This is a genomic window from Kitasatospora sp. NPDC059160, assembly GCF_042755465.1.
In the GTDB taxonomy this organism is placed as follows: Bacteria; Actinomycetota; Actinomycetes; order Streptomycetales; family Streptomycetaceae; genus Kitasatospora.
In genome coordinates this window covers 1-53,868 of record NZ_JBHZCN010000014.1, presented here as the reverse complement: position 1 = coordinate 53,868, position 53,868 = coordinate 1, and the positions used below count along the sequence as shown (strand labels likewise).

General features: G+C 74.4%; 54 protein-coding genes and 2 pseudogenes (1 of these 56 only partly in view). 27 read left to right on the top strand and 29 right to left on the bottom strand.

The features are described from left to right. The 3 genes from ACFXOZ_RS08595 to ACFXOZ_RS08585 all read right to left on the bottom strand — a co-directional run. Window positions 1-157 carry the 5' end (the start) of a dihydrofolate reductase family protein gene (locus ACFXOZ_RS08595; protein WP_375891204.1) on the bottom strand. 416 nt of this gene lie to the left of the window's left edge, so the window shows 157 of its 573 coding nt (coding positions 1-157); its start codon is at window positions 155-157; its stop codon lies beyond the left edge, outside the window. A gap of 126 nt (window positions 158-283) precedes the next feature. Continuing rightward, complete coding sequence (locus ACFXOZ_RS08590; protein WP_380523531.1) at window positions 284-1,021, bottom strand: SRPBCC domain-containing protein; 738 nt, start codon at window positions 1,019-1,021, stop codon at window positions 284-286. After that, window positions 1,018-1,695 (bottom strand): helix-turn-helix domain-containing protein, encoded by a 678-nt coding sequence (locus ACFXOZ_RS08585; protein WP_380523529.1) that lies wholly within the window; start codon window positions 1,693-1,695, stop codon window positions 1,018-1,020. The genes ACFXOZ_RS08590 and ACFXOZ_RS08585 overlap by 4 nt, the downstream gene beginning before the upstream one ends. A gap of 312 nt (window positions 1,696-2,007) precedes the next feature. On the opposite strand from ACFXOZ_RS08585, the gene ACFXOZ_RS08580 reads away from it, so the two are divergent. The 3 genes from ACFXOZ_RS08580 (at window position 2,008) to ACFXOZ_RS08570 (ending at window position 7,912) form a co-directional block, all read left to right on the top strand. Next, the gene (locus tag ACFXOZ_RS08580) at window positions 2,008-2,712 is read left to right on the top strand and encodes a hypothetical protein (protein ID WP_380588612.1); all 705 of its coding nucleotides are present in this window, start codon (window positions 2,008-2,010) and stop codon (window positions 2,710-2,712) included. Window position 2,713: 1 nt separating this feature from the next. After that, window positions 2,714-4,582, top strand: coding sequence for a hypothetical protein (locus tag ACFXOZ_RS08575; RefSeq protein WP_380588609.1), 1,869 nt, complete (start codon window positions 2,714-2,716; stop codon window positions 4,580-4,582). A 69-nt stretch (window positions 4,583-4,651) separates the two neighbouring features. Further along, the gene (locus ACFXOZ_RS08570) at window positions 4,652-7,912 is read left to right on the top strand and encodes an error-prone DNA polymerase (protein WP_380588606.1); all 3,261 of its coding nucleotides are present in this window, start codon (window positions 4,652-4,654) and stop codon (window positions 7,910-7,912) included. A 187-nt stretch (window positions 7,913-8,099) separates the two neighbouring features. Here ACFXOZ_RS08570 and ACFXOZ_RS08565 read toward each other — a convergent pair whose 3' ends face one another. Further along, window positions 8,100-8,951 carry a TIGR03084 family metal-binding protein gene (locus ACFXOZ_RS08565; RefSeq protein ID WP_380588603.1) on the bottom strand — a complete coding sequence of 284 codons (852 nt, stop codon included), beginning with the start codon at window positions 8,949-8,951 and terminating at the stop codon, window positions 8,100-8,102. 148 nt (window positions 8,952-9,099) lie between these two features. On the opposite strand from ACFXOZ_RS08565, the gene ACFXOZ_RS08560 reads away from it, so the two are divergent. Further along, complete coding sequence (locus ACFXOZ_RS08560; RefSeq protein ID WP_380523518.1) at window positions 9,100-9,930, top strand: LuxR C-terminal-related transcriptional regulator; 831 nt, start codon at window positions 9,100-9,102, stop codon at window positions 9,928-9,930. On the opposite strand, the gene ACFXOZ_RS08555 is transcribed toward ACFXOZ_RS08560, so the two are convergent. The 3 genes from ACFXOZ_RS08555 to ACFXOZ_RS08545 are packed head-to-tail and all read right to left on the bottom strand — an operon-like array spanning window position 9,923 to window position 12,673. Beyond that, a complete protein-coding gene (locus tag ACFXOZ_RS08555; protein WP_380588601.1) occupies window positions 9,923-11,458 on the bottom strand; it encodes an AMP-binding protein in 1,536 nt (511 codons plus the stop codon). The two genes, ACFXOZ_RS08560 and ACFXOZ_RS08555, sit on opposite strands and share 8 nt — an antisense overlap. Window positions 11,459-11,509: 51 nt before the next feature. Continuing rightward, window positions 11,510-11,875, bottom strand: a complete 366-nt coding sequence (locus tag ACFXOZ_RS08550) for a MerR family transcriptional regulator (RefSeq protein ID WP_380523515.1) — start codon at window positions 11,873-11,875, stop codon at window positions 11,510-11,512. A gap of 30 nt (window positions 11,876-11,905) precedes the next feature. Continuing rightward, window positions 11,906-12,673: an SDR family NAD(P)-dependent oxidoreductase gene (locus tag ACFXOZ_RS08545; protein WP_375891223.1), complete on the bottom strand. Its 768-nt coding sequence runs from the start codon at window positions 12,671-12,673 to the stop codon at window positions 11,906-11,908. A 115-nt stretch (window positions 12,674-12,788) separates the two neighbouring features. Between ACFXOZ_RS08545 and ACFXOZ_RS08540 the strand changes: the two genes are divergently transcribed. The 3 genes from ACFXOZ_RS08540 to ACFXOZ_RS08530 all read left to right on the top strand — a co-directional run bounded on the left by ACFXOZ_RS08540 (window position 12,789) and on the right by ACFXOZ_RS08530 (window position 14,555). Further along, on the top strand, window positions 12,789-13,364 hold the full coding sequence (locus ACFXOZ_RS08540; protein WP_380588598.1) for a GNAT family N-acetyltransferase: 576 nt from the start codon (window positions 12,789-12,791) through the stop codon (window positions 13,362-13,364). Between the two features lie 4 nt (window positions 13,365-13,368). Then, window positions 13,369-13,755 (top strand): VOC family protein, encoded by a 387-nt coding sequence (locus tag ACFXOZ_RS08535; RefSeq protein ID WP_380588595.1) that lies wholly within the window; start codon window positions 13,369-13,371, stop codon window positions 13,753-13,755. A gap of 149 nt (window positions 13,756-13,904) precedes the next feature. After that, on the top strand, window positions 13,905-14,555 hold the full coding sequence (locus ACFXOZ_RS08530; RefSeq protein WP_380588592.1) for an NAD(P)-dependent oxidoreductase: 651 nt from the start codon (window positions 13,905-13,907) through the stop codon (window positions 14,553-14,555). 18 nt (window positions 14,556-14,573) lie between these two features. On the opposite strand, the gene ACFXOZ_RS08525 is transcribed toward ACFXOZ_RS08530, so the two are convergent. Continuing rightward, window positions 14,574-15,356: a dioxygenase gene (locus ACFXOZ_RS08525; protein ID WP_380588589.1), complete on the bottom strand. Its 783-nt coding sequence runs from the start codon at window positions 15,354-15,356 to the stop codon at window positions 14,574-14,576. 113 nt (window positions 15,357-15,469) lie between these two features. Between ACFXOZ_RS08525 and ACFXOZ_RS08520 the strand changes: the two genes are divergently transcribed. Then, window positions 15,470-15,937 carry a MarR family transcriptional regulator gene (locus tag ACFXOZ_RS08520; RefSeq protein WP_360237449.1) on the top strand — a complete coding sequence of 156 codons (468 nt, stop codon included), beginning with the start codon at window positions 15,470-15,472 and terminating at the stop codon, window positions 15,935-15,937. Here ACFXOZ_RS08520 and ACFXOZ_RS08515 read toward each other — a convergent pair whose 3' ends face one another. The 3 genes from ACFXOZ_RS08515 to ACFXOZ_RS08505 all read right to left on the bottom strand — a co-directional run bounded on the left by ACFXOZ_RS08515 (window position 15,938) and on the right by ACFXOZ_RS08505 (window position 19,303). Beyond that, window positions 15,938-17,179, bottom strand: coding sequence for an RNA polymerase sigma factor (locus ACFXOZ_RS08515; RefSeq protein ID WP_380588586.1), 1,242 nt, complete (start codon window positions 17,177-17,179; stop codon window positions 15,938-15,940). 86 nt (window positions 17,180-17,265) lie between these two features. Beyond that, window positions 17,266-17,637 (bottom strand): YciI family protein, encoded by a 372-nt coding sequence (locus ACFXOZ_RS08510; protein WP_375891234.1) that lies wholly within the window; start codon window positions 17,635-17,637, stop codon window positions 17,266-17,268. 166 nt (window positions 17,638-17,803) lie between these two features. Continuing rightward, the gene (locus ACFXOZ_RS08505) at window positions 17,804-19,303 is read right to left on the bottom strand and encodes a PucR family transcriptional regulator (protein ID WP_380523501.1); all 1,500 of its coding nucleotides are present in this window, start codon (window positions 19,301-19,303) and stop codon (window positions 17,804-17,806) included. A gap of 413 nt (window positions 19,304-19,716) precedes the next feature. Here ACFXOZ_RS08505 and ACFXOZ_RS08500 point away from each other — a divergent pair, with 413 nt between their 5' ends. From ACFXOZ_RS08500 to ACFXOZ_RS08490, 3 genes are all read left to right on the top strand, one after another. Beyond that, window positions 19,717-20,202 carry a molybdopterin-dependent oxidoreductase gene (locus tag ACFXOZ_RS08500; RefSeq protein ID WP_375891237.1) on the top strand — a complete coding sequence of 162 codons (486 nt, stop codon included), beginning with the start codon at window positions 19,717-19,719 and terminating at the stop codon, window positions 20,200-20,202. A 101-nt stretch (window positions 20,203-20,303) separates the two neighbouring features. Beyond that, complete coding sequence (locus ACFXOZ_RS08495; protein ID WP_375891239.1) at window positions 20,304-20,822, top strand: GNAT family N-acetyltransferase; 519 nt, start codon at window positions 20,304-20,306, stop codon at window positions 20,820-20,822. A gap of 232 nt (window positions 20,823-21,054) precedes the next feature. Beyond that, window positions 21,055-22,092 (top strand): sphingomyelin phosphodiesterase, encoded by a 1,038-nt coding sequence (locus ACFXOZ_RS08490; protein WP_380588583.1) that lies wholly within the window; start codon window positions 21,055-21,057, stop codon window positions 22,090-22,092. Window positions 22,093-22,100: 8 nt separating this feature from the next. On the opposite strand, the gene ACFXOZ_RS08485 is transcribed toward ACFXOZ_RS08490, so the two are convergent. Beyond that, entirely contained in the window at window positions 22,101-23,135 is a 1,035-nt protein-coding gene (locus tag ACFXOZ_RS08485) for a LacI family DNA-binding transcriptional regulator (protein WP_380588580.1), read from the bottom strand. A 159-nt stretch (window positions 23,136-23,294) separates the two neighbouring features. Between ACFXOZ_RS08485 and ACFXOZ_RS08480 the strand changes: the two genes are divergently transcribed. Continuing rightward, complete coding sequence (locus ACFXOZ_RS08480; protein ID WP_375891245.1) at window positions 23,295-24,248, top strand: DUF4436 family protein; 954 nt, start codon at window positions 23,295-23,297, stop codon at window positions 24,246-24,248. Window positions 24,249-24,266: 18 nt separating this feature from the next. Here the strand turns inward: ACFXOZ_RS08480 and ACFXOZ_RS08475 are convergent, their stop codons facing one another. Beyond that, the gene (locus ACFXOZ_RS08475; protein ID WP_375891247.1) at window positions 24,267-25,139 is read right to left on the bottom strand and encodes a MurR/RpiR family transcriptional regulator; all 873 of its coding nucleotides are present in this window, start codon (window positions 25,137-25,139) and stop codon (window positions 24,267-24,269) included. 74 nt (window positions 25,140-25,213) lie between these two features. Here ACFXOZ_RS08475 and ACFXOZ_RS08470 point away from each other — a divergent pair, with 74 nt between their 5' ends. Continuing rightward, window positions 25,214-26,071, top strand: a complete 858-nt coding sequence (locus ACFXOZ_RS08470) for an EamA family transporter (RefSeq protein ID WP_375891249.1) — start codon at window positions 25,214-25,216, stop codon at window positions 26,069-26,071. 69 nt (window positions 26,072-26,140) lie between these two features. Here ACFXOZ_RS08470 and ACFXOZ_RS08465 read toward each other — a convergent pair whose 3' ends face one another. The 5 genes from ACFXOZ_RS08465 to ACFXOZ_RS08445 all read right to left on the bottom strand — a co-directional run bounded on the left by ACFXOZ_RS08465 (window position 26,141) and on the right by ACFXOZ_RS08445 (window position 31,242). After that, window positions 26,141-26,896 carry a GNAT family N-acetyltransferase gene (locus tag ACFXOZ_RS08465; RefSeq protein WP_375891251.1) on the bottom strand — a complete coding sequence of 252 codons (756 nt, stop codon included), beginning with the start codon at window positions 26,894-26,896 and terminating at the stop codon, window positions 26,141-26,143. A gap of 174 nt (window positions 26,897-27,070) precedes the next feature. Continuing rightward, on the bottom strand, window positions 27,071-28,165 hold the full coding sequence (locus ACFXOZ_RS08460) for a WD40/YVTN/BNR-like repeat-containing protein (protein WP_380588576.1): 1,095 nt from the start codon (window positions 28,163-28,165) through the stop codon (window positions 27,071-27,073). Window positions 28,166-28,338: 173 nt separating this feature from the next. Beyond that, window positions 28,339-29,787 carry a dihydrolipoyl dehydrogenase family protein gene (locus ACFXOZ_RS08455; RefSeq protein ID WP_380523492.1) on the bottom strand — a complete coding sequence of 483 codons (1,449 nt, stop codon included), beginning with the start codon at window positions 29,785-29,787 and terminating at the stop codon, window positions 28,339-28,341. Between the two features lie 109 nt (window positions 29,788-29,896). After that, on the bottom strand, window positions 29,897-30,631 hold the full coding sequence (locus tag ACFXOZ_RS08450) for an alpha/beta fold hydrolase (protein WP_380523491.1): 735 nt from the start codon (window positions 30,629-30,631) through the stop codon (window positions 29,897-29,899). 167 nt (window positions 30,632-30,798) lie between these two features. Further along, on the bottom strand, window positions 30,799-31,242 hold the full coding sequence (locus ACFXOZ_RS08445) for a thioredoxin family protein (RefSeq protein ID WP_380523489.1): 444 nt from the start codon (window positions 31,240-31,242) through the stop codon (window positions 30,799-30,801). Window positions 31,243-31,349: 107 nt separating this feature from the next. Between ACFXOZ_RS08445 and ACFXOZ_RS08440 the strand changes: the two genes are divergently transcribed. Genes ACFXOZ_RS08440 through ACFXOZ_RS08430 form a run of 3 tightly spaced genes read left to right on the top strand, consistent with a single transcriptional unit; the run spans window position 31,350 to window position 33,303 of the window. After that, window positions 31,350-31,958, top strand: a complete 609-nt coding sequence (locus ACFXOZ_RS08440) for a hypothetical protein (protein ID WP_380588573.1) — start codon at window positions 31,350-31,352, stop codon at window positions 31,956-31,958. A gap of 47 nt (window positions 31,959-32,005) precedes the next feature. Next, the gene (locus ACFXOZ_RS08435; RefSeq protein WP_375891263.1) at window positions 32,006-32,566 is read left to right on the top strand and encodes a sigma-70 family RNA polymerase sigma factor; all 561 of its coding nucleotides are present in this window, start codon (window positions 32,006-32,008) and stop codon (window positions 32,564-32,566) included. Beyond that, window positions 32,563-33,303, top strand: coding sequence for a zf-HC2 domain-containing protein (locus tag ACFXOZ_RS08430; RefSeq protein ID WP_380407433.1), 741 nt, complete (start codon window positions 32,563-32,565; stop codon window positions 33,301-33,303). Before ACFXOZ_RS08435 ends, ACFXOZ_RS08430 begins: the two co-directional genes overlap by 4 nt. Before the next feature lie 83 nt (window positions 33,304-33,386). Here ACFXOZ_RS08430 and ACFXOZ_RS08425 read toward each other — a convergent pair whose 3' ends face one another. From ACFXOZ_RS08425 to ACFXOZ_RS08415, 3 genes are all read right to left on the bottom strand, one after another. Continuing rightward, entirely contained in the window at window positions 33,387-34,091 is a 705-nt protein-coding gene (locus tag ACFXOZ_RS08425) for a hypothetical protein (RefSeq protein WP_375891267.1), read from the bottom strand. A 137-nt stretch (window positions 34,092-34,228) separates the two neighbouring features. Next, window positions 34,229-34,798 (bottom strand): DUF1990 family protein, encoded by a 570-nt coding sequence (locus ACFXOZ_RS08420; RefSeq protein ID WP_375891268.1) that lies wholly within the window; start codon window positions 34,796-34,798, stop codon window positions 34,229-34,231. Further along, complete coding sequence (locus tag ACFXOZ_RS08415) at window positions 34,795-35,637, bottom strand: YndJ family protein (protein WP_380588569.1); 843 nt, start codon at window positions 35,635-35,637, stop codon at window positions 34,795-34,797. Before ACFXOZ_RS08415 ends, ACFXOZ_RS08420 begins: the two co-directional genes overlap by 4 nt. A 158-nt stretch (window positions 35,638-35,795) precedes the next feature. On the opposite strand from ACFXOZ_RS08415, the gene ACFXOZ_RS08410 reads away from it, so the two are divergent. Beyond that, window positions 35,796-36,065, top strand: a complete 270-nt coding sequence (locus tag ACFXOZ_RS08410; protein ID WP_375891271.1) for a DUF1876 domain-containing protein — start codon at window positions 35,796-35,798, stop codon at window positions 36,063-36,065. Then, window positions 36,062-36,271 carry a hypothetical protein gene (locus ACFXOZ_RS08405; RefSeq protein WP_375891273.1) on the top strand — a complete coding sequence of 70 codons (210 nt, stop codon included), beginning with the start codon at window positions 36,062-36,064 and terminating at the stop codon, window positions 36,269-36,271. The genes ACFXOZ_RS08410 and ACFXOZ_RS08405 overlap by 4 nt, the downstream gene beginning before the upstream one ends. A gap of 107 nt (window positions 36,272-36,378) precedes the next feature. Here ACFXOZ_RS08405 and ACFXOZ_RS08400 read toward each other — a convergent pair whose 3' ends face one another. The 4 genes from ACFXOZ_RS08400 to ACFXOZ_RS08385 all read right to left on the bottom strand — a co-directional run bounded on the left by ACFXOZ_RS08400 (window position 36,379) and on the right by ACFXOZ_RS08385 (window position 41,192). Then, window positions 36,379-36,819, bottom strand: a complete 441-nt coding sequence (locus ACFXOZ_RS08400; protein WP_380588566.1) for a PPOX class F420-dependent oxidoreductase — start codon at window positions 36,817-36,819, stop codon at window positions 36,379-36,381. A gap of 29 nt (window positions 36,820-36,848) precedes the next feature. Beyond that, the gene (locus ACFXOZ_RS08395) at window positions 36,849-38,495 is read right to left on the bottom strand and encodes a cytochrome bc complex cytochrome b subunit (protein WP_380588563.1); all 1,647 of its coding nucleotides are present in this window, start codon (window positions 38,493-38,495) and stop codon (window positions 36,849-36,851) included. A 290-nt stretch (window positions 38,496-38,785) separates the two neighbouring features. Continuing rightward, window positions 38,786-40,327: an MFS transporter gene (locus tag ACFXOZ_RS08390; RefSeq protein ID WP_375891279.1), complete on the bottom strand. Its 1,542-nt coding sequence runs from the start codon at window positions 40,325-40,327 to the stop codon at window positions 38,786-38,788. Window positions 40,328-40,511: 184 nt separating this feature from the next. Beyond that, window positions 40,512-41,192, bottom strand: a complete 681-nt coding sequence (locus ACFXOZ_RS08385) for a TetR/AcrR family transcriptional regulator (RefSeq protein ID WP_380588560.1) — start codon at window positions 41,190-41,192, stop codon at window positions 40,512-40,514. 290 nt (window positions 41,193-41,482) lie between these two features. On the opposite strand from ACFXOZ_RS08385, the gene ACFXOZ_RS08380 reads away from it, so the two are divergent. Both ACFXOZ_RS08380 and ACFXOZ_RS08375 read left to right on the top strand, forming a co-directional pair. Next, the gene (locus tag ACFXOZ_RS08380) at window positions 41,483-41,950 is read left to right on the top strand and encodes a Uma2 family endonuclease (RefSeq protein ID WP_380588557.1); all 468 of its coding nucleotides are present in this window, start codon (window positions 41,483-41,485) and stop codon (window positions 41,948-41,950) included. Between the two features lie 121 nt (window positions 41,951-42,071). Continuing rightward, window positions 42,072-42,860, top strand: coding sequence for a VOC family protein (locus tag ACFXOZ_RS08375; RefSeq protein WP_375891285.1), 789 nt, complete (start codon window positions 42,072-42,074; stop codon window positions 42,858-42,860). 6 nt (window positions 42,861-42,866) lie between these two features. On the opposite strand, the gene ACFXOZ_RS08370 is transcribed toward ACFXOZ_RS08375, so the two are convergent. Then, on the bottom strand, window positions 42,867-43,430 hold the full coding sequence (locus tag ACFXOZ_RS08370) for a hemerythrin domain-containing protein (protein WP_380523472.1): 564 nt from the start codon (window positions 43,428-43,430) through the stop codon (window positions 42,867-42,869). A gap of 122 nt (window positions 43,431-43,552) precedes the next feature. Next, entirely contained in the window at window positions 43,553-44,149 is a 597-nt protein-coding gene (locus ACFXOZ_RS08365; RefSeq protein WP_380523470.1) for a TIGR03086 family metal-binding protein, read from the bottom strand. A gap of 192 nt (window positions 44,150-44,341) precedes the next feature. On the opposite strand from ACFXOZ_RS08365, the gene ACFXOZ_RS08360 reads away from it, so the two are divergent. Further along, window positions 44,342-44,923, top strand: coding sequence for a DoxX family protein (locus ACFXOZ_RS08360; RefSeq protein WP_375891290.1), 582 nt, complete (start codon window positions 44,342-44,344; stop codon window positions 44,921-44,923). Between the two features lie 122 nt (window positions 44,924-45,045). On the opposite strand, the gene ACFXOZ_RS08355 is transcribed toward ACFXOZ_RS08360, so the two are convergent. Further along, window positions 45,046-45,912, bottom strand: a complete 867-nt coding sequence (locus ACFXOZ_RS08355) for a PP2C family protein-serine/threonine phosphatase (RefSeq protein ID WP_380588554.1) — start codon at window positions 45,910-45,912, stop codon at window positions 45,046-45,048. 146 nt (window positions 45,913-46,058) lie between these two features. Here ACFXOZ_RS08355 and ACFXOZ_RS08350 point away from each other — a divergent pair, with 146 nt between their 5' ends. From ACFXOZ_RS08350 to ACFXOZ_RS08330, 5 genes and pseudogenes are all read left to right on the top strand, one after another. Next, complete coding sequence (locus ACFXOZ_RS08350) at window positions 46,059-47,156, top strand: LLM class flavin-dependent oxidoreductase (protein ID WP_380588550.1); 1,098 nt, start codon at window positions 46,059-46,061, stop codon at window positions 47,154-47,156. Beyond that, window positions 47,153-47,782 carry an FMN reductase gene (locus tag ACFXOZ_RS08345; RefSeq protein ID WP_380523463.1) on the top strand — a complete coding sequence of 210 codons (630 nt, stop codon included), beginning with the start codon at window positions 47,153-47,155 and terminating at the stop codon, window positions 47,780-47,782. Before ACFXOZ_RS08350 ends, ACFXOZ_RS08345 begins: the two co-directional genes overlap by 4 nt. Before the next feature lie 230 nt (window positions 47,783-48,012). Next, on the top strand, window positions 48,013-49,041 hold the full coding sequence (locus tag ACFXOZ_RS08340; RefSeq protein WP_380588547.1) for a Dyp-type peroxidase: 1,029 nt from the start codon (window positions 48,013-48,015) through the stop codon (window positions 49,039-49,041). A 62-nt stretch (window positions 49,042-49,103) separates the two neighbouring features. Continuing rightward, window positions 49,104-49,904, top strand: coding sequence for a family 1 encapsulin nanocompartment shell protein (locus ACFXOZ_RS08335; RefSeq protein WP_380588544.1), 801 nt, complete (start codon window positions 49,104-49,106; stop codon window positions 49,902-49,904). 198 nt (window positions 49,905-50,102) lie between these two features. Further along, a pseudogene (locus ACFXOZ_RS08330) lies at window positions 50,103-50,915 on the top strand (NB-ARC domain-containing protein); the annotation flags it as partial. A gap of 1,295 nt (window positions 50,916-52,210) precedes the next feature. Here ACFXOZ_RS08330 and ACFXOZ_RS08325 read toward each other — a convergent pair. After that, window positions 52,211-53,431: a hypothetical protein gene (locus ACFXOZ_RS08325; protein WP_380588541.1), complete on the bottom strand. Its 1,221-nt coding sequence runs from the start codon at window positions 53,429-53,431 to the stop codon at window positions 52,211-52,213. Window positions 53,432-53,755: 324 nt separating this feature from the next. Between ACFXOZ_RS08325 and ACFXOZ_RS08320 the strand changes: the two are divergent. Next, window positions 53,756-53,868, top strand: a pseudogene (locus ACFXOZ_RS08320) (electron transfer flavoprotein subunit beta); the annotation flags it as partial.

The following is a 53,868-nucleotide window of genomic DNA, read 5'->3' as shown; positions in this document are numbered from 1 at the left end:
TGGCCTCCTCCTGCTCCTGTCCCTTGATCTCGTAGGCCTCGGGGACGAACTCGACGTCCTTGAAGGTCCATCCGGAGTTCCGGTAGCCAGGTTCGCCGCCGGGGGCCTCGACGACGCCGTCGAGCGAGACGAAGGCGGTGCTGATCAGGGTACGCATGGGTGGTTCCTCGGTTCTCGTGGCTCTGCGGTTCTTGTGGGACTGCGGCTCTCGGGACTGCGGTTCTCGCGGGTCTACGGTTCTCGTGGCTCTGCGGATGTCGGACGGGCGATGCGTGCGCGTCGGTCAGGCGAGGAGCCAGGCCAGCCATCGCTGCCAGGCGGCTTCGGCCCCGTCCGTCGCGGGCCCGAAGAGGTGGTGGAACATCAGCACCGTCCCCGCGCCGTGGTGGAAGGTGTAGAGCCCGTCGGCGGTGCGGAGTTCGAAGCGTTCGTCGTCCGCCCAGACCACCTCCCCGTCCAGTGCGGGCAGTCCGGCCGGTCCGGCGTGGGCCCGGGCACCCACGGTGACCGGGAGCGGCAGTGACAGGGCGTCGGCGAGCAGGCCGCGGACCTCCGGGTCCGGGCGTCCGCCTCCGGGCGCGGCGGCGAAGACCGGGGTGCCGGTGCGGCCGGGGAAGTGGGTGAGGTACTCGCGGAGCGTGTGCAGGTGGAACGGCCAGCCGCGGCGCAGCGCGTCGTACTCGTCCTGCCAGTCGTCGCCGAGCAGGCCGCTGTGGACGACGCGGAGCACGGTGCTGCCGCCGTCCCGGCCCTCGATCAGGTACTCGAAGGCCATGAACCGGCCGTCCTCGGCGGTGGCGGTGCGGGTGGCCAGGCGCTTGCCGGGCTCGTGGGCGGTGACCACCGCCTCCGTGCGGTGGCCGCCGATCTCCATGCCGGCGGTTCCGCCCTCGCGCGGATCGAGTTCGTTGCGGCCCATGAACCAGGAGTCGAGGCCCGGTCCGGTGGCGATGGCCTCCCAGACCTGTTCCGGGCTCGCCGGGAGGGTCGTCTCCAGTTCGATCTCGAAGGGGTGGGTCATGTCCGGTTCTCCTGGTCGGCCTCGGGCCGCGGTCGGGTGTCCGTGGGCCGCGGTCGGGTGTCCGCGGGTTGCGGTCGGTCGTCCTCGGGTTGCGGTGCCGAGGGGATCTGGTGGAGTCCGACGACCACCCGGTGGCTGCGGCCCCCGGGGGCGGACTCGTCGTGGTAGCGGCTGACCAGGGTGGCCACGGCCAGGGACAGTTCCTCGGCGAAGGCCGTCCGGTCGGCGGCGGAGGCGAACCGCACCTGGGCGTCGATGCCGAAGGAGGCGACCCGGCGCCCGGCGCGGGAGGCGCCGGTGAGCAGGGCCCCGACCTCCTGCACCAGCCGGGAGCCCAGGGCGAGCAGCCAGCGGGCGGAGAGCTGGTCGGGGGAACGGGAGGGGTCGGGGCTCACGGCGGCCAGGACGCTGGGGGAGATCACGTAGGAGGCGGCGGTGGCGCGGTACACCCGTTCGGTGACGTTGCCCTTGCGTCGTTCCTCGGCGAGTTCGACGAGTCCGTGCCGTTCCAGTTCTTTCAGGTGGTAGTTGACCTTCTGCCGGGGCAGTTCCAGCCGGGTGGCCAGCATGGCGGCCGAGCCGGGCTCGGCGAGGGCGGCGAGGATCCGGGACCGGATCGGGTCCAGGGAGGCCTCGGCCGCGGCGGGTTCTTCGATCACGGCGACGTCCAGCACCTCTCCAGCATCCGACCGACAAAAAAATTTGTCAAGGAAAAAAGGGTTGTCGGTCACCTGAAAGAGCCAAGGGGGCTCCGGCATTCGGCGCATCCGACACGGAGCGTGACGGATGGGGGTGGTGGGGTGGACTTGAATCTTTGCGAACTGATGTTCGATCCTGGGGCTGTGCCCGTTTTCGAACCTTCTTTCGAATCCACCGTCGAACAGCAGCCCGCACGCCCCGTGCTGCGGCCGGTGGCGCTCCCGGCTGCCGTGCCCGCGTCCGAGAGCGTGCGGACGGACGGGTTGACGGACGGGATGACGGCTGGCTTGACGGCTGGGCAGGCGGCCGGGCGCGGACTGGTGTCCGTGGTGCCCGCCCTGCGCGAGGTACTGCCGGACGGCGGACTGCGGCGCGGGACGGCGGTGTCGGTGGCGGGCGGGGACGCCGGACTGCTGCTCGCGCTGGCCGCCGGGGTCCGGGAGACCGGGGGCGGCTGGGCGGCCGCGGTCGGGCTGCCGGAGCTGGGCCTCGCCGCCGCCGAGGGGTACGGCCTGGACCTGCGCCGCCTGCTGGTCGCCGACGACCCGGGGCGGCACTGGCCCGAGGTGGTGTCGGTGCTGGCCGGCGCGGTCGAACTGATCATGCTGCGCCCGGACGGGCCGGTGCCCCCGAAGCTGGCCGCCCGTCTGGCCGCCGTGCTGCGGCGCACCGGCTGCGTGCTGCTGGTGGCCGGGCCGTGGCCGGGGGCGGTGCTGCGGCTGGGGGTGCGGTCCGGTCGCTGGTTCGGGTTGGGGGACGGCCACGGGCAGCTCGCCGGGCGTCAGGTGGAGGTGGTGGCCGAGGGGCGCGGTTCGGCGGTGCGCGGCCGGACGGCCCGGCTCTGGCTGCCGGACGAGCACGGCGCGGTGCGCCCGGTCCGGGAGCAGCCGCAGCCCCTCGCCGTTCCCCCGGGCCCCGCGGCCGTCCCCGTCGTTCCCGCCGTCGTCCCCGCCGTTCCCGTGGCGGCTCCGCTCGTGGCGGCGGTGGTGTGACATGCCGACGACGCCCGACGGCGACCGGACCCCCAGGGTCCTGGTGGTCTGGTGCCCGGACTGGCCGGTGGTGGCCGTCACCGGTGACGACCCGGTGGCCGTGACCGAGGCCGGCCGGATCCTCGCCTGCTCCGCGGGCGCCCGGGCTGCCGGGGTGCGGCAGGGGCAGCGGCTCAAGCTGGCCCAGCGGCTCTGCCCGGAACTGGAGCTGCGCGACCGCGACCCGGAGGCGGAGACCCGCCGTTTCGAGCCGGTGGTCGCGGCGGTGGAGGCGTTCACGCCCCGGGTGGAGGTGATCCGCCCGGGTCTGTGCGCCATTCCGGTGAAGGGCCCGGGCCGCTACTTCGGCGGCGAGGAGGCGCTCGCGGCCCTGGTCGGCGCGGCGGTGGCGGACGCCCTCGGGCGACCGCCCGTCCCGGACGCCGTCCCCGGCGCGGTGGCAGTGCCCGCCACCCCAGGCCCGCCCGCCACGCCCGCCACCCCAGGCCCGCCCGCCGCACCGGTCACCGGACCCACCGCCGTACCTATCACCGGACCCACCGCCGGACCCACCGCCGGACCCACCGCCGTACCCACCGCCGTACCCACCGCCGTACCCACCACCGGACCCACCGCCGGACCCACCGCCGCACCGGCCACCGGACCGACCGCCCCCCACGCCCGGATCGGCGTCGCCGACGGCCTGTTCGCCGCCGTGCTCGCTGCCCGCGCCGGGGTGCTGGTGCCCGCCGGTCGTACGGCGGAGTTCCTCGCCCCCTACCCGGTGGCCACGCTGGGTGACGAGACGCTGGCCGAGCTGCTGGGGCGGCTCGGCCTGCCCACCGTCGGGGCCTTCGCCGCGCTGCCGCCCGAGGCGGTCGCGGACCGCTTCGGCCCGACCGGGACGGTCGCGCACCGGCTGGCCCGCGGCCTGCAGCCGCGCCCGCTGGTGCCGCGCGGCGAGGAGCCGGACCTCGCCGTCGAGCAGCGCTTCGACCCGCCGGAGCCGTCGACCGAGCCGCTGGTGTTCGTCGCCCGCACGCTGGCCGAGCAGCTGCACCGGCGGCTGGCCGGAGCCGGGCTGACCTGCCGCCGGGTGGCGGTCGAGGTGGCCTGCGCGGACGGCCGGACGGTCTCCCGACTGTGGCGGCACGAGGGCCGGCTGTCCGCGACGGCCCTGGCCGAACGGGTCCGCTGGCAGCTCCAGGCCTGGCAGGGCATGGGCACCTTCACCAGCGGCCCCGGCAGTACCGGCAACACCGACGGCCAGGGCAGCACTGGCAGCACCGGCAGCCCCGCCAGCCCCGGGGCCGAGGAGGGCTTCGCCCTGCTCCGCCTCGCCCCCGACGGCCTCTCCCCGGACCAGGGCCGCCAGCTCGCCCTGTGGGGCCAGGCCGTCGCGGACGACCGGGTGGAGCGCGCGGTGGCCCGGGTGCAGGCGGTGCTCGGCCACGCCGGGTTGCGCCGGATCGAGCCGGCCGGCGGGCGTGGTCCGGGCGAGCAGCAGGTCCGGGTGCCGTGGGGCGAGCCGTACGAGGCGGCGGCTGCGGCGGAGGCGCCCTGGCCGGGGCGGCTGGCGGAGCGGTCGGCGGACCTCTGGCCGGCCGTGGTGCTGCGCGAGCCGGCGCCGGTCCGGGTGCTGGACGAGGCCGGCCGACCGGTCACGGTGGACGGCCGGGCGGGGGTGTCGGGCCGCCCGGCCCTGGTCGTGGCCCGGGGCCGGGAGGAGCGGGTGGCGGCCTGGACCGGGCCCTGGCCGGCGGTCGAGTACTGGTGGGACCAGTCGCTCGCCCGCCGCCGGGCGCGGTTCCAGGTGGTGGTGGACGGCGGCCGGGCGCTGCTGCTCACCGTGGAGGGGGGTGCGTGGTACCTGGAGGCCGGCTACGACTAGCGGCCCGAAGGCCCGCGGCAGGGGGGCAAGGGGGGCAGGACCAGTACGAGAGCGACGAAGGCAACCCCGATGGGCTTCACCAGCCACCCCACCGTCCCCTGGAGCGAACTGCACCGCCGGCTGGCCGGCGCCGCGCCGGACCGCACGGTCGTCCCGCTGCGCCGCCCCGCCTCGGAGGCCCCCACCGAACCCCCCACCGAAGAAGCCCCCACCGAACCCCTCGCCGAACCCCCCGCCGAACCCTGGGCCGAACTGCACGTCCACTCCGCCTTCAGCTTCCTGGACGGCGCCAGCGACCCGGAGGACCTGGTCGCCGAGGCGGCCCGGCTGGGCGTGGAGACCCTGGCGATCACCGACCACGACGGCCTGTACGGAGCGGTCCGGCTCGCCGAGGCGGCCCGGGGGACGGGCGTGGCCACCGTCTTCGGCGCCGAACTGACGATCCGTCACGGTGCGAGAGGTGCGGGTGCCGAGGACGTCGAGCACCTGCTCGTCCTGGCCCGTGACCCGGCCGGCTACCGCCGTCTCTCCGCCGCGATCGCCGCCGCCCAGCTGGCCGGCGGCGCCAAGGGCCGTCCGGCGTACGACTTCGCCGCGCTCGCCGGGGCGCACGACGGCCACTGGGCGGTGCTCACCGGCTGCCGCCTCGGCCGGGTCCCGGCGGCCCTCGCGACCGGCGGGGCGGAGCAGCGACTGCGCACCCTCACCGAGGCGTTCGGCCGCGAGAACGTGTACGTCGAGCTGATCGACCAGTGGCTGCCCGGCGACGACCGGCGCAACGACGCCCTCGCCGCGCTCGCCGGAGAACTGCGGCTGCCGGTCGTCGCCTCCACCAACGCCCACCACGCCGGCCCCGCCCAGGGCCGGCTCGCCCAGAGCCTGGCGGCCCTGCACGGGCGCCGCACCCTCCAGGAGGCGGCCGGCTGGACGAGGGCCTCCGGCACCGCGCACCTGCGCTCGGGCCGGGAGATGGCCGCCCGGCTGGCCCGCTTCCCCGGCGTACGGCGGGCCACCGCCGAACTCGGCCGGGCCTGCGCCTTCGACTTCGCCAAGCTGGACCCGGAGCTGCCCGGCTACCCCGTCCCCGAGGGGGAGACCGAGATCGGCCACCTGCGCGCCCTGGTCGCGGCCGGCGGCCCGGCCCGCTTCGGCCCCGGCAACGCCGCCGCCCGCCGCCAGCTCGCCAAGGAGCTGGACGTGATCGAGGACCTCGACCTGGCCGGCTACTTCCTGATCGTCCACGACATCGTGGACTTCTGCCGGAGCCAGGACATCTGGTGCCAGGGCCGCGGCTCGGCCGCCAACTCGGCGGTCTGCTACGCCCTCGGGATCACCGCCGTCGACCCGGTCCACTACAAGCTGCTGTTCGAGCGCTTCCTGTCCACCGCCCGGGACGGCCCGCCCGACATCGACCTGGACATCGAGAACCGCCGCCGCGAGGAGGTCATCCAGTACGTCTACCGCCGCTACGGCCGCGAGCACGCCGCCCAGGTCGCCAACGTGATCACCTACCGCCCCCGGCTGGCGATCCGCGACGCCGCCCGGGTGCTCGGCTACCCGCAGGGGCAGGTGGACGCCTTCAGCCGGCAGACCGACTTCCGTTCCGCCCCCGGCGCGGACGCCGTCATCCCCGCCGACGTGCTCTCGCTCGCCGCCCAACTCCACGGCCTGCCACGCCACCTGGGCATCCACTCGGGCGGCATGGTGCTCACCAGGGAGCCGATCGGGGAGATCTGCCCGACCGAGTGGGCCCGGATGCCCGGGCGCTCCGTCCTCCAGTGGGACAAGGAGTCCACCGCGGGCGCCGGGCTGGTGAAGATCGACCTGCTCGGCCTCGGCATGCTCGCCGCGCTGCACGACGCCTGCGACCTGATCGCGCTCCACCACGGCCTGCGCTACGACCTGGCCGGCATCCCGGGCGACGACGAGGGCGTGTACGCGATGCTGCGCCGCGCCGACACCGTGGGCGTCTTCCAGGTCGAGTCCCGGGCGCAGATGGCCACCCTGCCCCGGCTCAAGCCGGACCACTTCTACGACCTGGTGGTCGAGGTCGCGCTGATCCGCCCCGGCCCGATCCAGGGCGGCTCCGTCCACCCGTACCTGCGCCGCCGCGCCGGGGCGGAGCCGCCCGGCTGCCCGCACCCGCTGATGGAGAACGCCCTCGGCAAGACCCTCGGGGTGCCGCTGTTCCAGGAGCAGATGATGCAACTCGCCATCGACTGCGCCGGGTTCACGCCCGCCGAGGCCGACCGGCTGCGCCAGGCGATGGGCGCCAAGCGCTCGCACGAGCGGGTCGCCCGGCTGCGCGACCGGCTGCTCACCGGGATGGCCGAGCGCGGCATCCCGGCCGAGGTCGCCGAGGACGTCTACGGCAAGATCGAGGCCTTCTCCAACTACGGCTTCCCGGAGTCGCACGCGATCAGCTTCGCCTACCTGGTGTACGCCAGCGCCTGGCTCAAGCACCACTTCCCGGCGGCCTTCACCTGCGCCCTGCTGGCCAACCAGCCGATGGGCTTCTACTCGCCGCTCAGCCTGGTCGCGGACGTCCGCCGGCACGGCGTACGGGTGCGCGGGGTGGACGTCAACGCCAGCGGGCCGCGCCCCACCCTGGAGCCGTACCGGGGCCCGACCCCCGCGCCGCCGCTGACCGCCGGCCGGCCCCAACCGGCCATCCGGCTCGGCCTGGAGACGGTGCGCGGCATCGGCACCCCGCAGGCCGAGCTGATCGCGGCCGGGCAGCCGTACGCCGACCTGGAGGACTTCGCCCGCCGCACCGGTCTGCCCGCGCCCGCCCTGGAGGCGCTGGCGACGGCCGGGGCCTTCGACTGCTTCGGCCTGACGAGACGTCAGGCGCTGTGGGCGGCAGGCGCGTTCGCGGGGATCTCGGCCGAACTGCTCCCCGGCACCACGCCCGGCACCGAGGCGCCGGAACTGCCCGGGATGAGCCCGGTCGAGGAGACCATCGCCGACCTGTGGGCCACCGGCACCTCCGCCACCAGCCACCCGCTCCAGCACCTGCGCGCCCACCTGGACCGCGGTGGCGCGCTCAGCGCCGCCCAACTCCCGGACGTGCCACCGGGAACGGCCGTGGTGGTCGGCGGCCTGGTCACCCACCGCCAGCGCCCGCCGACGGCCGGCGGGGTGCTCTTCCTCAGCCTGGAGGACGAGACCGGCCTGATCAACGTGATCTGCAACCGCCCGGTCTGGGAGTCCCAGCGCCGCACCGCCCTGGACCGGGCCGGCCTCCTGGTGCACGGCCACATCGAACGCGACCGCGGCGCCACCAACCTGATCGCCACCCGCCTCACCCCACTCCGGATCGGCCTCTGAGGCCCCGGTCCGCCCGGTCGTGCTCAGCCCGGTCGCGCTCAGTCCGGGTAACGCACCAGCCCGCTCAGCTCCAGCTCGAAGTCGAACGGCTCGGGAACGCGCATGCTGTCCCCGAACTTCCGGTCGTGCCGCGCGTGGTAGCGGTCGTGGTCCGGTGCAGTCTGTGCGCGGACCCGCTCCGGGCCGGTCAGGCTCCGGCGCCGGGCTGCCGGCCCTTGCCGGGAGGGCCGGCGAAGGTCTGGGCGATCGGCAGCCAGATGGTGGCGATCGGGCCGGTGGCGGTCAGGGCGAGGTCGTCGCGGTGGCGGCGCTGGGTGACCAGGAGGCAGAAGTCCAGGGCCGGGCCGGTCACCACGTCCATCGCGTCGGTCGGGCCGAAGGCCCACGAACCCCCGTCGGGTGCGGTCAGTTCGAGGCGCACCGGGCGTTGCGGCGCGGGCAGGCCGTGGGCCGCGAAGGCGAAGCCGAGGGTGCGCAGGCCCAGGTGGGCGATGTGCCGCAGCCGGTCGGTGGGTTCCCGGGTCGTGCCCAGCGCGTCCGCCACGTCCTGGCCGTGCGCCCAGGTCTCCATCAGTCGGGCGGTGGCCATCGAGGCGGGCTTCATCGGCGGGCCGAACCAGGGCAGCCGGACGTCGGCGGGGGCGGCGGCGAGGGCGGCCTGTACCTGCGCCCGCCCGGCCCGCCAGCGGGCGAGCAGGGCGGCGGGTTCGGCGGCCGCACCCTCCCGGGCGCCGTCCTCGACCGGGTCGGCGCCGGCGGCCAGCAGCTGGGTGAAGCGGCCGCCGAGCGAGGCGGTGAAGCCCTCCGGGTCGCGGGTGGCCAGTGCCGTCCAGTCGTCGGTCCAGGCCAGGTGGGCGATCTGGTGCGCGACCGTCCAGCCCTCGGCCGGGGTGGGCGCGGCCCAGTCCGCGGCCGACAGTCCGGCCACCAGCCCGTCCAGGACGGCGCTCTCGGCCCGCAGGTCGGCCAGCAGGCCGTGCAGGACGTGGCCCGGGGCGCCCGGCGTGCCCGGGGTGTCGGGGGTGTCGGGGTCGGTCATCGGCTCTTCCCTCCGCTCGGCGCGGTTGCTACTCGTCGGTAGCCCGCGGCCGCACCCTACGCCCCGACCGGCGCCGACGCCCGCCACTCCACGGAACACGCACGTCAGGACTCTCGCCTCCGGTCGCACCGCGTGTGACAATTCCGCGATGACCAGGGCTGCGGACCCCCTCACTGCCGTGCCGTTCGGCGCCCCCGAGCGCCCGGACCACCCCGAGCGCCCCCACCACTCCCACCACTCCCACCACCCCGCCGACTCCGACGACCCCGAACTCGCCGCCCGCGCCGCCGAGCTGGTGCGCCGCGCGGTGCTCGGAGACCTCGCCCGCCGGGTGGTGGCCGAGTGCGGTGCCGACGTCGGGCTGGTCGGCGTGCCCGAGCCGCTGCCCGGCCGCCGCCCCGGCAGCGAGGGCATGGTGCTGCGCCACTGGGCCGGTACCCGGGCGGACCTGCTGCACGACGTGCCCGTCCCGGCCGGCCTCGGCCTCGGCGGCCGGGCGCTCGCCGAGCGCGCGCCCACCTGGGTACCCGACTACCGTGCGGCCACGACCATTTCGCACCAGTACGACGCGGCCGTGGCCGCCGACGACCTGTACGCGATGCTCACCGTCCCGCTGCTGGACGGCGACACCGTGCACGGCGTGGTGTACGCCTCGCTGCGCACCGTCGTCCCGTTCGGGGACGTCCGGATCTCCGCCGTCGGCCGGCTGGCGGCGACGGCCGCCCGGGCGCTCGCCGGGGCGGCGGCCTGGAGCCGTACGAAGCCCGAACCGGTGTCGCCCGCACGGCCGTTGACCCGGCGCGAGCACGAGGTGCTGCGCTGGGCGGCGACCGGCCGGACCAATCCGGAGATCGCCGCCCACCTGGGCCTGACCTGCAACACCGTGACCGGCTACCTCAAGTCCGCGATGCACAAGCTCGGTGTCCGCAACCGGACCGAACTCGCCCTGGCGGCCAGGGCGACCGGACTCGTCAGTTGACCTGGCGCTCCCGCCCGCTCCAGTACGGCTCGCGCAGCCGGAACTTCTGCAGCTTCCCGGTGGCCGTGCGCGGCAGTTCGGCGCGGAACTCCACCGAGGTGGGCGACTTGTAGCCGGCCAGCCGCTGCTTGCAGTGCGCGATCAACTCCGCTTCGGTGACGGCCGCCCGGTCCTCCCGGAGCACCACCAGGGCCTTGACCGTCTCGCCCCACTTCTCGTGCGGCACCCCGATCACCGCGACCTCGGCCACCGCCGGGTGGCCGTACAGGCAGTCCTCCACCTCGATCGAGGAGACGTTCTCCCCGCCGCTGATGATGACGTCCTTCTTCCGGTCCGAGATGGACAGTTGGCCGTCGGTGAGGGTGCCGCCGTCGCCGGTGTGGAACCACTCGCCCCGCAGCGCCTCGGCGCTCGCCTCCGGCTGCTGCCAGTACCCGTCCAGCACGGTGTTGGAGCGCACCAGCACCTCGCCCTGGGCGTCGACCCGCAGCTGGGTGCCGAGCGCGGGCGCGCCGGCCTGTACCAGCTTCTCGGCCCGTTCGGCGGCCGGCAGGGCGTCCCACTCGGCGCGCGAGCGGTTGACGGTGACGATCGGCGCGGTCTCGGTCAGGCCGTAGAGCTGCATGAACTCCCAGCCCAGCTGCTCCTCGACCTGCTGCACCACGGAGGTCGGCGGCGGGGCGCCGGCCACGATCATCCGCACCCTGTCCCGGCCGGGCACCGGGCCGTCCCAGTCGGCGGCCGCGTCCAGCACCATCTGCACCACGGCGGGCGCGCCGGACAGGAAGGTCACCCCGTGCCGCTCGACCCGGCGCAGGATCTCGGCGCCGTCCACCTTGCGCAGCACGATGTGCCGGGCGCCGAGTCCGGTGAGCGAGAACGGCAGGCCCCAGCCGTTGGCGTGGAACATCGGCAGGGTGTGCAGGTACACGTCCCGGTCGTTCGCGCCGTAGTGCAGGCCCATCAGCGTCGCGTTCAGCCAGACGTTGCGGTGGGTGAGCTGAACCCCCTTGGGGCGGGCGGTGGTTCCGCTGGTGTAGTTGATGGTCGCGGTGTCGTTCTCGGAGATCGCGTACCGGCGGGGCGCGTGGTCGAAGTCGTACAGCAGCGCGTCACTGTCCGCGCCGAGCACGAACTTGTGCTTGGCCACCACCCCGTGCAGCGCGTCGGCGAGTTCGGGGTCGACCAGCAGGACGGAGGCGCCGCTCTGCTCGACGATGTACGTGACCTCCTCGGCCCGCAGCCGGAAGTTGACCGGCACCAGCACCCGGCCGTACCCGCTCACCCCGAAGAAGGCGGTGAGCAGCCGGGCCGAGTTGTGCGAGACGACCGCGACCCGCTCGCCCGGACCGACGCCGAGCCGGTCCAGCCCGGCGGCCTGGGCCCGGGCGAGCCCGGCGATCCGCCGGTAGCTCAGCTCGCCCCAGGATTCGGCCGGTTGCACCGGCTCGTCGACGATGCCGACCCGGTCGCCGTAGACCAGCTCGGCCCGGTCGAGGAAGTCCAGCACGGAGAGTGGAATCTGCATGCGCCCACTGTCCTATCCCGCGCGCCCGCTGCACACCCCCGATCGGGGGTGTCACCCGTTCGAACGCAGCCGCTCGGCCGCCGTCAGCGCCACCAGCAGCCGGTCCCGGGCCTCGGTCTGGGCGGCGATCCGGCGTTCGAGCGCCGCCAGCCGCTCCCGGACGACCCCCAGCACCCGCTCGGACGGCGGCCGGGCGAGGACGTCCCCGTCCAGGCAGGTGAGCATCGGCCGGAGGTCCTCCATGGTGAGCCCGGCGGCGACCAGAGCGCGGATGTTGCGGACCCGCGGGACGGCCGAATCCCGGTACTCCCGGTAGCCGTTGGCCGCCCGCTCGGAGTCGATCAGCCCGGCCTGCTCGTAGTGCCGCAGCGCCCGGGCCGTACTGCCCGTCCGCCGCGCCAGTTCACCGATCCGCACCGCCGCCCCGCCCGTCCGTCCGTCGGTTCCTCAGGCCACCAGCGCGCCCCCGTCCACGGACAACACTACGCCGGTCACGAACGAGGCCTGCGGCGAGGCGAGTTGGGTGATCGCCCAGGCCACCTCGGCGGGCCGCCCGATCCGGCCCAGCGGGGTGAGCCCCAACTGCCACTCCAGGATCGCCGCCGACAGCTCGGGGCTGAAACCGGAGTGCTCGCCGATCGGGGTGTCGATCGCCCCGGGCGCCACCGCGACCACCCGGATGCCGCGCGGCGCCAGCTCGACCGCCCAGCTGCGGGTGATCGTCTCCAGCGCCGCCTTGCCCGCCGCGTACACCGAGTTGGTCGGCCAGCCGCGCTGTCCGACGGCGGTGCTGACGTTGACCACCACGCCCCGGCTCTCGGCCAGTGCGGGCAGCGCGGCCTGGCCGAGCAGCACCGGGGCGACCAGGTTGGTGGCCAGCAGTGTTTCGATCCCGGCCCGGTGGAAGTCGCCGAGGCGCTGGGTGTTCTGCACGATGCCGGCGTTGTTCACCAGCACGTCGAGCCGCCCGTACCGCTCCAGGGCCGTTCCGACGATCCGCTCCGGGGCGTCCGGTCCGGTGACGTCCGCCACCAGCGGCTCGATCAGCCCCGGGTGCGCGGCCGCCGTCTCCGCCAGCGGCCCGGGGCGCCGCCCGACCGCCACCACCCGGGCGCCCTCGGCCGCGAAGGCCCGCGCGGTCTCCCGCCCGATCCCCGTCCCGGCCCCGGTGACCACCACGACCCGACCCGTCCCCGCTTCGTTCTGTTCGCTCATGGGAGCACTCTCCGACCCTGCCGCCAGCGTCAAGGTCAAGCCGCAACCGTCGAGCGGTGGCCGGCCGTCCGTCAGGGAGATCGCGCAGCGGTTCCGAACCCAGGGGGAGAGCACCATGAACCACCACCGACCCGACCCGGCCCTGACCACCTTCCCGACGGCGGACGGCCTGCTGCTGCGCCCCTTCGAGGACGCTGACGCCCCGGCCCTGATCGAGGCCTACCGGGACGGCACGCTGCGCCGCTACACCCGGACCTACCCGGACGGCCCGGAGCGCGCCGCGCACTGGCTGGCCGTGCAGTACGAGGGCTGGGCGAACGGCACCCGGTACGCCTTCGCCGTCCTCGAAGCCGGCGAGCTGGTCGGCAACGTGGTGCTCAAGCGCGGTACCCCGGGCGGCGAGCGGGCCGAGGTCGGCTATTGGACGGCGGCCGCGGCACGCGGCCGGGGCGTCGCCCCGCGCGCGGTGGAGGCGCTCACCGTCTGGGCCTTCGAGGCCTTCGCCGCGGACGGCCTGCTCCGGATCGACCTGCTGCACGAGGGCGACAACGACGCCTCCTGCCGGGTCGCGGAGAAGAGCGGCTACGCGTTCGCGGAGGTCGTCCCGGCCTTCCCGCCGTCGTACCCGCTGGACGGGCACCGGCACTGCCGGAAAAGGCTGGACACGACCGAACGGCACCGGCCAGAGTGAGCCCATGGCTTCTCTGGTACGTCATGTGACGATCGACTGCGCGGACCCGTTCGCCCTCGCGGACTTCTGGGCGAAGGTGCTGGACGGCACCCTCGCCGAGGACGACAACCTGGGTGACCCGGAGGCGGTGGTGAAGTCCGCCGGTGCCGATCTGCTGTTCATCCGGGTGCCCGAGGGCAAGACCGTGAAGAACCGGGTCCACCTGGACCTCCAGCCGCAGGACCGCAGCCGTGACGAGGAGGTCGAGCGCCTGCTCGCCCTGGGCGCCACGGTGGTGTCGGACCAGCGCCGCCCGGACGGCACCGGCTGGGTCACCCTGGCCGACCCGGAGGGCAACGAGCTGTGCGTCGAGCGCAGCCAGGCCGAGCGCACCGCCACCGGCGCGTCCTGAACCACCGGCGCGCCCCGCAGTACGGCCGCCCGCCGAGGTCCGTTCCACCGGGGCCTGCGCGGGCGGCCGTTCGCGCTTCCGTCCGATAATCGAGCTGTCTGAGGCCAGTGAGAAGCGAGGCCACCCTCCGAGCACCGGGCAGGTACCCCATGGCCAAAATCGCCGTGATCGGCGCCAATGGCGGCATCGGCAGCGCCGTCGTCGCGGAGGCGGCGGCCCGCGGGCACGAGGTCACCGCCGTGGTCCGCGAGCCGGACCGCTACCGGGGCGCGGCGGCCCGGGTGGAGCGCGGCGACGTGCTGGACCCGGCCGACGTGGCCCGGGTGGCGGCCGGCCGGGACGTCCTGGTGAGCGCCGTCGGCGGCGGCGACGGCCCGGGCCACCTGGCGCTGATCGAGCCCGCCGCCCGTTCACTGGTCGAGGGCCTGCGGGCGGTCGCCGACGGCGCCGCGCCCCGCCTGATCGCGGTCGGCGGCGCGGGCAGCCTGGAGACCGCCCCGGGCGTGCGGGTCTGGGACACCCCGGGCCTGCCGGAGCCGATCCTGCAGATCATGCACGCCCACGGCGAGGCGCTGGACTACTACCGGACCGTCTCCGACGTCCGCTGGACGGTGCTCAGCCCGGCGGCCGAGATCGGCCCGGGGGAGCGGACCGGCCGCTACCGGACCGGCCTGGAGCAACTGCTCACGGACGCCGGGGGCCACAGCCGGATCTCGGTGCCGGACTACGCGGTCGCCCTGGTGGACGAGATCGAGCAGCCCGAGCACATCGGCGAGCGCTTCACCTGCTGCTCGCTGTAGCGCGCCGGGCTCACCCGTTCAGCCCAGCTGGATCGACCGCTTGGCCAACCCCATCCAGAACCCGTCGATCACGCTGCGCTGGCTGCCGAGGTCGGCCTCGCCGGCGCCGAGGGTCACGAACAGCGGCGCGAAGTGCTCGGTGCGCGGGTGGGCGAGCCGCCCGGCCGGGGCCTTGCGCTCGAAGTCGAGCAGCGCGTCCAGGTCCTGGGCGTCCAGGGCGCGCCTGCCCCAGTCGTCGAACTCGGCCATCACCGAGCTGGTCCGGCCGTCGCTGTTGAGCGCCCGCAGGTTGTGGGTGAAGAAGCCGCTGCCGATGATCAGCACGCCCTCGTCGCGCAGCGGTGCGAGCCGGCGGCCGATCTCCAGCAGGCGCTGCGGGTCCAGGGTGGGCAGGGAGATCTGCAGCACCGGGACGTCGGCCTCCGGGAACATCTCCACCAGCGGGACGTACGCGCCGTGGTCGAGCCCGCGGTCGGGGATGTCCTGGACGGGCGTGCCGGGGGCGCGCAGCAGCTTGCGCACGCGCTCGGCCAGCTCGGGGGCGCCGGGGGCGGCGTACCGGACGGCGTAGTAGTGCTCGGGGAAGCCCCAGAAGTCGTAGACCAGCGGGACGGTGGTGACGGCGCCGACGGCCAGCGGGGCCTCCTCCCAGTGGGCGGAGACCATCAGGACGGCCTTGGGCCGGGGCAGGTCGGCGGACCAGGCGGCCAGCTGGCCCGGCCAGATCGGGTCGTCGGCGAGCGGCGGCGCGCCGTGCGAGAGGTACAGGGCGGGCATGCGCTCGGGGGCCGCGGTGCTCAAGGTGTCCTCCTCAAGGGGAACGAGTGGGTAGTTCAAATTTGAACCTCTACTCCGGGACGGTACACCTTCGTTCGAATTTGAACAACAGGAGTAGGCTTCACCCCATGTCCTCACTGAACGAACCCCGCTGGCTCGACCAGGACGAGATGGCCGCCTGGCGGGGCTTCGTCGTCGCGAGCAACCTGCTCAACCGGCGGCTGGAGCGCCAGCTCAAGGACGACTCCGGCCTCTCGCACCAGCAGTACGAGATCCTGGTGCACCTGTCCGCCGCCCCCGGCGACTCGCTGCGGATGACCGAACTCGCCGACAAGCTGGTCACCTCCAAGAGCGGCCTGACCTACCAGGTCACCCAACTGGAGCGGATGGGCCTGGTCGGCCGCCGCTCCTGCCCCAGTGACGTGCGCGGCGTCATCGCCGAACTCACCGACCAGGGGCGGGAGACGCTCCGCCAGGCCGCCCCCGGCCACGTCGCCCTGGTGCGCGAGCTGCTGATCGACGTGCTCACCCGCGAGCAGCTCGCCGTCCTCGCCGAAGGCCTCGGCGCGGTCAGCGCCCGCCTGCGCCAGGACGACACCCCCTAGCTAGGGCCTGTCGCCCAGTGCGGCCGCCCGCTCCCGCAGCAGCTCCCGCTCCCGCTCGTTGCGGGTCAGCCCCGCCGCCCGCTCGAACTCCGCCCGGGCCTGGGCCGTCCGCCCCAGCCGGGCCAGCAGGTCGCCCCGCACGCTCGGCAGCAGGTGGTAGTCGCGCAGCGCCGGCTCCGCCGCCAGGGCGTCCACCAGCTCCAGGGCGGCGGCCGGGCCCCGGGCCATCGAGACGGCCACCGCCCGGTTCAGCGCCACCACCGGTGAGGGCGTCAGCACCAGCAGCCGCTCGTACAGCGCGGCGATCGTCGCCCAGTCGGTGTCCTCGTACCGCCGCGCCCTGGCGTGGCAGGCGGCGATCGCGGCCTGCACCGAGTACGGCCCGCTGCCCGCCCGCCCGAACGCCTCGAAGCCGCGTCGGATCAGCAGCCCGTCCCAGCGCGCCCGGTTCTGCTCGGCCAGCAGCACCGGCCGCCCGTCGGGGCCGGTGCGGGCGGCCGTCCGGGAGGCCTGGAACTCCAGCAGCGCGGCCAGCCCGTGCGCCTCCGGCTCCCCGGGCACCAGCGCGGCCAGCACCCGGGCCAGCCGCAGGGCGTCCTCGCACAGCTGCGGGCGCAGCAGGTCGTCCCCGGCGGTGGCCGAGTAGCCCTCGTTGAAGATCAGGTAGACGACCTCCAGCACCGAGGACAGCCGCTGCGCCCGGTCCTCGCCGTACGGCACCTCGAACGGCACGCCCGCCTTCGCCAGCGTCCGCTTCGCCCGGACGATCCGCTGGGCCACCGTCGCCTCCGGCACCAGGAAGGCGCGGGCGATCTCCGGGGTGGTCAGCCCGCCCAGCAGCCGCAGGGTGAGCGCGATCCGCGCCTGCGCCGACAGCACCGGGTGGCAGGCGGTGAAGATCAGCCGCAGCAGGTCGTCGTCGATGTCGTCCGGGCCGGACGGCTCCGGTGGCTCCGGCGCGTCCTCCAGCGACCGCCCCACCTCGGCGAGTTTGCGGGCGTAGACCTCCCGGCGGCGCACCAGGTCGACCGCCCGCCGCTTGGCGGTGGCCGTCAGCCAGGCGCCCGGGTTGTCCGGCACGCCGTCGCGCGGCCACTGCTCCAGCGCGGCCACCAGCGCGTCCTGCGCCAACTCCTCGGCCAGGCCGACGTCCCGGACGATCCGCGCGGCCGCGGCGATGATCCGCGCGGACTCGATCCGGTATGCCGCCTCGACGACCGCCGTCGCCTCCCTCTCCGTCACGGCCACCCATCAGAGCAGCCGGCGGAGCGGGAGGCAACGTGCGCCACGGTCGCTACGGCCCTTACTGCCCTACCGCCCTACCGCCCTTACTGCGGGGGCCGCGGCGCCTCGTCGAGCTGCCGGACCTCCGCCTCGACCTGCCAGTGCGCCGGGTGGGTCTGCAGGAAGCGCCTGGTCCACTCCAGCGCCTCCGCCTTGTCCTTGCACTGCATGATCGCGTAGCCGCCGATGACCTCCTTGGTCTCGGTGAACGGCCCGTCGGTGTAGCCGACCTTCCCGTCGGCCCAGGTCACCCGGGTGCCCTGAGCGGTCGGGGTCAGCCCGGCGGTGTCCAGCATCACCCCGGCCCTGGTGATCTCCTCGAACAGGGCCCCCATCCGCTGCTCGAACCCCGGGTCGGGCTCCCAGTCGCCCCGGGCGCTCTCGTCGATCCGGATCAGTGACATGAAGCGCGGCATGGTGACTCCTCGGTCCTGCGGGCGGGGCCGTTCCCCGCCGCTCACCCCTGCGTCGATCGGGCCGGCGCCGGATCGACATCGGCCGGGAAGAATCTTTTTCCTACCTGTCGTCCGTCCGGGCCCTGCTCGTCGTCCGGGCGGTCACCGGACGGCGGTCACCGGGCGGTCACCGGACGGCCGCCGCCGGCGCGCACAGCAGTGCCGCCCGCAGGTCGGTCCGGTCGCGGAGGCGGGCCAGGTTGCGGCCGGTCAGCTCCTCGATCCGGCGGATCCGGTAGTGGACGGTGTTGACGTGGATGTGGAGCTGCTCGGCCGTCCGCGCCCAGGAGCCGTCGTGGTCGAGGAACACCGCCAGGGTGCCGAGCAGCGAGACGCCGTTCTCGGCGTCGTGGGCGGTCAGCGGGGCCAGCAGTCGGGCGTGGAAGGCGGCCGTCACCTCGGGCGGGATGCCGCGCAACAGCCCGTCCAGGGAGTCCAGTTCGGCGGTGCTGCCGACCGGGCCGGGGGCGCCCGCCAACACGTACCGGGCCTGCACCAGGGCCGCCCGCAGCGCCTGGGGGGTGGCCGGGGCGGCCGGGCCGACGCCGATCCGCAGGGTGCGCCGGCCGGTCAGCCGGGCCTGGAGGGCGGGCCGGGCCCGGCGCAGCCGTTCGGCGACCCGCTCGGCGGGTGCGGCCACCAGTGCGGCGGTGAGCCCGGTGCGGTCGGTGCCGGCCGCGTACGGGACGTCCAGCGGGTGCAGGGCCTCGGCCAGCGCGTGCGCCGCCCAGTCGACCGGCGCCTCGTCGCCGGCCCGGCCGGGCTCGATCCGCGCGGTGACCGCCACCAGCGGGCCGGTCTCGGCCAGCCCGCAGGCGGCGAGCGGTTCGGTGAGTCCGGCGTCGTCGGCCAACGCGTCCAGCAGCCGTCCGGCGGCCCGCCGCCGGGTGCCGGCCGCGGCCCGGGCGCGGGCGGCGAGCGGGGCGAGCAGGTCGGCGAGGCCCTGGAGCGCCGGTTCCACGGCGGGGGTGTGCGGGTGGGCCCGCAGCCGCCAGCCGTCGAACGGGGAGCCGTCCTGCGGGCCGACCGGCAGCCCGGGTCCGCCGCGACCGGCGGCCGGTGCGGGCTGGGGCGGGCCGGCCACCGGGCGGCCGCCGGCGGTGGTGATCGAGCACTCGGGCAGCCCGAGCCGGCCGACCGCGCGGGCCAGCACCTGGCCGGGCGCGGCCTCGGTGCGGACCAGGTCGAGCAGTTCGCTGCGGACGGTCTCCGGGATCGCCGCGGTGTCCTGCGCCCCGGCCCGCAGGTCGCCCCAGAGCCGCAGGTAGACCCGGTCGGTGACGGCCCGGAAGCTCACCCCGGCGGGCACCGCGAGCAGCGGGATGGCGTGGGTGCGGCAGGCCTCGGCCAGGCCGTCCGGGATGCTGCCGTGGGTGCCCTCGCCGGCCAGCAGGGCTGCTACCCCGGCGCTGCGCAGCGCGGTGGCGAAGCGCAGCGCGCCGGAGGCGTCGGCGGGCTGCCACCAGACCAGGCCGGTGAGCACGAGTTCGCCGGGCTGGAGGTAGCGGGCCGGGTCCTGGAGGTCGGTGGAGCTGACGCCGGTGACCGGGCGGTCGAGCAGGTCGGGGGTGCCCCAGGCCAGCCGGATGGACAGGTCGTCGAGGTGCAGCAGGTCGCCGACGATCATCTTTCGCTCGCTCTCGCCAGGGGTGTCGCTCTGGTGCGCCGCGTCGCTTCCTCTCGCAGATGAGAGGGATGCCGACGCATATGCATCGTAAATGCCAGTGGAACAACCGCGAATCTTCTTGTCGGATCATCCAGCCGAGGGCCCCGTGACCGGTGTGCGGAACCAGTGGTCCGCCCGATTGCCGGGTTGCTTGAATCGGTGTGCGGGGCGCGCCGGTCCTTCTCCTCCGGCGGGCGCCGCGGCCTCCGGCGTGCACCGCGACCGGTCTCGCACCTGCGAGCTGAACCGTCGCCCGGTCATCTCAGCTGCCGCTGAATGAGGGCATTCAGCGCCGCAACCGCGAATGTCGGAGCTGCCCCTCGGGTAGTCCTCCTCCCGGGCCGCAGTGGCGCGGCCCGGGAGGAAGGAGCGCCATGATCCGGACCGGCCCCGGCGTGACCCCGGCACCACCCACCGTCCGGCTGCACGGCCACCTCGACGAGCCGGCCGAGCTGACCGTCGAGCAACTGCGCACCCTCCCCGCGCACCGGGTCGAGGTCAGCTTCGACTGCCTGACCGAGGGCGAGCAGCGGCACGGCTACGAGGGCCCGGCCCTGCTGGACGTCCTGCTCGCCGCCCGGCCCCGGATCGACTTCTCCGGCCGCAAGCAGCGGCTGCGCTTCCTGCTCAACGTGGTCGGTGCGGACGGCCACCGGGCGGTGGTCTCCTGGGCCGAGATCGACCCGGACTTCGGCGGCCGCCGGATCTTGCTCGCCACCAGCATGGACGGCGCCCCGCTGGACGCGGACGGCCCGCAGCTGGTCGTCCCGGACGACCACTGCGGCGCCCGCTACGTCAGTGCCGTCACCGCCGTCTGGCTGGGCCCGCTCGGCGACCAGGAGCGGCCCGCCGCGGGCTGACCGCCCGGCTCGCGGCCCCGGCCCGCCCCGTGCCGCGGTGCCGGGCGAGGCCCCTGGAAAACCGCTGGCCAGAGGCGGCTTTCCGTGCCAACATGCCCCATATGGGGACGATTCTGCACGGCACCCTGGTCACCCTCCGCCCGGCCACCGCCGACGACATCCCGGCACTGGTGGCGATCCGCAGCACGCCCGAGGTGTTCGCCCGCTGGCGGGGCGGTGACGACCTGGTCGACGAGGTCGCCCGGGACTTGGACGCCCCCGAGACCGAGACCTTCGCGATCGACGTGGGCGGCCGGGTGGTCGGCGCCGTGCAGTGGTACGCCGAGAACGACGACGAGTACCGGCACGCCGGGATGGACATCTTCCTCGACCCCTCGGTGCACGGTCTGGGCCTGGGGACGGACGCCGTGCGCACCCTGGCCCGGCACCTGGTGCACGACCACCACTACCACCGGCTGGTGATCGACCCGGCCGCGGACAACCTGGCCGCCATCCGCTGCTACACCAAGGTCGGCTTCCGCCCGGTCGGCACCATGCGCCAGTACGAGCGCGGCTCGGACGGCACCTGGCACGACAACCTGCTGATGGACCTGCTCGCGGACGAACTGTCGGACGGCTGACGGCCGTTCGCCGGCCGGCCGGCGGCGGGTACCAGGGTGTACAGACATCTTGTCGGCCGACGGCCCTGAGCTGTACAGACATCTCAGCGCCACAGGAGCGATCGCAACTGATCGCCTGGCGTTCTTCCCGACGTACCGAGCAGTAGCTAGCGTTCCCCCGCCAATCACCGGCGGCCGGTCACCCCGGCCCGCCCGGAACCCCACCGGTTGACGGACCCCCAGGAGAACGCCCATGCTCTCGCGCCGCACGGCCACCGCCCTCACCTCGGCGGCCGCCGCCGCACTGCTGCTCGGCGGCACCGCCCCGAGCGCCTCCGCCACCACCGCGGCGAGCCCCACCGCGCTGTCCGTCCTCGCCTTCAACGTCGACCTCGGCACCGCGATCGTCGACAGCACCCAGAACGAGCAGGCCGCCCGCCGCACCCCGGTGATCGAGCAGATCGTCCGGCAGCACAACGCCGACGTGGTCGTCCTGGACGAGCAGTTCAACAACAGCTCGACCGCCGACATCAACGCCAAGCTCGCCGACCTCTACCCGTACCGCACCCCGGTGGTCGGCGGGACCTGCTCCGGCGGCGGCTGGACGGGCGTCAGCGGCAACTGCTCCAACTCGTGGTTCGTCATCAACGGCGGCACGATGATCCTCTCCAAGTACCCGATCACCGCCCAGTACGCCCACGTGTTCAGCAACTCCACCTACGGCACCTGGGACTACCACGCCAACAAGGGCGCGGCGCTGGTGCAGGTGAAGAAGAACGGCAGCACCGCGTGGGTGGTCGGCACCCACCTCCAGGCGGACGAGGCCGACACCTCCACCGACGCCACCCAGTCCACCCGGCTCGGCCAGCTCGCCGAGATCCGCGCCTGGGTCGACGGCATCGTGGGCAGCGGCGCGCCGGTGCTGATCGGCGGCGACCTCAACGTCGAGTACTTCCACGGCCAGGCCCGCGGCGACTACGCCAACGCCCAGAACGCGGTCAACGGCGTGCTCGGCACCCCGGCCACCGCCCCGAACCAGACCCGCACCACCATGGACTGCCCGGTCTCCTCCTGGTGCCAGTACATGGCGGGCGTGGAGACCTTTCCGACCGACTACCGGGACGACCTGGACTACCTCGGCTACCTCAACGCCCCGGGCCGCCCGGTGCCGAACTCGATGTCCGACGTGAAGGTCGACTTCGACCCCCAGGCCGGCTGGGTACCGGGGCAGCCGGACACCAACGCGCCCAGCGACCACTACCCGGTCGAGGCCACCTTCCAGCTCAACTGACCTGCGGTCTAGGGCTGTTGCCCGGCACCGCCGGCCGGGCAGCCGCAGGAGCGCCGCAGCACCAGCCGGGCCGGGAAGGTCCGGGCCCCGGCGGCGCGGCGCTCCGGGCCGCCGAGCACCAGGTCCACCGCGGCCCGGGCCATCTCGTCCTGCGCGGTGGTGACGGTGGTCAGCGCCGGTCCGGCGATCACCGCCTCCGCGATGTCGTCGAACCCGGCCACCGCGAGCTCCTCGGGCACCCGGATGCCCAGGTCGTCGGCGGCTCGCAGCAGGCCGATCGCCTGGTCGTCCGTCGCGCAGAAGACGGCGGACGGCCGGTCGGGCCGGCTCAGCAGGGTGAGCGCCTCGGCGTGCGCCCGGACCCGGTCGAAGGGCGCCGGGGTGAGCCGGCCGTCGGTGGACAGCCCGGCCTCGGCCAGCGCCTCGGCCCAGCCGGCCGTCCGCCCGGTGACCGGGTCGAGCGGGCTGAGCGCCAGGGTGCCGCCGAAGCAGTGCACCTCGGCGTGGCCGTGGTCGAGCAGGTGGCGGACCACCTCGCGGGCGCCGCCCTCGTCGTCGGCCACCACGGCCACGCCGTCGACGCTCTCGGTGCGGTGGTGCAGCAGCACGACCGGGGTGCCGTCGGCCGAGTCGAAGCCGCTCAGCCCGGGGGCGGCCGGGTCCTGGGTGACCAGGATCAGCCCGTCCACCTGCATCCCCAGGAAGGCCCGGATGTAGTGCGCCTCGCGCTCGTCCGCGTAGTCGGAGTTGCCGATCAGCAGCAGCCGGCCGTGCTCGGTGGCGGCCTGCTCCACGGCGTGGGCGAGCCCGGCGAAGAAGGGCTGCCGGGCGTCCGGCACGACCATGCCGAGCAGGTCGGTCCGGCGGCGGGCCATCGCCTGGGCGACCCGGTTGGGCCGGTAGCCGAGCTCCTCCACCGCCGCGAGCACCCGCGCCCGGGTGGCCGGTGCCACTGGACGCGGTCCGTCGTTGATCACATAACTCACGACCGCCGTGGACGTCCCCGCCACCCGCGCCACATCGTCCCGTGTCACCCTCGCCATGACGGATGAGCCTACACAGCGGCTCCGACCAGCGTGTTTTCCGCGTCCGCGGGGAGGCCCCGGGCGGCCCGCCCCGGTTGCGGAGCAGGTGGTAGCGTGCCGACGCTGGCGGGACGGGCGGCAGCAGGTGCCGCCGCCGCCGACCGTGGGAGCAGGTCGATGAGCACGCCGCCGCACCGCAGGGCCGTCCGGCCCCTGCGTCCGACCGCCCGGCCCAAGGTCCGCATCGACGCCCGGGTGCGCGCCACGAGCGCCACCCGGCCGAAGGTCCGCCCCTGGCGGGCGTACGCCGTGCTGGTGGCGATCGTGCTGTTCGTGGCCGCCGGCCTGGTGCTCTACTCCGACGAGCGCTCCACCCGCGGTCGGGCCCAGGAGGTGGGCGTCGACCACCCGTCGGACTTCCTGGAGGTCGACGTGGTGCTCCAGCGGGTCGACGCGGCCGCCCAGACCGTCGCCGCCAAGATCCTGGTGGTGCCGCACGGCGCCCTGGGGACGTCCGGCATCCAGCAGATCCCGGCGCAGGACGTGGCGCTGGAGACCACCTCGCTGGAGCAGACCGTGCTCAAGTACCCGGCCGGCCAGCCGATCCCCTCCAGCCCGGTGTCGTTCAGCCTCGCCGAGGGGCGGGTCACCGACTACCCCTTCGACGGCTACCGCGCGCAGGTCGGCTTCCGGGCCACCGTCGGGGGGCGGCCGGTCCCGGTGACGATCGGGATCCAGGAGGCCGACCCGTTCTTCGCCTTCACCCAGGGGGAGAAGGAGACCGACGGCCTCGGCATCGCCGTCACCGAGCAGATCAGCCGCTCGCGCAGCACCTACATCCTGGCCTGGTTCATGATGGCGGCGATGTGGGCACTGGCGCTGTCCGTCCTGGTGGCGGCCTGGCTGATCGTCCGGCAGCGGCGCGGGATCGTCTGGCCGGCCCTGAGCTGGATGGCGGCCACCCTGTTCGCGCTGGTCGGCATGCGCAACGCCGCGCCCGGCAGCCCGCCGATCGGCTCACTGCTGGACTACGCGGCGTTCTTCTGGGCGGAGCTGCTGGTCGCGGTGGGCCTGACCATGGTCGTGGTGCGCGGCGCCCGGATCGAGGGCGCCCACCGGCCCAGCACGTAGCCGTCCTGATCGCCGGGGTCAGTACACGTAGTCCGCGCAGACGTCGGCGGCGAGCCGCAGGGCCTGCTCCGCGCGGGGCCCGCGCAGCGCCAGCAGGGTCTGGGCGAGCGCGTCCACGGCGGCCAGGTGGGCCAGCCGGCTGGCGGTGGTCTCCAGACCGAAGACCAGGTCCTGCCCGCCCGCGACCAGGACGCAGGTCGCCGTCTCGGTGAGCGGTGAGCGGGCGTAGCTGGTGAGCGCCAGCACCTCGGCCCCGGACGCCCGGGCGGCCCGGGCGGCGGCCACCACGCTGTGGGTGGCGCCGGTGTGGCTGACGGCCAGGCAGACGGCGCCCGGCGGCAGCCCGGCGGCGACCAGCTGGGCGGTCATCGAGTCGGCCGGGGCGTCCACCACCAGGCCGAGCGCCCGCAGCCGGTAGGCGATGTCCAGAGCGACGGCGCCGGACAGCCCGGTGCCGACCAGCAGCACCCGGGGGGCGTCGTCCAGCAGTTCGGCGGCGGCCCGCAGGTCGTCCGGGCCGAGCGTGGCGGTGATGCCCTCCAGGGCGGCCCGGGCGGCGCGCAGGGTGTCGGCGAGGGCCCGGGCGGCCGGGTCGTCGGCGTCCGCGGCCGGTTCCGCGGCGGGGGCGGCCGGGGCGTGCAGGGCCGCGGCGATCTTCAACTCCTGGAAGCCGCGGAAGCCGAGCCGCTGGCAGGCCCGGACCACCGAGGAGGGTGCCGTCCCGGCCAGCGCCGCCACGTCGCTGACGCTCAGGTGCACCAGTTCGGCGCCCCGGTCCAGCACCACCCGGGCGACCCGCGCCTCGGTGCCGCGCAGTTCGCCGAGCCTGGCCCGGATCTGCGCGGCCAGCTGGGATTCCAGGGGCGTGAAAAATTCGGAACGTTCTTCCATGGCTCTAGGGTAGCGTGGAATCCAGTTCCAGCGCCGCCGGAAATCCGGCAGGCTGACGGGAGGGGAGCTTCGCCATGTCAGAAATCGGATCGGCCGTGCCGCTGGCCGTGCTCACGGCCGCCGTGCTGCACGCGGTGTGGAACGGGCTGGCGCACCGGATCCCGGACAAGATGGTCGGCTTCGCGCTGATCAACCTGACGTACACCGCCTGCGCGGTGGTGCTGGTGGCGGTCAACCCGCTGCCGGCGGCCGCCGCCTGGCCGTACCTGCTGGCCTCCACGGTGGTCCAGACGGTCTCGACGGTCCTGCTGCTGCGGGCCTACCAGCTGGGCGACTTCGGGCAGATGTACCCGATCGCCCGCGGTTCGGCGCCGCTGCTGGTCGCCCTGCTGTCGGTCACGGTGCTCGGCCAGCACCTGGGCGCGGGCGAGCTGGCGGGCGTGGTGGTGATCTCCTGCGGGCTGATCGGGCTGGCCTTCGCCCAGGGCATACCCGGGCGGGCGCAGCTGCCCGCTCTCACGGCCGCCGCCGGCACCGGGGCGATGATCGCCGGGTACACGGTGCTGGACGGCAGCGGCGTCCGGCACGCCGGCACCGTCGGCGGGTACGTGGCCTGGCTGTTCCTGCTCCAGGGGCCGGCGCTCGTCGCAGTGGTCTGGGCCCGGCGCGGCCGCACCCTGCTCACCGGGATGCGCGGGGTGCTGCCGGTCGGGGTCCTCGGCGGGGTGCTCTCGCTGACGGCGTACGGCCTGGTGGTCTGGGCGCAGTCCCGGGGCAACCTGGCGACGATCGCGGCGCTGCGCGAGACCAGCATCGTGATCGCCGCGCTGATCGCCACCGTGGTGTTCCGCGAGCGCCTCGGGCGGCTGCGGCTGACCGCCGCGTTCACCGTCCTCGGCGGGATCGCCGTCCTGGAGCTGGCCCGGCCCTGAGCCCTGGCGCCCGCGGCTCAGGGTTCAGGACTCAGCGCTCAGGGCTCAGGGCCTTGGGCCCGGCGGGCCTCAGGCGGCGTCCGGCACGATCACGGTCAGCGAGGTCTCCCGCAGCTCGAATCCCAGGGCCTCGTAGACCCGGCGGGCCGGGTTGCCCTCGGAGACCACCAGGTGCACGTCGGCCAGCCCGCGCCCGGCGGCGTCCGCGACCGCCCGGCGGAGCAGGTCGGCGCCGAGGCCGCGGTAGCCGCGCCGCGGGTGGCGGAAGACCTCCGCGACCCAGGGCAGGCCGTCGCGATCGGTCAGCACGGCGGCGCCGACCACCCGGTCCTCGGCGTCCACGGCGAGCAGGCTGGACGGCAGCACCGGGCCGATGGCGCTCCCGGCCAGCAGCGGGCCGATCCGCTCGGCCAGGGCCCGGGCGTCGTCCCCGGGGAAGTGGTCCACGTGCGCCGGGTCGAAGGCGGCCCGCCACGGCTCCAGCAGCTCCTCGGGCGCGCGGTCGCAGGGCACCGCCCGCAGCCCCTCCCGCAGCGGGGCCCCGGCCCAGTCGGCGGGCGGGGGATCGGCGCGCAGGTCCCGCCGGAAGGTGTGGGCGTGGCGCAGGGCCGTCGCCCCCTGCGCGAGCAGCCGCTGCCCGAGCTCGGGGCTGCCGGAGACCACCCAGCCCGCCAGCTCTGCGCGGACGTACGCCACGGCGTCCGCCGAGTCGTCCAGCACCTCCAGCAGGTCGGCCCAGGGGCGTCCCTCCCGCTCGCCCTGCTGGTACCGCAGCACCGGCGCTCCGGCGCCGTCGTGCCTGATCACCCAGTCCGTTTCGGGCATGGCCCCACCCCACTTCGCGAGAATCACGAGAATCACGAGATCGTTCGTCGGCGGCCCATGCTCACCAGAACCGGAGCGCCCCGGCAACCGGTTTTCGACCGGCCCGGCCGCCGGTCGCTCGGCCCACCGGCCCGGCCGCCGGTCGCTCGGCCCACCGGCCCGGCCGCCGGTCGCTCAGCCCACCACCGCCGCCCGGACGCAGAGCACGTCCGGCAGGTGGGAGACCAGCAGTGACCAGGTCTCGCCCTCGTCGCGGCTGCCGTACACGTCGCCGGTCCGGTTGCCGAAGTAGATCCCGGCCGGGTCGGCGTCGTCGGTGCGCAGGGCGTCGCGCAGCACGATGCCGTAGTGGTCCTCGCCGGGCAGCCCGTCGGCCAGTTGCTGCCAGCTGGTGCCGCCGTCGGTGGTGCGGAAGACCCGGCAGCGGCGGCCGGGCGGGATCCGGTCGTCCGAGCCGCCGAGCGGGAAGAGGTAGGCGGTGTCGCCGCGGCGCGGGTGGGCGGCGACCGCGAAGCCGAACTCGGCGGGCAGGCCGTCCGCGATGGAGTGCCAGCTCCCGCCCCGGTCGTCGCTGCGGTAGACCCCGCCGTGGTTCTGGAGGTAGAGCCGGTCGGGGTGGACCGGGTCGGCGGCGATCTTGTGCACGCACTGGCCGAACTCGGGGTACTGGCGCTCCTCCGGGAAGAACTCGGCGCGCAGGCCGGTGTTGGAGGGCTCCCAGCTGTCGCCGCCGTCCTTGCTGCGGTAGACGCCGCCGCTGGAGACCGCGACCAGCAGCCGTTGCGGGTCGCGCGGGTCGGTGAGGACGGTGTGCAGGCCCTGGCCGCCGTAGCCGGCGCCCCACGCGGACCGCTGGGGGTGGTTCCAGAGCGCTTCGACCAGGGTGAAGCTCTCGCCCCCGTCGGTGGAGCGGAACAGCGCGGCGGGTTCGGTGCCCGCGTACACCACCCCGGGGGCCTCCGGCCCGGCGGGCTGGAGCTGCCAGACCCGGGTGAGCGAGGCGCCGGTCGACTCGGGGAAGCGGATCGCCGGCCGGGCCGGCTCGTGCCAGCGGGCGCCGAGGTCGTCGGAGCGCCACACCGAGGGCCCCCAGTGGCTGCTGTCGGCGCCGACCAGCAGTCTGGTGCGGCCCTCGCGGCGGTCGATCGAGACGGAGTAGATCGCGTTCATCGGGAAGTGCGGCCCGCTGAACTCCCAGTCCAGCCGGTCGCGGCTGCGGCCGAGAAAGAGGCCCTTCTCGGTTCCGACGGCCAACAGCACCTCGGTCATGTCTCACACCACCTGATCGCGAGCGGCCCCCCACGACGACCCCCCGGGGCTCGGCGGACGCGCGACCCCACCGCCCAGTGTCCCGCCGTCCACCGGCGGTCACACCTCGCCGCGCCGCGCCCCCTGAGGGGGAGGGGTGCCCCGGGAGGGGCGTCCGGAGGGCTGCCGGGGGATCAGCCCCGGCAGCCCTCCAGCAGCCGCAGCCACACCTCGCTGATCGTCGGGTAGGCGGGGACGGCGTGCCAGAGCCGGTCGACCGGCACCTCGCCGACCACCGCGACGGTCGCCGAGTGCAGCAGTTCGGCGACGGCCGGGCCGACCAGGCAGGCTCCGATGATCACCTGCCGGTCCAGGTCGAAGACCACCCGGGCACGGCCGCGGTAGTCGTCGGCGTAGAGCGAGGCCCCGGCGACGTTGCCGATCTCGTGGTCGACGGCCTTGACCCGCAGGTCGAGCCGCTCGGCCTCGGCCAGGGTCAGGCCGACGGCCGCGACCTCGGGTCGGGTGAACACCACCTGCGGCGCTCCGGCGAGGTCGGCGGACGCGGAGTGCGCGCCCCAGCGCGAGGTGTCCAGGGCGCGCCCTTCGGCCCGGGCAGCGATCGCCCCGCCGGTGATCCGGGCCTGGTACTTGCCCTGGTGGGTGAGCAGCGCCCGGTGGTTGACGTCCCCGGCGGCGTACAGCCACTCGCCGTCCACGCCCAGCACCGTGCAGCTGTCGTCCACGTCCAGCCAGCTGCCCGGCCGCAGTCCGACCTGCTCCAGTCCGATGTCGGCGGTGCGCGGGGCCCGGCCGGTGGCGTACAGCACCTCGTCGACGGTCAGTTGATCGCCGCCGGAGAGCGTCAGCACCGCCGGCCCGGTGGCGTCGGCGCGCTCCAGGGCCGTCACCTCGGTGCCGAAGCGGAGGTCCACGCCGGCCTCCCACAGCCCCTCGGCCACCAGCTCGCCCGCGAAGGGCTCCATCCGCGGCAACAGGGTGTCGCCGCGCACCAGCAGCACCACCTCGGAGCCGAGCGCCCGCCAGGCGGTGGCCATCTCCACGCCGACCACCCCGCCGCCGACCACCGCGAGCCGCCCGGGGACGGTCGGCGAGCCGGTCGCCTCCCGGTTGGTCCACGGGTGGGCCTCCGCCAGCCCGGGCACGGTGGCGGGCAGCACCGGGCGGCTGCCGGTGCACACGGCGACGGCGTGCCGGGCGGTGAGCACCCGCTCGGTGCCGTCCTCCGCCTCCACCGTGACGGTCCGCACGCCTGCCAGCCGACCGTGGCCGCGGACCAGCTCGATGCCGGTGTCCCGCAGCCACTGCACCTGGCCGTCGTCCTTCCAGTGCGAGGCGAAGGAGTCCCGGCGGGCCAGCACCGCCGCCGCGTCCAGCCGCCCGTCGCCGACCGCCTCCCGGGCGCCGCCCACCGCGCGGGCGTCGTCCAGCGCGGCGGCCGGGCGCAGCAGCGCCTTGCTCGGCATGCAGGCCCAGTACGAGCACTCGCCGCCGACCAGTTCGGCCTCCACGATCACCGTGCTCAGGCCCGCGGCGACGGTCCGGTCGGCCACGTTCTCGCCGGTCGGCCCGGCGCCCAGGACGATGACGTCGTACTCCCCGGTGGTGCTGCTGCTGGTCATGTCCGGTCCTCCGTGGTCTCGCGGGTCGCCCGGTCCCCGACCGGGTGCGGCGTGCGCCCCATCCTGCGACGCGGACCGGCCGGAGCACGGGCGAACACGCCAACCGTGATCAGATCGCCGCGAGTTCCGCGAGCAGCGCGGCGGTGTCGGCGGGGCGGGAGAACATCGGCCAGTGCCCGGTGGGCAGTTCGCGCAGTTCCCAGTTCGGCCCGTCCAGCCCGACGAACCACGGGTGGCCGGCCGCGATCATCTCCCGCACCCGGTCGAGCGGGAAGGAGCAGGAGACCAGGGCCTGCGGCAGGGCGGCCCCGGCGCCGGTCAGCCGGAGCCGGTCCCGGTACGAGCCGGCCGGGTGCGGGGTGACCCGGGTGCCGATCCGGGCCAGCGCGGCCCCGTCCAGGCCCTCGGTGCTGGCGCCGGAGGCGGCGATCGCGTCCCACGGCGGCATCGGCAGGCGGCCGTCGACCACCGAGGCGTCGGCGGCCTCGCGGTAGTCGGGCTGCCAGAGGTCGTAGAGCGAACCGCCGTCCGCCATCGGCCCGCTGTCCAGGTAGACCACCCGCCGGATCCGCTCCGGCATCCGGTCCGCGACCCCGCCGACCGGGGCACAGGCGCCGCTGTGCGCGACCAGCACCACGTCCCACAGGTCCTCGCGTACCAGCAGGTCGGCGAGGTCCGCGATGTGCTCCTCCAGCCCGAAGTCGCCCTGCTCGCCGGCCCGTTCGGCGAGCCCGGGCAGGCTCACCGGGTGGACCCGGTGCCCGGCCGCGCGCAGCGGCGCGGCCACCTCGTCCCAGGCCCAGGCGCCGAGCCAGAATCCGGGAACCAGTACGAAGGTGCTCATGGTGGACCGTCCTTCCGCGGTGGGGACCCCCGTCACCCGCGACTCTAGGAGCGGATCGGGGCGGAGCCCACCGGATGACCCGGCCCGGGAGGGGCGTCCCCGGCGGAACACCCGGAGAGCCGCAGCTCCCCGGGCCTCCGGACGGCCCAGGACCCAGGGCCCGGAGATCAGGCCTGGCCCTCGGCCGCCTGCTCCTCCGCCACCTTGCGCTTGACCTCGGTCATGTCCAGCTCGCGGGCCTGGCCGATCAGGTCCTCGAACACCGGCTCCGGCAGCGCCCCGGCCTGGGAGAAGATCAGCACGCCCTCGCGGATGATCGCCAGCGTGGGGATCGACTGGATGCCGAACGCGGCGGCCAGCTCCTGCTGGGCCTCGGTGTCGACCTTGGCGAAGACGAGGTCCGAGTGGCGCGCCGCGGCCTTCTCGTACACCGGGGAGAACTGGCGGCACGGCCCGCACCACCCGGCCCAGAAGTCGATCAGGACGAAGTCCTTGCCCTCCGGGCCCGGGACGATGTCGTCGAAGTTCTCCTTGGTCAGCTCGACCGTGTTGCTCATCTCGCGGGTCCTTCCCTTCCGAAGGTGCCGGTACGGATCATGCGCCCGGGACAACGGTGATGCCCGCCGGGGTATTCCGGGCCCGGCCGGTATTGAGCACCGGGCGGCCACCGTCCGTACTGAGGGGTGTCCAGTCCGTTCACCGACGCGGGAGGCTCCCCATGCGCAGCACCCCACCCCGCACCCGCCGGGCCGTCGTGCTCGCCGCCTCCGGCCTCGCCGCGGCGGCCCTGGTCGCCGGCTGCGGGTCCTCCGGATCGAGCAAGTCGAGTGCGCCGAGCCCGTCGAGCAGCTCCAGCGCCCCGGCCGCCGCCACCCTCCGGACCGCCGACGACCCCAAGCTCGGCACCGTCGTCACCGACAGCGCGGGCTTCACGCTCTACCGCTTCGACCAGGATCAGAGCAACCCCTCGGACTCGTACTGCAACGGTAACTGCGCCACCCTGTGGCCGCCCGAGCACGCCAACGGCGACATCACGGCCAAGGGCATCGACAGCAAGCTGGTCGGCAGCTTCACCCGCGACGACGGCACCAAGCAGGTCACCGTCAACGGCTGGCCCGTCTACCGCTACTCGCCGGACGCCAAGCCCGGCGACACCAAGGGCGAGGGCGTGGCCGGCCAGTGGTTCGCGGTGACCCCGACCGGCGGCAAGGCGATGCCGAGCGGCACCCCGGCACCCGCCACCCCGGCACCCGCCACCCCGGCACCCGCCACCCCGGCGCCGAGCACCCCCACACCGACGCCCACCCCGCCGTCGTCGGGCTACTGACCGACCGCTGACCACCGCTGACCATCGCCCTCGACCGGGAGGCCCGGGTGCGCAACCATGAAGTGGTGACCGAGGAGCACCCCGCCGCACACGGCCAGGGGGCCGCGGACGAGGAGCTGATGCGGGCCCTGTACCGCGAGCATGCCGGACCGCTGTTCGGCTTCGTGCTCCACCTGGTCGCCGGGGACCGGCAGCGTGCCGAGGACGTCGTCCAGGAGACCCTGGTCCGGGCCTGGCGCAACATCCACCGGCTCGACCCGCAGGCCGGTTCGCTGCGCCCCTGGCTGGTCACCGTGGCCCGCCGGATCGTGATCGACGGCCACCGCAGTGCCGGCGCCCGCCCGCGCGAGGTGGAGGCGGCGGCCCTGGAGCAGCTGCCCGCCGAGGACGAGATCGACCGGGCGCTGCGGATGATGACCGTCGCCGACGCGCTCGCCGACCTCTCGCCCGCCCACCGGGAGATCATCGTCGAGACCTACCTCAAGGGCCGCACCGCCAAGGAGGCGGCCGCCGTCCTCGGCATCCCGGCCGGAACCGTCCGGTCGAGGGTGTTCTACGCACTGCGCTCGCTCCGGCTCGCGCTGGAGGAACGGGGAGTGACATCGTGACCGAGCGGCCCGACCTCCGCCCCGGCCCGTCCGGTGGCCCCGAGCACCTGGACGTCGCGTCGTACGTCCTCGGCCTGCTGGAGCCCGCCGAGCGCGCGGCCTTCGAGCGGCACCTGGCGGACTGCCCGCAGTGCACCGGGCAGGTCGGCGAACTGGGCTTCGTGGAGCCGATGCTGGGCGAGTACGTGGCGTCGGCGCGGGCCGCCGGGCTGGACCCGGCCGACTTCGCGCCGGCACCGGACGGGCGGCTCCTGGACCGGCTGGTCGCCGAGGTCGCGGCCGGCCGTCGGCGTGGCCGGGTGCGGCGGCTGGTGCTCGCCCTGGCCGCGACCGCGATGGTCGCGGCCGGCCCGGCCGTCACGGCCGCGGTGCTCACCGCGGAGACCACGCCCGCCGTGGTCGCCGTCGCCGAGCAGTTCAGCGCCAGCGACCCGGCCACCGGGGCCAAGGCCACCGTCGGCGTCGACGGCACCACCTGGGGCAGCCGGGTCAGCCTGCAACTCTCCGGTGTGCAGGGCCCGTTGACCTGCCGCCTGGTCGCCGTCTCGCACGGCGGCGAGCACCAGACCGTCACCACCTGGTACGTCCCGGCGGACGGCTACGGCGAACCCGACGCCCCGGGCGTGCTGCGCACCACCGGCGGGGCGGCCATGCAGCCGGGCGCCATCGACCACTTCGAGGTGCGGGTCCAGAACTCCGACGCCCTGCTGGTCTCCGTCCCCGCGCACCGATCGTGACCGCGCACCCGGGGTGGCCGCGCACCGATCGTGACCGCGCACCCGGGGTAGCCGCGCACCGATCGTGACCGGGCAGGACCGGTTCAGCCCGGAAGGTGCAGCACGACGTACCCCATCAGCCGCCGCACCCGGGCCGCGCCCAGGTGGGCGGGCCAGTACGGGTTGGGCTCGCCGCCACCGGTCATGTGCTCCCGCCGCCAGGTCCGGCCCCAGCCGACCCGCAGCTCCTGCTGGAAGCTGTGCCACCGGCCGCACGGGCACGGCACCAGCACCCGGGCGCAGGTGCGGCACAGTTCGGCCCGGTCGTGGCCGGTCGACACCTCCACCGCGGGCCCTTCCTCCCCGCAGGCCGGGCAGCCGGGCAGTTCGGCCCCGTCCAGCAGCGCGTTCTGCCGTCGGACGTAGTCGGGCAGGCGCAACGCCGGGTGCAGGAAGGGGTCGTGGCGCCAGGCGTCGTTCGGTGAGGTCCACCAGGGCTGGTTCCACCACACCGGCGTCGCCGCCCGGCGGCCGTCCCGCTTCTCGGCCCGCCGCTGCGCCGCGTACTGCTCCGCCCGGGCCAGCCACAGCTGCCGCGCCTCGTGCAGTTCCTCCACCGCCCGCACCAGGGACTCCGGGTCGGCCTCCAGGTGCCGGGGCATCCGGGCGCTGAGCGTCAGGTGGTGGTAGGTCGCCCGCAGGCCGTACGGGGCGAAGCCGGTCAGGCAGGTGCGCAGGGCGCTGTGGCGCCGGTGGACGGGCAGCGCGGCGTCGAGGACCAGGGCCCGGTGGGTGTGGAAGCTGGTCACGGCGCCGGCTCCTCGCCGTCCTCGGGGGTGACCGCCCCTGGAGCCGGAACCGGCACCGGGGGCGGCGGTGTCATCCGGCGATCATGCCGCAGACCCGGGCCGGGCGGCGAGCGGATTCACGCCGCCGCCGGGCGGGGTCAGCGCGGTCCGCCCCGGGCGGCGTCCGCCGCGATCGCCGCCAGCACCCGCCCGCAGCGCCGGACGAAGGCGTGCTGGAGGAGCGGGAACAGCGGGCCGACCAGCCGGGCCCACCAGGCGACAGGCCGGCTGAACGCGGTGACGCCGAACCAGACCGTCCCGTCGGGCGCCAGCTCGACCAGGAAGGTCTCCTCGCCCCGGCCGAGGTGTCCGGGCCTGGTCCCGTAGGTGAAGCCGTACCGGTCCGGGCCGTCGACGGCGGCCAGCACCCGGTTGGGCGCGCCCGCCCGCAGCGGACCGACGCCGATCGCGCAGCGGACGGCGACGCCCGGGGCCGCCCGGTCGGCCTCCGCGTCGATCCGGACGCCGGCCAGCCGGTGCATCCGCCAGCCGAGCAGCGCGGCCCCGGCGACCTCCAGGGCGGCGCGTCCGTGGCCGATCGGGGCCCGGTGCCGCAGGTGGTGGTAGCCGGCGGGCAGCTCGCCGGTGCGGCTGGCGCCCTGCTCGGGGTAGCTGTAGTCGGCTCCGGGGTGACCGGGGTCGGTCCCGAGGTGGCTGCGGTCGTTCATCGGGCGTCCTCCGCGGTGGTGATCCGGCGCCAGGCGAGGAGCGCGCAGAGCGCGAAGCCGAGCGCGTTGCCGAGGCCGTGGGTGGCGGCCATCCAGGCCAGGGTGGGGTGGGGGAGCCCGGCGGCCCGGCCGAGCGCCCACCACAGGGCGAGCAGCATGGTGAGGGCCAGCACGCCCGAGGAGACGGTGAGCAGTCCGGCGGTGACCGGGTCGGCCGCGCGGGGGCGCAGGTCGCGCCAGCTGACCAGGCCGACCAGCCACATCCCGGTGCTGAGGACGACCGCCCCGGCGAACTGCCACCAGTTGCCGAGGAAGTACCCGGCGAGCACCAGCAGGGTGCCGGCCGGGACGCTGAGCGCCGCGCAGCGGGCCGCCGCGGAGCCGGGCGCCGAGGCGCGGCAGACCAGTCCGGCGACCAGCGCGGCGGTGAATCCGGCGTAGTGGAAGTGCGGGACGGTCAGTGCCAGGATGTGCGGTTCGAAGCCGAACAGCGGGTAGCCGGAGCGTTCGGCGACCAGCGCGACCCCGGCCACCGAGGGCGCGGCGAGTGCGGTGAGCACGGCGATCTCGGCGGGGGCGAGCGAGCGGGTGCGGGCCAGTCGCCGGGGCGCGTGCAGGGCGACGGCCAGGGTGCCGAGGGCGTAGAGGACGGCGGTGGCGGTGGCGAGGCCGCCGCGGGGCAGCCAGAGCGACAGTGCCCCGGGGACGGCGGCGAGCGGCCAGAGTCGGCGGATCCGGGCCAGCCCGGGTTCGTCGATCAGGGCCAGGCCGAGCGGCAGGACGGCGCCCATGCCGAGCAGGACCAGCAGGTCGACCAGTTCGGTCGTGCCCTTGTCCATGGCGGGCACACCCCCTCTTGAACGCGTTCAAATACCCTTCGTCCGCGACTCTACGTCGCCGAGTTGAACATGTTCAACCTGACCCCCGGGCCGGCTGGCCTGGTGATCACGCTGGGTGCGGCGCACTCTGGAGGAGTAACCGATGGAGGTGATCCGACATGCAGACTCTGGTCGGTTGGCACATCGAGATGGAGTTCCGCGAGGAGGGCGCGCGGACGACCGCCGCCGCCCTGCTGCGGCTCGGCGACGGGACGGAGGTGCGGGCCCACGGCTACAGCAGCCGCCACCCCTCCGACCCGGAACAGCTGCGGGTGGGCGAGGAGATCGCGGGCGCCCGCGCGCTCAACGACCTGGCCTCGCAGCTGCTCACCAAGGCCCACGGCGAGATCCAGGACGTCAGCCCGGTCCCGACCCACCCGCTCTCGTGACCGCCCCGCACCCGGACGGCGGCCAAGGCCAGGCCGGACGGGACCCGAACCGGCCGCGCATCCCGCTGATCTGCCCGCGCTGCGGCCACGAGCAGCGGGTCGTCCCCGGCGGCCCCGAGCGGGCGGTCAGGGTCGTGCACCTGGGGACCGGCCGGGAGGCCTGCGAACCGGGGGACCTGGCCCGGGCCCCGGACGACGGGGCCTGACCCGCGACGCCCCGAACGCCGGCGCCGGAAACGCCGAGCGCCGGGCCCGTTCCCACGGATCCCGGCACTCGACGCGCTCCGGGGTGCCCGAAGCCCTTCCGCGCCGCTCAGTTGACGCAGTACGTCCGCGGCGGGCGCCACTCCGGCCCGACCAGCCGCTGCTCCAGCTCGTTCGGCGTGATCCGGATCCCGACCGTCCCGGACAGCCCGACCCGGAACCGACTCCGGGCCAGCGTGAGCAGGGCCGTCAGGCCGTACTTGTTGATCAGTGAGGTGCGGTAGCGCGCGGTCGCGTCGGCGTCGCAGAGCCGGGCGCGGGCCGGGAGCCGTCGGCCGGTGGGCCGCCCGTGGGCGTCGCAGGGGCCGACCAGCACCCGGGGGTGGCGGCGGATCCGTTCGGCCTCACCGGAGTGGGCCGGGGTCCAGACGCCGAGCGCCCGGCCGTCCGCGACCACCCACAGCTGGGTGTCCAGTCGGCTGCCGTCGTCGCCGAAGGTGGTCAGCAGGAGGTAGTTGCTGTCGGCGAGCCGGTCGGTGGGGTCGTGCATGATCTCCTCCCTCGCACAGGGGGGCGGGGTCAGTGGTGACCGTGGCCCTCGCCCTCGGTGATCTCGCGGTGCTCGCGGTGCTCGTGGTGCTCGCGGTACTCCTCGGCGGTGGGCTTCCCGATCCGCGCGTGCTCGCCGTGGAACCCGCGGGACAGCCGCACGCGGGTGCGGGTGAGCGCGCCCGCCGGCCGGGCCACTCCATTCTCGTCGACCGCGGGCGGCAGTTCGAGGGGGCGGGGCTGCTCGTGTGCGGTGAGCCGGTGCAGTTCGGCGGGCGCGAGCCCGGCGTGCACCTCGGTGAACTCGCCGTGCGGCAGCCGCTTGACGACGCCGGTCTCCCGGCCGTGCAGCACCTTGTCGCGGTCCCGCCGTTGCAGGCCCAGGCACCAGCGCTTGGTGACCACGAAGACGGCCACCGGGACGACGAAGAAGCCGATCCGCACGGCGTAGGTGATGACGTTGAGCGACAGGTGCAGATGGGTGGCGATGAGGTCGTTGCCGCCGCCCGCGAGCATCACCAGGTAGACGCTGATCCAGGCCGCGCCGAGGGCGGTGCGGACCGGCGCGTTGCGCGGCCGGTCGAGCAGGTGGTGCTCGCGGGCGTCGTTCGTCACCCAGCCCTCGACGAACGGGTAGACCGCGATCGCGCCGAGGATCACCGGGAACAGCGTGAACGGGATCAGCACCCCGAGGTTGAGGGTGTGCCCCCACAGGCCGACCTCCCAGCCCGGCATCACCCGGATCAGGCCCTCGGCGAAGCCCATGTACCAGTCGGGCTGGGCGTCGGTGGAGACCTGGTCCGGACGGTACGGGCCGTACGCCCAGATCGGGTTGATCGTGGCGATCGCCGACATCAGGGCGACGATCCCGAAGACCAGGAAGAAGAAGCCGCCGGCCTTCGCCATGTAGACCGGCATCAGCGGCATGCCGACGACGTTCTTCTCGGTCCTGCCGGGGCCCGCCCACTGGGTGTGCTTGTGGTAGAAGACCAGGATCAGGTGCGCCACCAGCAGCCCGAGCATGATGCCGGGCACGAGCAGTACGTGGACGGTGAAGAACCTCGGGATGATGTCGTGCCCGGGGAACTCCCCGCCGAACAGGAACATCTGGATGTAGGTGCCGACCAGCGGCACGGCCAGCACCACGCCCTCGATGAACCGGATGCCGGTGCCGGAGAGCAGGTCATCCGGGAGCGAGTAGCCGAAGAAGCCGTCCAGCATGCCGAGGAACAGCAGCAGGAAGCCGAAGACCCAGTTGACCTCGCGCGGCTTGCGGAACGCTCCGGTGAAGAACACCCGCATCATGTGCACGAACATCGCCGCGACGAAGACGATCGCCGCCCAGTGGTGGATCTGCCGGATCAGCAGTCCGCCGCGGACCTCGAAGCTGATGTCCACGGTGGAGGCGTAGGCCTCGGACATCCGGATGCCCTTGAGCGGGACGTACGAGCCGCTGTAGACCACCTCGCCCATGCTCGGCTTGAAGAACAGGGTCAGCCAGACGCCGGTCAGGATGATGATCAGGAAGGTGTAGAGGCAGATCTCGCCCAGCATGAAGGACCAGTGGTCCGGGAAGATCTTGCGCAGGTTGGCCCTGGCGAGGGAGTGGATCCCCAGTCGGCCGTCCGCCCAGTCGGCGGCCCGCTGCCCCCGCCCTGGGTTCTGATTCCGGGTCATGTGCACGCACCTCGGTCCGAAGGAAACGGGGATTAGTCCCCGCTTCGTACGGACGCCACCATAATCGGGGACTGATCCCCACTTCTACCCGGGGCCCCTCCCGCCGCGGCTCGCCGCTCCCGGACGGCCCGTTCGGAAACGGTGGACGGCGCGTCCCGGAAACGGTGAACGGCGCGTCCCGGAAACGGCGAACGGCCCCTCCGGAAACGGCGAACGGCCCGCCCGGTGTCGTGGAAGACACCGGACGGGCCGCATGCGCACCCGAGTCACCCCGTGGGGCCCCGCGAGGGTCAGTGCACCAGCACCGGCACCTCGTCGCTCTTCGCCGCACCCGAGCCGGCACCCGTGGTGTCGGGGCGACCGGCGTTGATGAAGGTGAAGGCGACGGCGGCGGCCGCCACCAGGATCCCGAAGGACACCCAGATCGCGGTCGAGAAGCCGTGCACCATGCCCTGGAACTGCACGAGCTTGGCGGCCTCCGGGCTGGCCGCGGTGGCCAGCGAGGTGGCGTGCGAGGTCAGCCAGCTGGTGGTGGCGCTGGCCGCGATGGTGTTCAGCAGCGCGGTGCCGATGGCGCCGCCGACCTGCTGCGAGGTGTTGACCATGGCCGAGGCCACGCCCGCGTCACGCGGCTGGACGCCGTAGGTCGCGAGGCTCATGGCCGGCATGAAGGCGGTGCCCATGCCGAGGCCCATCAGGACCAGGCCGGGCAGGATCAGCGCCGGGTACGAGGTGTCCAGGCCGATGTGGGTCAGCAGGAACATGCCGACCGAGGCGGTCAGGAAGCCGGGCGCCATCAGGTAGCGCGCCGGGACGCGGGTCATCAGCCGGGCGCCGATCTGGGTCGAGCCGGTGATCATGCCCGCCACCATCGGCAGGAAGGCGACGCCGGTCAGCACCGGGCTGTAGCCGCGCACGACCTGGAGGTAGTAGGTCAGGAAGAGGAACAGACCGAACATGCCGATCACGGCCATGCCCAGCGACAGGTAGACCCCACCCCGGTTGCGGTTGAGCACCACGCGCAGCGGCAGCAGCGGGGCGGCGACCGCGCGCTCCACGATCACGAAGGCGGTCAGCAGTACGACGGCCGCGGCGAACAGCGCCAGGGTGCTGCCGGCGGTCCAGCCGCTGGACTCGGCGCGGGTGAAGCCGTACACCAGCGAGACCAGGCCGGTGGTCACCAGCACCACGCCGGGGATGTCCAGCTTGTTGCGGTTGCGGCCCCCGACGGGCTCGCTGATCACCAGGACGGCGCCGGCGATGGCCGCGATGGCGAACGGGATGTTGACGTAGAAGGTCCAGCGCCAGTTCAGGTACTCGGTCAGCGCGCCGCCGAGGATCAGACCGATGGCGCCACCGCCACCGGCGATCGCCCCGTAGATGCCGAAGGCCTTGGCGCGCTCCTTGGCCTCGGTGAAGGTCACGGCGAGCAGCGACAGCGCGGCCGGGGCGAGCAGCGCGCCGAACACGCCCTGGAGGGCGCGGGCGCCGAGCAGCATCGCGGTGTTGACCGCCATGCCGCCGAGCGCGGAGGCGAGGGCGAAGCCGGTCAGACCGACGATGAAGGTCCGCTTGCGGCCCCAGAGGTCCGCGATCCGGCCGCCGAACAGCAGCAGGCCGCCGAAGGCCAGCGCGTAGGCGGTGATCACCCACTGGCGGTTGCCGTCGGATATGCCCAGGTCGGTCTGGGCGGACGGCAGGGCGATGTTCACGATGGTGGCGTCGAGGACGACCATCAGCTGGGCCAGGCCGATGAAGATCAGCGCCTTCCAGCGCCTGGGATCGGGGATCGTCGCCGGAGCGGCGTCGGTCTGAGACATGGGGGTACCCATTTCACGGTGCGTGGTGTGCGAGAACGGTCAACTGCCGTACGGGAACGGCAGGTTGCCGTACGGGTGCGAGGGCGCGCGGACGCGCCCGGAGGCGACTCCGGTCAGTCGCGCGGAAGGTGGGGTGCGAGGGGGGTCGGATCGGCTCGGATCAGGATCGGATCAGTGGTTGGGTCCAGGTGGTCGGTCAGTGCCGAGGGCGGAAGTCTTCGAAGGTCGCGGCCCGGCCGGGCAGCGCCGAGCGGGCCGGCGCGCGCAGGCCGTCCAGGAACAGCTGCAGGTGGCGGTGGACGAAGTCGTCGAGCAGCTGGCAGGAGGTGCCCGGCAGCGGCCGGGTCAGCTGGCTCATCGCGACGAACAGGTCCCCGTGGTCGACGTCCGGCCGGAGCTCGCCGGTGGCCCGGGCGCGCTCCATCAGTCCGCTCACGGCGGACCGCAGGCGCTCCCGCGTCTCGGTCAACTCCGGGTCGTCCGGATCGACGGTGCTGGTGAAGACGGCGCAGAGCCCGCCGACCTTCTCCGCCACGGTCGCGTGCACGAACCGCTGCAGAGCGTCGAACGGACCGCCGCCCACTCCCGCGTCCGCCTCGGCCGTCGCCGTCTCGGCGAGGGCCAGGATGCGGTTCTTGACGAGCAGCGCCACTTCCTGGATCAGCGCCGCGCGGTCCGGGAAGTTCCGGTACAGCGTGGCATTGCCGACCCCCGCCCGCTTCGCGATCTCGTCCAGCGGCACCTCGGCACCGTGCTCGACGAACGCGTCCCGGGCCGCCAGTACGATCCGCTCCCGGTTCCGGCTCGCGTCCGCACGCAACTTCGGCGTGCGCACACTCCCCGTGGAATGGGCCGGCTCTGCGGCGACGGTGGTCATGGCGACGTGCTCCTCCAGAATACCGGGGAAGTTCTCCCCGCTTTCTCCAACGTACTCGCAAACGGGGAATCTGTCCCCGCAATTTCCTCCCGTGCTGTGACCTGCGTCACGTTTACGGTTCCCGCCCGCCGATCTCCTCGTTGTCCGATCGGACAACCAGGCGGCGGAGGAGGACCCGTGAGCGTGATCCCTGGACGCCCGCAGATGGTGCCCGAGGAGTTCGAGGAGCTCGCGCGTCTCGCCCCCGGGCGGTCGAAGGAATCCGGCTGGAGTTCCTCGGCGGGCGGCTGGTGGTCCAGCCCCGACCCGACGGCAACCACGGACGGGTGGTCGAGTGGCTGGTGCGCAGGTGCCTGCACGTGCGGCCGGAACAGTTCCTGCACAGCCACGGCCTGAAGGTGCAGGCGCTCCGGGACGGGCGGGCGCACCCTGACGGCGTCCTGGCGCCCTCGGAGGCCTTCGCCGGCCTCGGTGCGTGGGCGGAGGCCGAGGAGGTGCTGATGGTCTTCGAGGTCGCTGACGACGATGCGGACGCCGACCACCGGGCCCGCGTCGAGAAGCCGCGTGCCTACGCCGAGGCCGGCATCCCCGTCTACCTGCTGATCGATCGCGACTCCGCCGAAGCCGTCGTCCACAGCCGGCCGGGCGGCGTTCGCTACGAAACCGTCCGGACCTTCGCCTTCGGCAAGAGCGTCCGCCTCCCCGACCCGGTCGGCATCGTCCTCGACACCGAGCCGCTCAAGAACTGGGTGCGCTGAGCCCGGCCGTGCCTTCCCGGGCGGGCTGCTCCGCCCGCCCTAGGCTGTGGGCGTCCCGGGCGGCCGGTGGGCCGCGGGAGTCGGGAGGGGCCCGGCGGCCGGGTGGGCGAGGAGGTCCGCGATGGGCAGCGAGGAGACGACCGCCAAGGTGCGCTGCGTGGCGGCCGTTCCGTGCTGGGTGAGCCTGATGGCCCGGGACCTGGAGAGCGCCACGGGGTTCTACGGTCCGCTGCTGGGTTGGGAGTTCGAGCCCGGCCCGGAGCGCTTCGGCCCGTACGTGCACGCGGTGACCGGCGGGGAGGCGGTGGCCGGGTTGGGGGTGGCGGGCCTGGGGGCGGTACCGCTCGCCTGGACCAGTTACTTCGGGACGGAGAGCGCCGACGCCGCCGCCGACGCCGTGCGCGAGCGCGGCGCGACCCTGGCGGTCGGCCCGCTGGCCTTCGACGCCGGGCGGGTGGCCTTCGCGGCGGACCCGGCCGGGGCGGTGTTCGGCATCTGGGAGGGCCCGCCGGGCCGGGCCCGGCGGCTGGACGTGCCGGGAGCGCCGGTCTGGATCGAGCTGCGCACCCCGGACCCCTTCGCGGCGGCGCTGTTCTACGGCGAGGTGTTCCGCTGGGACGGCCGGGACCCGGAGCGCTTCGAGGTCCGCTGGGAGCACGACCGGGTGGTGCTGCGCGCGGAGGGGCACAGCGTCGCGGCGCTGGCCAAGGAGCAGGCGGGCGGACCGGCGGGCCCACCGCCGCACTGGGAGGTCTCCTTCGCCGTCCCGGACACCGACCGGGCGGTGGCGCGGGCGGTTGAGCTGGGCGGGGCGGGGATCGGACCGGTCTTCGACTCCCCGTACGGCCGGGTGGCCCGGCTGCGGGACCGTGACGGCGCCCGCTTCGCGGTGATCAGCCCGAAGAGCTGACCGGCCTCAGCCCGCGGGGCCGCTGCCCGCCGGTTCGGTGCCCGCCTGTTCGGTGCCCGTCGCCTCGGTGCCCGCTGGTTCGGTGCCTCTCGCTTCGGTGCCCGCAGGATCGCTGCCCGTCGGCTCGGTGTCCGCCCGCTGGGCCCGGAGCCGTTCGCCGAGCTCCGCGCGGGTCGCTGCGGGCAGGGCCTTGCGGGCGGCCGGGAAGACCGTCTTCTCCTCGCCGGTGAGGTGCCGCCGGAGGGTGTCGCCGAGGCCGTGCAGGAGGGTGTCGAACGCCGGGTCGTCCGGGCCGAGTCCTTGCAGGTCGGCGAGGTACTGCCCGATCGCGAGGTGGTCGTGGATGCTGCTGAACACCAGGGCCCCGCCCTCGGGCACGTCGTGCTGGACGAGCGGGAAGAGGTGCTCCTCCTCGGCGGCGCAGTGGCTGAACAGCAGGTCGGTCAGCCTGCTGACCAGCTCGCCGCGCTCGGCCGAGCCGGCCGGCGCCGCCTCGGCGCGGTCGAGCAGGTCGGTGGCCGCCTTGTGGTCGGCGGTGAACTCGCCGAGGATGTCCGGCCTGCGGCTCATGGCGTGCCCGCCTCTCGTCCGGGATCAGGACTCGCCCCCCGTACTGTCCAGTATCCGGCGCCGCCGCGCGAAACCCCGGTCCGGGCCGCTGCTGGGTGCGGGTTCCGCGGGGAGATCCCTGCTCAGCCGCCGTCCCGCCGCCCGGTGAGGGCCAGCAGCCGGGTCTGCGGGGCGGCGTCCGAGGGCACCGGTAGCGGCGGGTCGAAGAGTCCGCTGCCGGAGAGGTCGCCGTAGCCGCCGATCTCGCCGAGCGCGAAGTCCACCAGGCCGGCCGGGAGCCGGGTACGGGTGCCGATGCCCTCGGCGAGGTCCCAGGCGTGGACGACCAGGTCGGTGGTGAGCTGGTCCAGGTAGTACTGCCCGGAGACGTCCGCGAAGGAGAGGTGGACGGTGAGTTCGGTGGCGCCGGGCACGTCCCAGGCCTGCCGGGCGGCTTCGGCGGCGGAGTTCCAGGCGGCGACCGGGTCGTCGCCGAGCACGTCGCCGTCGTAGCGGCCGCCGACCTCGGCGATGGTGGCGCCCATCAGCAGGTCGGGGACCCAGAGCTGCTCGCCGGTGAGGTGGTTGACCAGGTCCCGCACCGTCCAGTCGGCGCACGGGGTGGGGGAGTCCCAATGGCCGGGGGCGATCAGCCGGACCCGTTCGTCGAAGGCGGCGAGCGCCTCGGGGTAGGGCGTGCCGGGCCGGTCGGCCGGCGGGCGTTGCCTGCGGTGAGCCATGTCTCCACCCTGCCCCGGCCCCGGTGGGGTGCGCGAGTCGTCCATGCACCGTCAGTTGTTCAAATTCGAACTCCACGGTACGGTCGAGGAGTGGCCGGTTCAAATTTGAACAAAAGGCGCGGCGTGTCCCACCCCGCCCGGCCGCATCACCACACACACCCCTACGACCGACCCCGATCGATGGAGACGCGCATGCCGAGCAGCAGCCCGAGCACGACCGCCGCCACCAGTCCCACCAGCCCCGCCGCCCGCTCCGCACGGGGCGGCTCCGGGTCCGCGACGACCTCCCCGCACGCCTACGACGCCGGACTCCTGCTCCTGCGCCTGGTGCTCGGCCTGACCATGGCCGCGCACGGCAGTCAGAAGCTGTTCGGCTGGTTCGGGGGCGGCGGGATCGACGGCACCGGTCAGTTCTTCACCATGAGCGGTTACCCGGCCGGCAACGCCATGGCCGTGGTGGCCGGCCTGACCGAGGTCCTGGGCGGACTCGGCCTCGCCGTCGGCCTGCTGACCCCGCTGGCGGGCGCCGCGATCGTCGGCACGATGGTCAACGCGATCGCCGTCACCTGGGGCGGCGGCTTCTTCGCCCCGAAGGGCAGCGAGTACGAGCTGCTGCTGACGGCGGGCGCCGCCGCCCTGGCGCTGACCGGCCCGGGCCGCTACGCGGTGGACCGCTTCCTGCCGGTGTTGAAGGCGCACCGCCTGGCGTACGGCGCGGCTGCCGTGCTGGTCGGCCTGGTGACGGCCGGAGTGATCCTGCTGCTGCGCAAGTAGCCGCCGGCAGCGACTCAACTCGCTTTTCCGGAAGCCGTGCTGACGAACCGTCGGCACGGCTTCCGGCGTTCCGGCGTCCCGGTGTCCGGCGTTCCGGTGCTTGTTGGGGGCATCGCGCGCGGCTACTCGCCGATCCGCACCAGCGCCAGGGTGATGTTGTCCGGACCGCCCGCCTCGACGGCCGCCTTCCACAGCTCGAAGGCGGCCCTGCCGTCGGCCCGGTCGGAGGGCCCGTCCGCGCGGGCGAGCAGTCCGGCGAGCTCCTCCTCGGGCACCGGGTCGGTCAGGCCGTCGCTGCACACCAGGTAGCGGTCGCCGGCGGCGAGCGGCGAGACCCGTACGTGCGGTTCGACGAAGGTGAGTCCGAGCGAGCCGCCCAGGGTCTGGGTGACCAGCGGGGTGGTGCGCTGTCCGGGCGGCAGCGGCGGGCTGTCGTCCACGCTCACCCGCTCCAGGCTCACCCGCTCCGGGGCCTCCCGCGCCGGGGCCTCCCGCGCCGAGGTCCCCCGCTCCGGGCTCGACCGCTCCGGGGGCGACGGCTCCGGGGGCGACGGCTCCGGCCCGCCACTGCTGATCCGGTAGACCCGGCTGTCGCCGACGTTGAAGACCACGGCCCGGTCGGGCAGCAGCACCAGCCCGGCGACCGTCGTCCCCATCGCGGCCAGCTCCGGCTCCCCGGCGGCGGCCGCGTAGACCGCCCGGTTGCACTCCTGGAGCTCCGCCCGGACGGCCTCCTCGCCGTCCAGTCCGCCCCCGGCGGCGGCGAGCCGGCGGGCGACCAGGGCGCTGGCCACCTCGCCGCCGGGGTGGCCGCCGAGGCCGTCGGTCACGGCGACCACGCAGGGCGGGCCGAGCGGGAAGAGCAGGGTCTGCGGGTCGGTGGTCACGGTGGCGCAGAGCGTCCACGGGCCGATCGTGAGGCTGTCCTCGTTGTGCTCCCGCACCAGGCCCTCGTGGCTCAGTGCGCTCACCGCGATGTACGGCGCCATCGGTTCGCCGTCCTTCCGCGGGCTCCGGCGGTTGCCGGGGCCCGCCTTCCATTGTCGGCGGGAAGCGCGGGAATAACGATCCGCGCCTGCGTGCTAGGGTGGTTGAAAGTTGAACGACTTGGACCTCCTGGAGTGTGGTGAGCAGCATGCAGTTCGGAATCTTCACCGTCGGCGACGTCACCCCCGACCCGACCACCGGACGCACCCCGAGCGAGCACGAGCGGATCAAGGCGATGGTGGCCATCGCGCGCAAGGCCGAGGAAGTGGGCCTGGACGTCTTCGCGACCGGCGAGCACCACAACCCGCCGTTCGTCCCGTCCTCGCCGACGACCATGCTCGGCTACATCGCCGCGCAGACGGACCGGATCATCCTCTCGACCTCGACCACGCTGATCACCACCAACGACCCGGTGAAGATCGCCGAGGACTTCGCGATGCTCCAGCACCTCGCCGACGGCCGGGTGGACCTCATGATGGGCCGCGGCAACACCGGCCCGGTCTACCCGTGGTTCGGCAAGGACATCCGCCAGGGCATCCCGCTCGCGGTCGAGAACTACGCGCTGCTGCACCAGCTGTGGCGCGAGGAGGTCGTCGACTGGCAGGGCCGCTTCCGCACCCCGCTGCAGTCCTTCACCTCCACCCCGCGCCCGCTGGACGACGTCCCGCCGTTCGTCTGGCACGGCTCGATCCGCAGCCCGGAGATCGCCGAACAGGCCGCCTACTACGGGGACGGCTTCTTCGCGAACAACATCTTCTGGCCCAAGGAGCACTTCCAGAAGCTGATCGACCTCTACCGCGAGCGCTACGCCTACTACGGGCACGGCACCCCCGAGCAGGCGGTCGTCGGCCTCGGCGGCCAGCTGTTCATGCGGAAGAACTCCCAGGACGCGGTCCGCGAGTTCCGCCCGTACTTCGACAACGCGCCGGTGTACGGGCACGGGCCCTCGCTGGAGGAGTTCACCGAGCAGACCCCGCTGACCGTCGGCAGCCCGCAGGAGGTCATCGAGAAGACGCTGACCTTCCGCGAGACCTTCGGCGACTACCAGCGCCAGCTGTTCCTGATGGACCACGCCGGCCTGCCGCTCAAGACCGTGCTGGAGCAGCTGGACCTGCTGGGCGAGGAGGTCGTGCCGGTGCTGCGCGAGGAGTTCGCCAAGGGCCGTCCGGCCGAGGTCCCGGACGGGCCGACCCACGCCGCGCTGGTCGCGGCCCGTGACAAGGAGACCGTGGAGGTGGCCGAGTGACCGCGTTCAAGCTGGCCGTGGTGAGCGCCGGCCTCAGCAAGCCGTCCTCGACGCGGCTGCTGGCCGACCGGCTCGCCGAGTCGACCGTGCGCCGGCTCGCCCTGGAGGGGCGGGAGGTCGAGGTCACCGTGGTCGAGCTGCGCGACCTCGCCGTGGACATCGCCAACAACTTCGTCACCGGCTTCCCGGCCGCCGCGCTGCGCGGGGCGATCGGGACGGTGACGGGGGCGGACGCGGTGATCGCGGTGACGCCGATCTTCACGGCCTCCTACAGCGGCCTGTTCAAGTCCTTCTTCGACCTGGTCGACCACGACGCGCTCACCGGCAAGCCGGTGCTGATCGCCGCCACCGGCGGCACGCCACGGCACTCGCTCGCCCTGGAGCACGCCGTCCGGCCGCTGTTCAGCTACCTGCGCGCGGTGGTGCTGCCGACCGCCGTGTACGCGGCCACCGACGACTGGGGCACGGCGGGCGACGCGCTCACCGACGGCCTGCCGGGCCGGATCGACCGCGCGGCGGGCGAGCTGGCGGCCCTGCTGGCGGGGCGGGCCCCGGCGGCGGAGGCGGCGGCGGTGCCGGAGCAGGTGGTCCCGTTCGCCGAGCAGCTGGCGGCGTTGCGGGTCTGAGGGCCGGACCTGAGGGGCGGGTGCGCGACGGTGCGCCCCGCCCCTTCCGCACGTCCACCCCTCCGCAGGTCCGCCCCTTCGGCCTGTCCGCTCCTTCCGCAGGTCCGCGCCCTGCCGCCCGCCGTGCGAGGTCCTCATCGGCATGATCAGATTGGTGCTGATCCGTCGCGATCCGTTCACACCCCGTGAGAGAGCGCTCCGCGAGCCGCCTCCCGAGGAGGACCCCCGCCGTGCAGCCCGAACCCCAAGCCGTGCTCTCCCCGCTGACCAGTGCCGCGGTCTTCCTGGTCCTCACCGTGGAACCCGGCGGCGAGCCCACCGTCCGCGACCTGCTGCCCGACCTCGCCGGACTGCGCCGGGCCGTCGGCTTCCGGGCCCCCGAGGGCGGCCTCACCTGCGTCACCGGCATCGGCTCCGACCTCTGGGACCGGCTCTTCACCGGCCCCCGTCCCGCCGGACTCCACCCCTTCCAGGAGGTGGTCGGCCCCCGCCACCGCGCCCCGGCTACCCCCGGCGACCTGCTGCTGCACCTGCGGGCCGAACGGATGGACCTCTGCTTCGAACTCGCCACCCGCCTGGTCGACCGGCTCGCCGGGGCCGCCACCGTGGTCGACTCCGTCCAGGGCTTCAAGTACTTCGACGACCGCGACCTGCTCGGCTTCGTCGACGGGACCGAGAACCCCGAGGGCCGTGCGGCCGAGACCGCCGCCGTGGTGGGGGAGGAGGACCCGGGCTTCGCCGGCGGCAGCTACGTCATCGTCCAGAAGTACCTGCACGACCTCGACACGTGGAACGCCCTCGCCGTCGAGCAGCAGGAGGGGGCCGTCGGCCGCACCAAACTCACCGACATCGAGCTGGACGACGACGTCAAACCCGCCGACTCGCACGTCGCCCTCACCGTGATCACCGGCCCGGACGGCGCCGAGCGGAAGATCCTCCGGTTCAACATGCCCTTCGGTTCCTTCGACCGCAGCGGCGAGTTCGGCACCTACTTCATCGGCTACGCGCGCGACCCCGGGGTCACCGAGGAGATGCTGCGCAACATGTTCCTCGGCCGCCCGCCCGGCACCACCGACCGGCTGCTCGACTTCTCCACCGCCGTCACCGGTTCGCTGTTCTTCGTCCCGACCGCCGACCTCCTGGACACCCCGCCCCCGGCCGCCCCGGCCTCGGGCCCGACCCCGACCCCGGCCCCGGCCGCGCCCGCAGCCCGCCCGGACGGCTCACTCGGCATCGGCAGCCTCAGACCGACCTCCTGAACCGCAGACCTCCTGAACGGCCGACCTCCTGAACGGCCGACCTCCTGAACAGGACCCGCACCATGAGCAACCTGCACCGAGAACTCGCCCCCGTCTCCGCCGCCGCCTGGGAGGAGATCGAGGAGGAGGCCCGGCAGACCTTCAAACTCCATGTCGCCGGCCGCCGCGTGGTCGACCTCGACGGTCCCGACGGCCCCACCCTCGCCGCCGTCGGCACCGGCCACCTCACCACCATCGACCCACCCCTCGACGGCGTCCAGGCCCACGCCCGCACCAGCCGCCCGGTGGTCGAACTGCGCGTCCCCTTCACCGTCAGCCGCTCCGCCGTCGACGACGTCGAACGCGGCTCCCGCGACTCCGACTGGCAACCCGTCAAGGACGCCGCCCGCACCCTCGCCCGCGCCGAGGACCGCACCGTCTTCGACGGCTACCCCGCCGCCCGCATCGAGGGCATCCGCGCCGACTCCACCAACCCGCCGGTCCAACTCCCGCCCGACGTCCGCGAATACCCCGAAGCCGTCAGCCAGGCCCTCACCGCTCTCCGCCTCGCCGGCGTCGGCGGCCCCTACGCCCTCCTCCTCGGCGCCGACGCCTACACCGCCGTCAACGAGACCTCCGACCACGGCTACCCCGTCGCCAGCCACATCGCCCGCCTCCTCGACGGGGACATCATCTGGGCCCCCGCCATCGAGGGCGCCTTCCTGCTCTCCACCCGCGGCGGCGACTTCGAACTCCACCTGGGCCAGGACGTTTCCGTCGGCTACCTCTCCCACGACGGTGACTCGGTACGGCTCTATCTGCAGGAGTCGTTGACCTTCAGCGTCTACACGGGAGAGGCAGCCGTCGCGTTGACCGCTGCCTGACCTCGTGGCCCCGCGTCCACGGGCCGGCGCGAACCGCACCGGCCCGTGGTGCCGGACGGCGTGGGGCGATCAAGCTGACGATCCGTCATGTCTCGTGGTATCAGTGATGCCCGGACGATTCCGGCGCCTTCTCCGGCCGTCTCCGTCCTTCGTTCGTGCTGTGCCTGACGGGTAGGGGGAGCCGATGGAACCGGATTCGTGCGGGGCGCCGCGAGTTCGACGTCCTCGCCGGTCCGGCGGCGGCCGGTGAGCGCGGCGGACTCCACCCGTGAGCCGAGTTCCACGGTGCGCAACTCCCTTGCCGGGAGCGAGGTCGCCGGTGCGGTCGTCCAGGCGGGCCGGATCCGCGACCTGACCGTCTACTCCTCGCCCGCTGGCTCCTCGCCCCCGGTACCTCGGCAGCTTCCCCCCGTGCCGCGTCGGCTGGTCGGACGGGACGCCGACCTCGCCTGCCTGGACCGAGAGTTGGGTAGGGCGGGCGGTCCGGTCGACCTGACCGTGGTGCTCACCGGGCCCGCCGGGGTGGGGAAGACCGCCCTCGGTGTCCACTGGCTGCGAGGCCATTCCGAGCGCTTCCCGGACGGTCGGCTCTTCGCCGACCTGCGGGCCCACGCCCCCGGCGGTCCGGCGGATCCTGCCGAGGTGCTGGCGGGCTTCCTGCGCGCCCTCGGCGTCTCGCCGGTGCCACGCGACCCCTCCGAGGGCGCCGCGCTCTGGCGCTCGCTCGCCGCCGAACGCCGGATAGCCGTCCTGCTCGACGACGCATCCAGCGCCGCCCAGGTCCGCTCGCTGCTGCCCGGCGCGGAGCACGCCGTGGTCGTGGTCACCAGCCGCCGTCGACTCACCCGGCTCGGCACGGACGGTGCCGTTCTCCGGCCGGTCGACCTGCTGTCGGACGAGGACTCGGTGCGACTGTTCGCCCAGCTGGTCGGCGAGGAGCGGGTGGCGCGGGAGCAGGCGGTCGCGGAACTGGTGGTGGGGTGCTGCGCAGGGCTTCCGCTGGCCGTCTGTCTTGCCGCCGCCAGGGTCGCGGCCCGGCCCGCGCAGTCGCTCCTGGGCGCCGCCGGACCCGTCGTCGACGAGTCCCGGCGGCTCGTCGCACTCGACATCGACGGAGAGGGCGTGCGGCAGCCACTGGACGCCTCCCTGGCCGGACTGGGCCCGGGGACTGTCCGGCTGTACCGGCTGCTGGGTCTCCTGCCGTTCCCGGTCTTCACCCTGGACGTCGTCCGGGTGCTCGGCGATCTGGAACGGGCCGAGGCCGAGCCGCTGCTCGACCGGTTGGTCGACGTCCACCTGCTGGAGGCGGCGGCGGACGGCTTCCGCTTCCACGGCCTGGTGAAGCTGCACGCGTCGGCGTGCGGGGAGGGGATCCGCGACCACCCCGAGGGGCGGGCTGCCGTCGACCGTCTCCTCGACTGGTACCTGGCCACTGCCACGGCCGCGGAGGCCCTGCTGACCCCGAGTCATCGAACCCTGCGCCGTGACTTCGTGACCGGACCGGTGCCCGGGGAGTTCGCCGGAGAAGCGGCGGCGGTCGACTGGCTCGACGCGGAGACCGGGCGGCTCGCCGACGTCGTCCGCTGGGCCGCCGACACCGGTCGTGCCGCCACCGCCTGGCAGCTGGTCGACGCCATGTGGCCGCTCTTCCTCCAGCTGCGTCCCGTCCCGCTGTGGGTCGAGGCCCACCGGATCGGCCTGATCGCCGCCCGCTCGGCGGGCCACCGCGACGGCGAGCTACGCATGCTCACCTCCGGCGGCGCCGGTCTGCGCAACGTCGGCCGGGGAGCGGAGGCCGCCGCGTGGTACACCGAGGCGCTCCACCTGGCCCGTGGCGCCGGCAACGCGCTCGCCGAGGCCGACGCCCTCTACGGCCTCGGCCAGACCCACCACGCGGAGGGCCGGTTCGCCCAGGCGGCGGACTGCCTGCGCAGGACGGCCGCGATCCGGGCGGCCCGAGGCTACCGACGGGGTACGGCGCTGGCCCGACTCGCCCTCGGCGGCATCCTGCTGGAGGAGGGTCGGGCCGCCGAGGCCGTCCTGGTCCTCATCGGAGCCTACCGGGAGCTCGCCACCCTCCCCACGGCGTACGAGGCCGCCCGTGCGCTGGCCTTCCTCGGCCGGGCGCACACGGTCCTCGGGGCCCACGAGGAGGCGGGGCGGTGCTTCGCGGAGGCGCTCGGGGTCTTCCGGGAAGGCCGGGCGAGGCGCTGGGAGGCCCGGGTCCTCGAACTCACGGGAAACCTCGCCCTGGCCTGCGGCGACCCCGCCGGGGCGGACGCCCGCTGGCAGGAGTCCCTCGACCTCTACCGGGCGCTGGGCGCCCCCGATGCCGCGCGTGTCGCCGCCGTGATGGCTGCTGGTGCACCGACCCCGTCGTCGGCCGCGAGCCACAACGGCGAGGGCAGCGGCAGTACGGGCGGTACGGGCGGAGGAGTGGGTTCGGCCAGGCCGAGGACGCGGTAGAGCAGCTGACGCATCCTGAGGTCGAACCGGCCGGGCTCCGAGCTGATCCGGGCCGCGACAGCGGCGTAGTCCTCGCGCCGGTACCGCTCGGCGGCGCGGTCGAGCTGGGCGGTGAGCGGGCGGGACGGGCTGAGTGCCGGCGCGGTGCGGGCGAGCCGCGCGCCGGGCGAGCGCGGGTTGATGCCGTGCTGCGGGTAGGCGGCGAGCAGGATCGGGGCGCCGGTCATGGTGCCGTAGAGGGTGACCGAGCCGTGGTCGCCGATGACGAAGTCGGCGGCGACCAGCAGGGGGCGCCAGTCCTCCTCCGGCCCGGGCACGCTGACCGCCCCGGGTGCGGTGCCGGCCACCCGTGCGCGGACGGCCCGGGGGCCGTGCGCGGCGGCCACGTTGGGATGGACCAGCAGTGCGGCGCGGTGGCCGTGGCGGGGCAGCTCGGCGGCCAGCCGCGGCAGGACGGTGTCGAGCCGCGCGAACAGCGAGCCGCTGCCCCAGGTGGAGCAGAGCAGCACCAGCCGCTCCTCGGGCGCCAGTCCGAGCGCGGTCCGGTACCGCTCCCGGTCGGGCAGCGCGGCGGCGATCCGGTCGTGGTCGGCATCGCCCACGACCTCGGCGATCGACAGCGCCTCCGGGCAGCCGCGACCGAGCTCGGTGCGGTCGTCCCGGTGCGCGAGCGCGTACGCGGCGGGCACCAGCCGTCCCTGCCAGACGAGGTACTCGGGCCCGAGCCCGGCGACGGTCCGCCCGGCCCCGATGCCGGACGGCGACAGCTTGTTGTGTCCGACGCCGTGCGTCAGCCGGACCGTCGGGCCGTGCAGTCGCTCCAGCCCTCGCGAACCCGCGGCGAGCACCAGGTCGAAACTCCGGCGGACGGCCTCCGCCCAGGGCAGCACGGTGGCGCCGAGCCGTCGGACGTGGGCGGCCGCACCCCGGTTGAACGTGTGCGGCGCCACCGTGAACCGGACCCGCACCCGCGGGTCGGCGTCGAGGAGGGCGTGGACGCTGCGCAGCCGCTGGCCGTAGACCGTGGTGTGCACGACCACCAGCACGTCCACCGACGTCATCTCCGCCGCCTCCTCCGGTGCCGATCCGCCGCCCCGGGCCCCGGTTCGGCACTGCGGGCGGCACGCTCGGGCATTCTGGTGCACTCCGGCACGGCCCCGGACACCGGGTAGGGTACTGAGTGCCTTTACCAGGGGTACTGAGTGCCGTATTCTCTCGGTGGAGCCTCTGATGCCAGTCGCAGACAGCCGACCCGGCATGCCGGTCCAGGTGGCGCTTGCGGCACGCGGGCCGTTGCCGGGCCGGGGTTGGCACTCAGTACCCTCGGCCTGACCTGAGGCCATGGATCCAGTGCATCCGTGCACCCGTGACAGGAGAAACCGCTCATGAGCTTGAGGATCGTCGTCTGTGTGAAGTACGTGCCGGATGCGACGGGTGACCGTCGTTTCGCGGACGACCACACCACGGACCGGGAGGGTGTGGACGGCCTCCTGTCGGA

Bases quoted from the DNA above. Each gene is read 5' to 3' on its own strand.
- ACFXOZ_RS08480 (WP_375891245.1), top strand. From the start codon at position 23,295: ATGAGCACGCCGCCGCACCGCAGGGCCGTCCGGCCCCTGCGTCCGACC.
- ACFXOZ_RS08395 (WP_380588563.1), bottom strand. From the start codon at position 38,495: ATGACCCGGAATCAGAACCCAGGGCGGGGGCAGCGGGCCGCCGACTGG.
- ACFXOZ_RS08570 (WP_380588606.1), top strand. From the start codon at position 4,652: ATGGGCTTCACCAGCCACCCCACCGTCCCCTGGAGCGAACTGCACCGC.
- ACFXOZ_RS08510 (WP_375891234.1), bottom strand. From the start codon at position 17,637: ATGCCGCGCTTCATGTCACTGATCCGGATCGACGAGAGCGCCCGGGGC.
- ACFXOZ_RS08440 (WP_380588573.1), top strand. From the start codon at position 31,350: ATGCGCAGCACCCCACCCCGCACCCGCCGGGCCGTCGTGCTCGCCGCC.
- ACFXOZ_RS08415 (WP_380588569.1), bottom strand. From the start codon at position 35,637: ATGGACAAGGGCACGACCGAACTGGTCGACCTGCTGGTCCTGCTCGGC.
- ACFXOZ_RS08565 (WP_380588603.1), bottom strand. From the start codon at position 8,951: ATGACCGACCCCGACACCCCCGACACCCCGGGCACGCCGGGCGCCCCG.
- ACFXOZ_RS08350 (WP_380588550.1), top strand. From the start codon at position 46,059: ATGCAGTTCGGAATCTTCACCGTCGGCGACGTCACCCCCGACCCGACC.
- ACFXOZ_RS08465 (WP_375891251.1), bottom strand. From the start codon at position 26,896: ATGCCCGAAACGGACTGGGTGATCAGGCACGACGGCGCCGGAGCGCCG.
- ACFXOZ_RS08410 (WP_375891271.1), top strand. From the start codon at position 35,796: ATGCAGACTCTGGTCGGTTGGCACATCGAGATGGAGTTCCGCGAGGAG.
- ACFXOZ_RS08385 (WP_380588560.1), bottom strand. From the start codon at position 41,192: ATGACCACCGTCGCCGCAGAGCCGGCCCATTCCACGGGGAGTGTGCGC.
- ACFXOZ_RS08450 (WP_380523491.1), bottom strand. From the start codon at position 30,631: ATGAGCACCTTCGTACTGGTTCCCGGATTCTGGCTCGGCGCCTGGGCC.
- ACFXOZ_RS08470 (WP_375891249.1), top strand. From the start codon at position 25,214: ATGTCAGAAATCGGATCGGCCGTGCCGCTGGCCGTGCTCACGGCCGCC.
- ACFXOZ_RS08325 (WP_380588541.1), bottom strand. From the start codon at position 53,431: ATGACGTCGGTGGACGTGCTGGTGGTCGTGCACACCACGGTCTACGGC.
- ACFXOZ_RS08490 (WP_380588583.1), top strand. From the start codon at position 21,055: ATGCTCTCGCGCCGCACGGCCACCGCCCTCACCTCGGCGGCCGCCGCC.
- ACFXOZ_RS08475 (WP_375891247.1), bottom strand. From the start codon at position 25,139: ATGGAAGAACGTTCCGAATTTTTCACGCCCCTGGAATCCCAGCTGGCC.
- ACFXOZ_RS08460 (WP_380588576.1), bottom strand. From the start codon at position 28,165: ATGACCGAGGTGCTGTTGGCCGTCGGAACCGAGAAGGGCCTCTTTCTC.
- ACFXOZ_RS08485 (WP_380588580.1), bottom strand. From the start codon at position 23,135: ATGGCGAGGGTGACACGGGACGATGTGGCGCGGGTGGCGGGGACGTCC.
- ACFXOZ_RS08575 (WP_380588609.1), top strand. From the start codon at position 2,714: ATGCCGACGACGCCCGACGGCGACCGGACCCCCAGGGTCCTGGTGGTC.
- ACFXOZ_RS08590 (WP_380523531.1), bottom strand. From the start codon at position 1,021: ATGACCCACCCCTTCGAGATCGAACTGGAGACGACCCTCCCGGCGAGC.
- ACFXOZ_RS08365 (WP_380523470.1), bottom strand. From the start codon at position 44,149: ATGGCTCACCGCAGGCAACGCCCGCCGGCCGACCGGCCCGGCACGCCC.
- ACFXOZ_RS08370 (WP_380523472.1), bottom strand. From the start codon at position 43,430: ATGAGCCGCAGGCCGGACATCCTCGGCGAGTTCACCGCCGACCACAAG.
- ACFXOZ_RS08495 (WP_375891239.1), top strand. From the start codon at position 20,304: ATGGGGACGATTCTGCACGGCACCCTGGTCACCCTCCGCCCGGCCACC.
- ACFXOZ_RS08375 (WP_375891285.1), top strand. From the start codon at position 42,072: ATGGGCAGCGAGGAGACGACCGCCAAGGTGCGCTGCGTGGCGGCCGTT.
- ACFXOZ_RS08505 (WP_380523501.1), bottom strand. From the start codon at position 19,303: ATGATCGTCGGCGACCTGCTGCACCTCGACGACCTGTCCATCCGGCTG.
- ACFXOZ_RS08420 (WP_375891268.1), bottom strand. From the start codon at position 34,798: ATGAACGACCGCAGCCACCTCGGGACCGACCCCGGTCACCCCGGAGCC.
- ACFXOZ_RS08540 (WP_380588598.1), top strand. From the start codon at position 12,789: ATGAACCACCACCGACCCGACCCGGCCCTGACCACCTTCCCGACGGCG.
- ACFXOZ_RS08545 (WP_375891223.1), bottom strand. From the start codon at position 12,673: ATGAGCGAACAGAACGAAGCGGGGACGGGTCGGGTCGTGGTGGTCACC.
- ACFXOZ_RS08455 (WP_380523492.1), bottom strand. From the start codon at position 29,787: ATGACCAGCAGCAGCACCACCGGGGAGTACGACGTCATCGTCCTGGGC.
- ACFXOZ_RS08390 (WP_375891279.1), bottom strand. From the start codon at position 40,327: ATGGGTACCCCCATGTCTCAGACCGACGCCGCTCCGGCGACGATCCCC.
- ACFXOZ_RS08400 (WP_380588566.1), bottom strand. From the start codon at position 36,819: ATGCACGACCCCACCGACCGGCTCGCCGACAGCAACTACCTCCTGCTG.
- ACFXOZ_RS08360 (WP_375891290.1), top strand. From the start codon at position 44,342: ATGCCGAGCAGCAGCCCGAGCACGACCGCCGCCACCAGTCCCACCAGC.
- ACFXOZ_RS08560 (WP_380523518.1), top strand. From the start codon at position 9,100: ATGACCAGGGCTGCGGACCCCCTCACTGCCGTGCCGTTCGGCGCCCCC.
- ACFXOZ_RS08335 (WP_380588544.1), top strand. From the start codon at position 49,104: ATGAGCAACCTGCACCGAGAACTCGCCCCCGTCTCCGCCGCCGCCTGG.
- ACFXOZ_RS08535 (WP_380588595.1), top strand. From the start codon at position 13,369: ATGGCTTCTCTGGTACGTCATGTGACGATCGACTGCGCGGACCCGTTC.
- ACFXOZ_RS08355 (WP_380588554.1), bottom strand. From the start codon at position 45,912: ATGGCGCCGTACATCGCGGTGAGCGCACTGAGCCACGAGGGCCTGGTG.
- ACFXOZ_RS08500 (WP_375891237.1), top strand. From the start codon at position 19,717: ATGATCCGGACCGGCCCCGGCGTGACCCCGGCACCACCCACCGTCCGG.
- ACFXOZ_RS08530 (WP_380588592.1), top strand. From the start codon at position 13,905: ATGGCCAAAATCGCCGTGATCGGCGCCAATGGCGGCATCGGCAGCGCC.
- ACFXOZ_RS08555 (WP_380588601.1), bottom strand. From the start codon at position 11,458: ATGCAGATTCCACTCTCCGTGCTGGACTTCCTCGACCGGGCCGAGCTG.